The sequence below is a fragment of the Nannocystis pusilla genome, from assembly GCF_020073745.1.
Taxonomy (GTDB): Bacteria; Myxococcota_A; Polyangia; order Nannocystales; family Nannocystaceae; genus Nannocystis; species Nannocystis radixulma.
Genome location: NZ_JAIRAU010000003.1, coordinates 1 through 57,359 on the forward strand (window position 1 = coordinate 1; position 57,359 = coordinate 57,359).

Below are 57,359 nucleotides of genomic sequence, written 5' to 3' on the forward strand. Positions count from 1 at the left end.
GCGCAAGTCGTCCAACCGACTGTCCCGATCTTGCGAGAGATCAGCGTCGAGTCCTCGGCGGCGCCGCGCAGGGCGCAGTCGACGTTCTCGCCGACCAGATCGACGATGCGGTCGGTGACCCCGAGGTCGAGGTGCAGGTCCGGGTAGCGGGCGCGAAACTCCGGCAGCGCGGGCAGCAAGATCCCGCTGGCGATCGTGCCGCCCGTGTCGATCCGCAGCCGCCCGCGCGGGCTCGCCTGGGCCCCGCGCAGCGACGCGTCCAGCTCGGACAGCTCGGACATCAGCCGACTCGTGCGCTCGTAGTAGGCCGCGCCGTCCGGGGTCACCGTCACGCGCCGGGTCGTGCGCAGCAGCAGCTTGACCTGCAGGTGCGCCTCGAGGCCCTGGACCAGCTTCGTCACCGTCGCCTTCGGCATCTGCAACGAGTCCGCCGCCCGCGTGAAGGAGCCGGCCTCGACGACCCGCGCGAACACTTTGATGGCGAGAAGTTGGTCCACGGCCCGGCGCGCCTCCGCCCCGATTATTCCCCACGGTGAACAAAGAAGCCACAGGTCGCTCGCTTGTCCGCAGACGTGCACGCCGTAGGTTTGCGTCCATGTCGACCCGCAACATTCACACCACCAAACACGCCGGCAAGGTCGCCCTGATCACCGGCGGCAGCACCGGCATCGGCCTCGCCACGGCCCAGCGCTTCGTCGACGAGGGCGCCGAGCACGTCTACATCACCGGCCGCCGCCAGCCGGAGCTCGACGCCGCCGTCGGCCAGATCGGCCGCAAGGTCACCGCGATCCGCTGCGACATCAGCGTGCTCGCCGACCTCGATCGCGTGTTCGCCGAGATCGGGCGCGCGCACGGCCGCCTCGACATCCTGTTCGCCAACGCCGGCGGCGGGGCCTTCGAGCCGCTCGGCGCGGTCACCGAGGCCGTGTTCGACAAGTACTTCGGCATCAACGTCAAGGGCAGCCTGTTCACCGTGCAGAAGGCCCTGCCGCTGATGTCCGCCGGGGCCGCGATCGTCGTCAACGGCTCGATGGTCTCACTGAAGGGCGTCGCCGCGTTCGGCGTGTATGCGGCGACCAAGGCGGCCCTGCGCTCGTTCGTCCGCACCTGGGCGGTCGACCTCAAGGGTCGCGGGATCCGCGTCAACGTCGTCGCCCCCGGCACCGTGGTCACGCCGGCGTACCGCTCCGAGCTCGGTATGAACGACGCGCAGATCGAGCAGTTCGCGGCGCAGGCCGCCAGCGTCACCCCGCTCGGCCGCGTCGGCACTCCCGACGAGATCGCCAGGGCCGTGTCGTTCCTCGCGTCCGACGACGCCAGCTACATCACCGGCATCGAGCTGTTCGTCGACGGCGGCCAGGCCCAGGTGTGAGCCGCACGAGCTGTAGCGAGTCATCCCGCGAGGTCGTCGGCTGTCACCGCGAGGCCGGCGACCAGTGCGGCTCGACGAGGGTCGGCACCTTCATGCCGATCGAGCCCCGCGAGGGCCGGCGTCGTGGGCCTCGACAGGGGACGGCCCGCGTCAGCCGCGGCGGACGGCGCGCTTGACCGCGTGCAGGACGGCGGAGGCGCGGCGCAGCGGGGCGCGGCCGAGCAGGCGCACGCGGTCGCCGAGGCGGAGGGTGCCGCCGCGCACGACGGTGGCGTAGGCGCCGACGACGGGCATGCTGCGGGCGAGCAGGGCGAACCACTGGGTGTTGTGACGGGCGGCCGTGCGCAGGACGTCGGGGTCGGCGGGCAGGTCGTCCTGCGCGAGCGTGGTCATGACGCAGCGCGGGCAGGGGAAGGTGACGCACAGCTGGACCTCGTCGCCGATGGCGAGGGTCCGCCCGACCCAGTCGTTGTCGACGAAGCCGCGGGCGTCGCCGGTGTCGATGACGAGGTTGGGGCGGAACCTGGCCGCGTCGAAGCGCGAGGCCGGCTGCAGCGCCCGCAGGTGCGCGAGGCTGGCGGTGGTGACGAGGTGGATCGGGGCGAAGTCGAAGAAGGTGCCCGGCGCGGCGCCGACGCCCATCGGCTTGTCGTCGCCGTCCTCGGACTCGGCGCGGTACTCGGCCTGCCCGGCGGGCGGCGCGGCGGTCAAGCGCACGGGCCGGCCGAACGCCTGCGAGAGCGAACGGTCGAGGTCGACGTCGTCGCTCGAGACGCTCGTGCCGTCGGGTAGCGCGATCGCCAGCGGGCCGTGATGCCGGCCGTCGGCGAGGCCGCCGGTGAATCGCGCGCGGAAGCCGAGCAGGGCGCTCCAGCGGCGCGCCTGCTTGGCGCTGGCGATCCGGCCGGTCTCGCGGTCGAGCACGCCGTAGGCGCGATCGCCCTGGAGGCCGTGCTCGGCGAGCACGGCGACGCTCGTGAGCGCCTCGCCGGCCATCGACTTGACGGGGTAGCGCAGGAGCGCGCGCAGCGAGCCGAGGGGCGGCGAGGGCATGCGAGGCGGAAAATAACCCGGGCGGGTCTGTGTCGTCGAGGGCTTGTGGTGAGCGTGCGTCGTGCTCGCGGAGGTCTGGACAGCTTGGCGAGGAGTATGAGCGTGCCTGGATTGGTCAAGCCATTCGGACCATGACGAGGGGTCGACGTTGAGAGGATGTCGATAACGAGCGATGCTCGCAAAGCCGAGTGTGCTCGCCATCCGCGCTCTCAAGAAACGGCCCTCTCCGCGCGGTCTGGGCCTGGGTTCACGGGACGTCTGTTCCTCGCGCGGCCCAGGCTTTGCGGAGCGGGGTCGTCAGGCCGCCGGGCGCATCTCGACCTCGTAGCCGAGGTCGCGGATGCGGCGAACGAGGCGGGACGCAGCGCGCTCGCGGTCGTGGCGGTTGAAATGTTCGGCGCCGAGGTCGCGGTAAGGTTCACCGTCACGGAGCATCCCGTGGACCGCAGTGAGGATCGCGGCGGCGACGGCGGCGATCGCCTTCTTTTTGCCCTGCCGCGCTCGGACGCGGTGAAAGAGCGCGCAGAGGTAACCTTCCTTGCGGATGCCGGACCATGCGCTCTGGATGAGCATCGTCTTGAGCCACGCGTTACCCTTGCGCATACGGTTGGAGCGGCGCTTGCCGGCGCTCTCGTCCATGCGGGGGCACAGGCCTGCCCACGAGCGCAGATGGCCTGCGGAGCGGAAGCGGCTCATATCGACGCCGACCTCGGCGATGATGGTCTGCGCGGCCGTCGGTCCGACTCCAGGGATCGTCTGGAGTAGCTCGACGGCCTTAGCAAAAGGGCGGAGCTCTTCCTCGATCCGCTTCTCGAGTTCGGCGATCGATGCCTGCAGCGAGTCGATGAGCCGGAGGTGCGTCGAGATCAGCATGCGGTGATGATCGCGCACACGACCCCGGAGCGCCTCCATGAGCTTGCCGCGCTTGCCCTTCAGCGTCCCGCGGGCGAGGCCGGCGAGCTTCACGGGATCGGACTCGCCCGCGACCATCGCCTCGAGCATCGCCCGCCCGCTCTTGCCCAGAATGTTGGAGGCGACCGAGGCAAGCTTGATGTTGCAGGTCTCCAACACCTTCTGGATCCGCTGTGTATGCTCGACGACCTCGCGCGAGAGCTGCTTGCGCGTCCGGGTCAGATCCCGCAGATCCGCGATCGGCTCGGGTGGCACGAAGCTCGCACGCACAAGCCCGTGCGCGATCAAGTCCGCGAGCCACATCGCGTCGTTCATGTCGGTCTTGCGACCAGGCACGTTGCGAACCTCGTGCGCGTTCGCCAGCACCAGTTCGACACGACCCGCGAGGAGTTGCCAGACAGGCTTCCAGTACACGCCGGTCGCTTCGATGACTGCGACCGTACAGCCGCTGTCCTCGAGCCAGTCCCCCAGCCGAATCAGCTCCGAGGTCATCGTGCCGAAGGTCCGGACCTCCCTGTCGACCTTGTTGCCCTTCATTCGTCGCACGCAGACAACGATGCTGTCCTTGTGGACATCCATGCCCGCACAAGTCCCGTACATCACTTCCATGGCGATCCTCCGTGAAGAACGCCGGCATGAGGGCCCCTAACTCGAAGTCTCTCAAACGCGCTCCAGGAGGTCCAAGGACCTCCTGCTCGCAACCAAGGGTGCTCACGGGCCCTCCGGTCCAACTCAGAAACGGGCTCACCCTGCACCAGTGCGTGAACGACCTCTGCGCCGGCATTCGCGGCGAAAATACTCCCTCGCGCGAAATCGCGCAACACCCGCCAAGACCTCCCCACGGGGGCCCAGGGCCGTTTCATCCCCGCGGGTCGGCGCCAGCCGGTGGGAAACTCAGAACAGGCAGAGCAGCAGCGGGGCGTCGTCGCACATCATCGTGATGGCGTCGCAGATCTCCTTGGGCGGGTTGCCGCACAGGAGCAGCGAGGTGAGCTCGAGGTCGTCGCACAGCTGGAGCATCAGCTCGCCGGCGCACAGGCCGAGGCCGGACAGGCATTCGGCCTTGTCGATGGCGGCCTTCTCGTAGCATTGCAGCTGGGCGGCGGTCTCGGGCGACTGGGCGAAGATCTCGCAGGTGCAGCTCGACGGGGGGACGGTCGCGGCCAGGCACTCGTCGACGGTGTCGTACATGCCGAGCGAGACCTGACATTCGCACTGGGGGACGTACGATGCGACGAAGGCGTCGTACCACTTGGCGCAGGCCATGCCGCTGCCCTCGCCGCCGCCGCCCGTCCCCCCGTCGGTGTCGCTGGTGCCGCTGGCGCCGTCGGTGGGGTCGGCGGTGGTGCCGAGGGTCGTGCCGCCGGCGCTGTCGGTGCCGCCCTCACTGCCCTCTGTCGGGAGGTCGGTGGTGGGGGCTGCGGTGGTGGTGCCGGTGGTCGTCCCGGTGGGGCCGTCGCCGCTGGTGCCGGTCCCGGTGGTGGAGCTGCCGCTGGTGCCCTCGGTGGTCGGCGCCCCGGCCTCGCTGCAGGCGATCACCGCTGCGAGTCCGAGCAGGTACAGGCGGGTTCGATGCATGACACCTCCGTTCGCCACGGTATCGCAGGTGGCGGCGCCGCGGGAGCGTCGTCCGCCGGCGGAGACGATGCTCCCGGCGCCCACGAGGTGGGTCGAGGTCGCCCGGTGCGGGCGGCTGCGCAGCGGGCGATCGGGCGCGTGTCAGCCGGAGGTGCTCTCCATGCACTCCTGCGCGACCCAGGTCGGCTCGCCGTCGACCAGTTCGCAGCGCTGGGCGCATTGCTCGGGCTCGGCGAGGCGGCAATCCAGCTCGGGGAGGCACGGGCCGAATTGCAGGGTGCCGGCGATCTGGTCGCAGAAGGCCTGACCGGGGGTGCCATCTTGCTCGCAGGCGAGGTACAAGCCAAGCAGCGGGCACGGGTCGCCGGGGGGGGCGGTGCCGCCGGTACCGGGCTCGACCGGGGCGGGCTCGTCGATCACGGCCGGCTTCAAGGTGGCGGAGAAGTGGTCGTTGCAGCAGCCGCTGAACACGTCGACGACCTCGCAGGCGAACGCCGCGAGGCCCATGCCGAGCTCACAGGTGCCGGCGTCGGCGCCGTCGATCCGGCAGGTGCAGGTCGACGGATCGGTGGTGGTGCACGCCATCTCGTAGGTGTGGCCGTCGAGGCAATCGCTGGCGTAGGTGCAGTCCTGCGGCGAGCCGCCGCCCGAGGGGATCCCGCCGAGGTGCGCGCAGAAGCCGTCGCAGACGTCCTTGGCGAGGTACACGGGGCCGCACTCGGGGGCCTCGCAGGCGAAGGTCGGGTGAAACGCGCCGGCGTCGGCCTCGCAGCGCCGGCTGGCGCGCATCTCGGCGCCGCAGCCTGCCGTGTCGGAGGATTGCAGTCCGACGAGGCACCAATCATAGCAGGAGGCGTCGGCGCGGCTGCACGCGGCGTCACGGGCGAGCAGGTTGAGGCAGAGATCGAGGCAGAGCTGCTCGTCGGGGCCGAGGTCGGCCGGCACCGGGGCTCCCGTGGTCGGCGCGGTGGGATCGGCGGTGGTGTCGGTCGCGCTGCCGGTGGTGGCGTCGGTGGGGCGGCCGACTCGGGGCCGCAGGCGACGAGGGCGAAGGTGGCGAGCAGGAGGCGGCGCAGGGGCGAGAGCATCGACGGAGGAGAGTACCACGGCCGGTCACGGCGATGTCGCGCGGCGACAGCGGGCTCGTCGGGTACGAGAACGTTGTGTTAGCGAGCCTTGCATTCACTGTGCTGTCCCACGGGACATGTATGAGCAATGGCCGGCGACCGCGGGCGCCCGCGCCGCGGCGGGGAACCGGCGATTCGCGCGGCTCGGCCTTGACGCGAAGGGGCCGCCGGGTGCATGGACATGGGTCGTGTCGTTGTTCGTCCCTGTCCCGCGGGTGGTGGTGTTGTCCTGGGTCGTCCTGCTGGCGGCGTGCGGCGCCGAGGAGGCCGAGCCGCTGCCGATCGGCCCCGTGCAGCAGGTGTCGTACGAGGTCATCCCGACGCCGCTGTACGAGCTGGGCGCGCTCGACCTGACGCTGGAGAACGCGAGCTACGAGCAGCGCGAGATGTTCACGGTCGAGGTCCGCGACGCGATGCTGCCCGACATCGTCACGGCGGTCGGGCTGGCGGACCAGATGCTGGACACCGAGCTGACGCCGGGCGGGTTCCAGCGGGTGACGAACCCGTCGCTGCAGACGCGGCTGATGGCGAGCGCCGCCGAGGTCGAGTCGCTGGCGGCCGCCCTCGGCTACGTGTTCAGTCAGTGGAGCGTGCTGGTCGCCGACTTCGCGGCGGAGGACGGCGGGACGGGCTACGCGGTGGTGTCGTTCGACGTGGCGCAGGTCGACCCGGAGCTCGGACAGGCGTTCTTCGACCACGCGGCCGACGTCGACGCGGGCCTCGGCGGCGGCTACTTCGCGTTCGACTCGGAGGTCATCTACCTCAACCTGCGCGGGCCCGACGGCGAGCCGTACAGCGGGCTCGACGACGACGCGTTCGTGGCGGCCCTCGAGGAGGCGGCGGACAGCTTCGCGCCGTACGGCGCTGCGCTGGCGCAGGCCGGCGAGGCGGCGGTGATCTTCGTCGAGAACGACTGGAAGACCGCGCCGGCCGGCGAGGACTACCTGGCGGTGCTCGACCCGCTCGGCGCGGACACGCTGGCCGAGCTGGCCGCGCTGCAGGACGAGCACGTCGATCGCTTCGCGGCGGCCGTCGAGCGCTACGGGTGGGAGTGACGCCGGAGGTGCGGCTCGGTCACCTCGCCGGGTAGGCCGGCGAGGTGGTGGGACATGTCGATGACGATATGTCTTGAAGGGCATGCCTTTTCGCGCATGTGCGATTGTCGCCGCCGCGTCGGCGCTCACGGGAACAGGGCGACGCAGCGCTGGTCCTCGCAGGCGAGGGTGGCGCCGCAGGGGTCGGCGCCCTCGCAGCAGCCCAGCGCCTGGAGGTCGCTGTGGGCGCCGTTCCACGTGTCCACGTTGTCCTTGTGCACGCCGACGCTGCCGCAGGTGTTTTCGCTGAAGCAGACGGCGTCGGCCAGCACGCAGTCGCTCACGTCGTCGCACGGCAGGTCGTTCTCGAGGACCTCGGCGACGAAGCCCTGCTGCTGCGAGCAGAAGCCGACGCACTTGCACGCGGGCGGGGCGTCGGCGTCGCCGCAGTCGCCCCAGCCGTGCGGCGGCACGAACCAGTCGGTGCCGAACATGGTGGCCAGGCCGGTGGCCTTCTCGTAGAACGAGCCCGGCGTGGCGGTGCCGCCCCAGGCGTCGCCCGGGAACCAGAGGCAGCGCGGCGCGGCTTCGTCCTGCACGCACTCGTCGTTCTCGTCGACGCGCCAGAAACCGATGCCCGGGTACCATTCGCTGCACTCGGCCTTGCACTCGGCTTCGTCGGTGATCAGCGGGCACTCGACGGGCGGGCCCTCGTCGGCGGGGATGCAATGACCGGTGGAGCAATTGCTGGCGAGCTCGCACGTGCAGGTGGCGGTCTGCGGATCCTCGGTGCAACCTTCCGGGCCGATCGGGCAATCATTGGTGTTGCCCACGCCGTAGCAGATCTCGTCGGCGGCGCAGGGCGTATCCTCGCAGTTCTGCCGCAGGCAGCCGTCGGCGTCGAACGGGCTGCCGAGCGCGCCGCACTTCCAATACTCGCAGTCGGGCGGCTGGGAGCAGGCGTAGGCGGGGTTGTCGCAGACGCGCGGCGGCTCGTCGCCGGTGGTCGGCATGGTGCCGCTGGAGGTGTCGGTGTCGGTGTCGGCGGCGGCGGGGCCGTCGCCGAGGACCTTGGGGAAGGGGCACGCCGACAGGGCGAGCGCGGCGGGGACGAACAGGAGGCGAAGAGAGGAATAGGTGAAGCGAGGAAGCGACATGACGATGACCTCTGATCCCTGTCGTCTCCGCCCCCTCGGGTTCCTATCACCCGGGGCACGAAAAATCGCGAAAGCGCTGGGCGACGGCCGAGCGCGGGTGCGCGGCGACGAGAGCGACCGCCCGCGCGACGGCGGCGGCGCGGTCGCCCTCGCGGCACAGCAGCTCGACCTCGGTGGCGCCGCGCAGGTCGGCGAAGTGACCGGCGGGGAATCGCTGCACGTGCTCGGCGAGCCGCGCCCGGGCGGCGGCGACGGCCCCGCGCGCGAGCTCGGCGCGGGCGCGATCGAGGAGCGCGACCTCGGCGGCGAGCTCGTCGGCGTCGACGGGCGGGTCGCCGGCAGGGGCGATGGCCGGACGGAGGCGGCCTGGCGGTCGGGTGGGCGCGGGCGGATCGACGGGGGGCGGATCGGACGGCGGGGCGACGATCGCAGGCGCGGGCTCGCGGCTCGCGGCCGCGGCGGCGAGGTCGGTCGGCGAGGCGACGGCGCTCGGAGGGTCGGTGCGAGGCTGTCCCCGGGGCCAGGCGACGGCGACGACGCCGGCGGCGAGCACGAGGGTGGTCATGACGGCGGTGCGGGCCGTGACGAACGCGGCGAGGCCGAGGCTCGTGCGCGTCGACATCAGGCCGGGCAACATCGCGGCCCAGGAGCGCTGGGCGACGGCCGGCGGCGGAGCCTCGCGCGCGCGCACGGCCGCGAGCTCGCGCTCGAGGCCGGGGCCGCCGAGCTCGCGCTGGAGCTGCTCGCGCGCCATGCGGACGCGCGAGTAGACGGTGGCGACGGGGATCCCGAGCTCGCCGGCGATCTCGGGGCCGGTCATGCCGAACAGCTCGGACATCTCGAAGGCGGCGCGGGTGGACCCGCCGAGGCGCGCGAGCAGGCGCTCGAGCTGCTCGGCGGCGGCGAGGCGGTCCTGCGGCGGATCGGCGGGGTCGTTCGGGAGGGCCGCGACGGCGGCGAGGCGCCGGCTCAGGCGCGCGGCGGTGCGGCGGTAGCGGGCTGCGATCCGGCGGGTGACGCCGTGCAGCCAGGCGCGCGCGGAGACCTCGAAGCGGACCTGATCGAGGCGCCGATAGGCGGTCATGAACACGTCCTGGACGGCGTCCTCGACCAGAGTCGGCGGGACGCCGTAGCGCCGCGCGGTCGCCCACACGAAGGCGAACTCGGCGAGGTAGAGCGCGCGGAAGGTGCGGATACGCGGGTCGTCGGGCTGCTCGGAGCGCATGGGAGGCTCTGAAGAGAGGTGGTCTCCGCCGGCTCGCCGATCTATCACCGGGACCGCCGACGCAAAGGCGCGGGGGCACGGCTGGAACCAAGTTGGGGGGCGCGGGCGTCACCGGGGGTCGCCGAAGCGGACCTCCACGCCGAGGGCGAGGCGGCCGGAGCCGATGCCGGGGTCGTGCAGCGGGAAGTCCTGGTCGCCGGTGCGCAGGACGAAGGTGCCGTACTGGATGGCCGCGAGGCCGTGCAGGAAGGCCCACACGGCCACGCGCGGGTGCACGCGCACGGCCGCGCCGGCGCCTCCGGTGGCCGCCAGCCAGCGCCCGACGGCCGCGATGCGCCCGCCGGGGCCGTCGGCGGCGCCCGGGAGCCCGCCAGCTTCGAGGCCCAGGCAGATCGGGAGCTCGAGCGCGCGCCGACCGAGGCGGACGCAGCCGAGCGCGCCGGCGGTGACGAGGGAGACGCGGATGTCGGTGTCGAAGGCCCGGCGGGCGCTCGGCGCGAGGTAGCCGGCGTGCAGCTCGAGCCGGAACCAGCGCCACAGCAGGCCGCCGGCCAGGCCGACGCCGCCGGTGGGGCCGGGCAGGGCGCCGAGCTCGCCGAGGCCGTGCAGGCGCAGGAAGCCGCCCGGGCGGCGACGCGGAGGCGGGGGCGGAGGCGTGAGGGGCTCGGCGGTGGCCGGAGGCCCGGGGACGGCGTCGAGTGCAGGCTCGGGTCGGACGACGGGCGGGACGACGGACTCGGTCTCGAGCGCGGGCTCCGGCGGCGGCTCGTCGAGCGGCTCCGGCGGCGGCACGGGGGAGGCCTCGCCGGAGCTGCCGTCGACGGCGAGGGTGACGACGAGGGCCGCCGCGTCGACGAGGGCGGCGCAGCTGCGGGCGACGAGGACGCGGGCGTCGTGGCGGCCGACGACGTCGAACTCGAGCTCGAGGCGATGGCGGCCCGGTCCGCTGCTGGTGGCGCGGGCGACGAGGCGCGCCTGGCCAGGTTCGAGCGGCCGCCCGCGCCGCTCGGCGATGCGGGCGAGCAGGGCGTCGCGGCCCCCGCACCCGGCCGGGGCGATCCACTGGATGTCGTCCGCCGGCGGCGGCTCGGGCACCTGCACCCACGCGAGCCAGCCGGACAACAGCAGGGTGAACGCGTCGGTCAATCCGGGAAGGGTGTGCGCCAACGGCGGGCGAGCGTCAAGAGCGCGAGACCGGCGTGGCGCGAGCGGTGGAGGCGGGGGGTATGGGTCGCCTGTCTGAAGAGACAGACTGGCGGCAGAGGACGGGCGCGGGGCCGAGCGGCTGCGCGAGGGGACGGGGCGGGTCTGTCTCGAGGGGCAGATCGGTCGCGGACGACGGGCGCGGGGCCGAGCGGCTGCGCGCGGGGACGGGGCGGGTCTGTCTCGAGAGGCAGGTCGGTCGCGGACGAGGGGCGCGGGCCGAGCTGCGTCTTGCGGGAGACGGGGCGGGTCTGTCTCGAGAGACAGATCGTGGCTCGGGGCGCCGCCGCGAACGGAGGTGCGAGCCCTGTCGCGTTTTTACAAGCGCGTCCGCGCGGCCGGTGCTGAAGTCGCGGCATGGCGGCCGCACCGACGTTGCCCATCATCCTGTTCGCCGACGCGGAGGCGTTCTCGCGCTGGCTGGCGCAGCACCACCACAGCGCGCCAGGCGCGTGGCTGCAGCTGGCGAAGAAGGGCAAGGTGCTGCGCTCGCTGAGCTACTCGGAGGCGGTCGACGTGGCGCTGGCGTGGGGCTGGATCGACAGCCAGAAGAAGGCCCACGACGCCGACAGCTGGCTGCAGCGCTTCACGCCGCGCGGGCCGCGGAGTCTGTGGTCGGTGATCAACCGCGAGCGCGTGGAGGCGCTGATCGAGCGCGGGTCGATGCAGCCGTCGGGGCTGGCGGAGGTCGAGCGGGCGCGCGCCGACGGGCGCTGGGACGCGGCGTACACGCCCGCGAGCCGCTCGGAGCTGCCGGAGGCGTTCGCGGCGGCGCTGGCGGAGCGGCCGGCCGCGAGGGCGGCCTTCGAGCGGCTCGACGGCGCCAACCGCTACGCGATGCTGTGGCGGCTGCAGACGGCGAAGAAGCCGGAGACGCGGGCGAAGCACATCGCGCGCTTCGTCGAGATGCTCGAGAAGGGCGAGAAGATCCACGGGTGACGGCGAGCGCGAGGGGTGCACCGGGCGCAGGTCGCGGCGAGTGCTGCGGGTTCAGCCGAAGCACGGACGCGGGTCGTGGCGGTTCAGCCCAAGACGAGGCCGAAGCACAGGCGCAGATCGCGGCGAGTGCTGCGGGTCTAGCCGAAGACGAGGCCGAACATGAGGCCGAAGCACCAGCGCACGTGGCCGCGGCGCACGTCGTCGCGGGTGCCGTGGACCAGGGCCGAGGGGAGGGTGAGATCGACGCCGGTGCGCAGGCCGAGGAACAGCCGGCGGCCGCGGTACTGCAGCAGGCCGCCGACCTCGGTCGAGGACAGCCAGGTGCTGTCGGTGCTGGCCTCGGCGGCGTGCAGGTACATCGCGTGCCCGAGGACATGTCCTCCGAGCCAGATCCGCCGGCGCGCGCCGAGCGGGGCGCCGAACGCCGCGCCGGCGCCGAAGCGGGCGTGGAGCACGGAGATCCCGCTGCGCGCGCCGCCGCTGAAGCCGACGCTGAAGAGCGGCTGGACCCGCTCGCGGGCGAGCCACAGGCCGCCGAGGAGGTCGAGGCCGGCCTCGTAAGGCAGGCTGGTGCCGACCTCGACGCGCGGGCCGAGGCCGAGCCAGCCGCGCAGCGCCGGCCGCGGCGGTGGCGGCGGAGTCTCGGGCTGTTCGGGCGGGAGCTCGGGCTCAGGCTCCAGCTGCTGGTCCGCGGGCGGCTCGGGCTGCGACGGCCGCGGATCGGGGGGCTGGTCCATGAGCAGGGCCACGCTGGCGGCCAGCTCGCGGCTGCGATCCTCGATGGTCTGGCCCTGGAGGGCGATCGTGCGGCCGCGCGAGAGACCGTCGGGGCCGGTGACGGCGACCTGCACGGTGCCGGGGGTGGCAGTCGGCGCGACGACGACGCGCCAGGCGTCCAGAGTCTCGCCGGTGCGCGCCCGCAGGCCCGCCTCGAGCCGGACGGCGTCGACGGCGTCGGTGCCGACTTCGACCGGCGCGGCCACCAGCGCGGCCAGGATCGCGAGCACGAGGGGCACCGGGTGGAGGAGTGCCAAAAATTGCGGCCGCTGACCAGTGGCGCGCGAGCCGGCGACGCGGGCCCGGCCGCGTCCCGCGCTCGCGCCGACAATTGCCGGCCCTGAACGCTGCACCGCGAGATCGCAAGCGCCGGGCTCGCGCCCGCACATGACCGATCGGCCAGCCGATCGCGGCGCCCTGCGCCGCCGCGCAGGCAGAGGCGCCGCCGCGCAGGAGCGCCGTCACGGGCGAGAACCCACACGGCGCACGTCGGTCGAGACCCGACCCGGACGTGGGTGGACCGACATGGGCCGGACGGGACGGGCATGACATGTCTGAAAGGCCATGTTTTCTGCGGCGCGGGGCGGATGTGGCCGATCATGGTGCGGCGCGGCGGGGTGAATATGTCCGAAGGGTCATGTCCGCGGCGCGGGCAGGGCGGTCCGAGGTGAACATGTCCGGAAGGTCATGTCAGCGGCGCGGGCACGGCGGTTCGGAGAGTGAATATGTCCAAAGGGTCATGTACGCCGCGGAGGAAGCGGCGCGGCCGGGCGGTGAGGCTCGCCGCAGGACATGTCCGGGAGGTCATGTCCGCAACGCAGAAAGTTGCGCGGCCCGGGCGGTGGGGCGCGCCGCGGGACATGTCCGGGAGGTCATGTCCGCGACGCAGAAAGCGGCGCGGCCCGGGCGGTGGGGCGCGCCGCGGGACATGTTTGAAGAGACATGCCTGGCGACGGGGCCGCCGCGTGGGGCGGGTCGATGCGGACATGGCCGAGAGGTCATGTCCGCGAGCGCGTCACTCGCACACGTCGGCCGCGTCGGGCGTGCAGACACCCTCGGGGTTGCAGACCTTGTAGATCGCGTCCTCGACGCAGTCGGGGTCGTCGGGGTCGCAGATCGTGCACGGATCGCCGCAGGCCTTGCCCGCGCAGCCGTTGTACGGCTCCAGGCAGATGCCGGGGGTCTGGTAGACGCAGTTGAGCGACTCGTCGCAGACCTTGACGGCGGCGTCCTCGATGCAGTCGGGGTCGTTCGGGTCGCAGAAGCTGCAGAAGTCGCAGGCGGCCTTGCCCTCGCACGGGTCGTAGCCCTCGCACAGGTCGTCGCTGACGGGCAGGCACTGGCCCTTGCCGTCGCAGGCCTTGAGGACGGCGTCCTCGGCGCAATTGGGGTCGTTCGGGGCGCACTGGGTGCATTCCTCGCCGCAGGGCTTGCCGTCGCACGGGGCCCACGCCGGCGGCACGCACAGGTCGGGGACCTCGGGCACGCACTGGCCCTCGGCGTTGCAGGCCTTGAGGATCAGGGTCTCGTTGCAGTCGAGGTCGTCGGGGGCGCACTCGGTGCACACGTCGCCGCAGGTCTTGCCCGCGCACGGGTCGTACGTCGCCGGCTCGCACAGGTCGGGCGTCTCGGGCACGCACAGGCCCTTGCCGTCGCACGCCTTGACGACGGCCGTCTCGACGCACTCCTCGTCGTCGGGCGGGCACACGCTGCAGCTGTCGCCGCACGACTTGTCGGCGCAGGGGTCGTAGATCGGCTCCTCGCAGGTGCCGGGCTCGCCGACCACGCAGGCGCCCCCGGCGTCGCAGGCCTTGATCGCGGCCGTCTCGACGCAGTCCGGATCGTCGGGGGGGCACTCGCTGCAGGCGTCGCCGCACTTCTTGCCCTCGCAGGGCTCGTAGGGGGCGAGCTCGCCGATCGGCTTGTCGATGTCGCAGGCGCCGATCAACGCGCCGGTGGTGAGGGAGAGAGCGAGCAGGCGAGCGTGATTCACGATAAGTCGCATGGGGGTAATCCTGTCGTCGGGGGTCGCCCCGTACATGTCCGCAAAGCGGGCGAGTGGGACAGAGTCGGTCGCGATTCTTCGATCGGCGTCACGGCACGAGGTCGCAGCTCTCGCGGACGCGCCGCGCGAGCGGGCTCCGCGGATGGTCGGCGAGGAAGGCGCGAGCGAGCTCGACGCCGCGATCGGGATCGCCGGCGCAGGCCGCTGCGGCTGCGAGGGCGCGCTGCTCCGGCACGAGCACGCCGGCGGGGAAGCGCCGCGCGTGCTCGCCGGCGTCGCGCGCCGCAGCGTCGGCGTCGCCGGCCGCGAGCGACCGCCAGCCGCGCGCGAGCAGCTCCTGCTCGCCGCGCAGGTCGCCGAGCGCTGTCGGCTCGTCGCGGGTGGTGGTGGTCGCGGTCGGTTCGTCGCGGGTCGGCTTGGGGCGCGGGCGGGCCTCGACGGCGCGCGGGGCTGCAGGTTGGGGCGCGGCGACGACGACGGGCGCGGGCGGCTCGACGGGCTCGGCCGCGGGCGCGGGCGGCTCGACGGGCTCGCCGGGCTGCGCCGCGCCGACGCTGACGCCGCTGGCCGCGGGGGCGGCGGCGCCGTGGGCCGGGCTCATGGTCGCGGATGCACCTGTTTGTTCGGCCAGGTCGGGGCCGCGGCGGGCGAGCCACAGCACGACCGCGGCGGCGATGGCGAGCGCGACGGCCCACACGCGGGTGTCGCGGTGCGGCCGCCTGAGTGGAAGGACATGTCCTTGCGAGCATGTCCCGACGAGCTGGTCGTGGACGCGCGCGCGAGCGGCCGGCGGCATGGCGCGGCCGCGGCGGTAGGCGGCCAGGAGGGCGGCGGCGCGGGGATCGAGGGCCGGGAGGTCGTCGCGTGGTTCGGTCACGGGGTCCTCGTTGCGCCGCGTTCGGCGACGAAGGCGTTGAAGCGGCGGCGCGCGGTCTTGAGGCGCGCGAGCACGCGGTTGAGGTCGAGGTCGAGGGCGCGCGCGACCTCGGGGCAGGTCATGCCCTCGATGTCGGCGAGCTCGAAGATCTCGCGGGTCTCGCGGTCGAGCTGGGCGAGGAAGGACTCGATGAGGCCCTGGGCCTCGCGCTGGGCGGCGTCCTCTTCGGGCGAGCGCGGCGGCGCGGGCGGGTCGACGTGATCGATCCGGCGGGCCGCGCGGGCGTGGCCGCGGCGGTAGTTGGCCGCGACGCCGCGGCCGATCGCGTACAGCCAGCTGGTGATCGCGCCGCGGCCGTCGAACTCGGGCAGGCGGCGCTGGACGACCATGAAGACCTCGTGGACGACGTCCTCGGCCTCGGCCGCGGGGACGCCGAGGCGCTGGACCACGCGCCAGACGAAGTCCGCGTGGGTGCGGTAGACGTCGGCGACGGTGGGCGGCTCGGCCGGGGACCGGAGCGCGCCGAGGAGGACCCCGCTGGCGGGCATGGCACCCCTGGATGTCCACCACCGGGCCGATCCGGACATGTCAGCGCAGCCGGATCGTGAGCGCGAGGAACGCGGAGAAGCCGAACCGCCCGGGGCGGAACACCACGTCGGGGCGCGGATCGAGGAGGAAGCCCGGGCGGCGCAGGCTGAGCACCGCCTCGGCGCGCGCGAGCAGGCCGACGCGCGGGTGCAGGGCGACCCGCAGGCCGACGCCGGCGAGCAGGCCGAGCCACAGCGAGCGGGCGACCTGCGGCGTGAGCGCGCCGGTGCCCTCGCCGGTGATGCCGCCCGCGGCAAGGCCCCCGCACAGCGGCAGGCGCACGCGGCCGCGCTCCCACGCGCCGCAGCCGCGGGCGGCGACGTGGCCGTGGACGAACTTGCCGCCGTGGCCGCCGCTGAACTGGTCGCGCTGGAGGGCCCAGTAGTGGCCGCTGAGCTCGGCTTGCCAGCGCGGGCCGGCGAGGGTGAGGCCGAGCGCGGCGGTCGGGGTGAGGCGCGGGAGGAGGCCGAGGCCGAGGCCGCCGCCGGCCCAGAGATCGAGGTGGAGCCTGTCCGACGGCGGGGGGCGGTCGCGCGCGGGCGGATCGGCGCGAGGGGCAGGAGCGGGCGGCGAGGCGGACTCGGGCGGCGACGGGCGCGGCGGCGAGGTGGGGTCAGGGCTTGGGGACTGGCGCGGCGGCGGGACGGGATCGGCCGCGGGCGGCGCGGGCACGGTCGGCTCGCTCTCGTCGCCGGCCAGCGGGGCCTCGGGGGGCAGCGCGGCCGGGTCGACGGCGCGGACGTCGATGGCGATGGCGATCAGCCACGCGGCGGTGTCGATCGCGGCGGCGCAGCTGTCGGTGGTGAGCACGCGTTCGGCCGGGCCGTCGCCGGCGTCGAGGCGGAGCTCGAGCCGGAACCGCTGCGCGGCCTCGCGGACGACCAGCACGCCGACCCGCACCGGCTCACGCCGCTCGACCGCGAGGCCCCCGAGCGAGCGCCGAATCCCCGCGTGCAGGACCTCGACGTCGGGACAGCCCTGCGGCACCCGCCAGGTGACGACCACCGTGTCGGCGGGATCGGCCGCGCGCGCGAGCGCGGCGAACAGGGCGGCGGCGGCGACCGGCATCGAACGGGGGCGGAGTGTACGCGTCGCCGCCCGCGCGGGCCAGTGGCGGGCAGGGCCGCGCGGGCGGCTCGACGTGACGGCTGGTCGCCGGCGCGCGCCTGGCTGAAGAGACAGGTGTTGCGAGGCCGGCGATCCGAGGACATGACGGAAGAGACAGGTGTGCGGGCGCGGAGGACGGGGCCGGGAGGCCGGGGGCCCGAAGGGTAGCGAGACATGGTCGAAGGGACATGTTTTACGGCAACCCGCTCGGCTCGTTCAAGATGGCTGAGCGCCCTTCGGACGCCGGCTTGCGCGGCGGGCGGCCTCGTTGCGTGATCCGCGACAGAGTAGGCGCCGGTGTTACGGTGCGAGCGACGACGGAGCGGCGCTCGCCGAGCCGCGAGCCGTTGCGACGCCCCGGCGCGCCGACCTGCGGTACGGCGAATCGCGGCAGGCGAGCGCCGGAGCGCGCGAGCAGGAGGGATCGATGCGAGGGATCGTGAGCGAAGGGAATCGTGGTGGTCGGTGGCTGGTCGCCGGGATGGCCTGGTGCCTGTGGGCGTCCGCTTGCGCCGAGCCCGAGGACTGGGAATTGACGGAGATCGGGGCGGACGAGCAGGCCGAGCTGCGCGTGGACGAAGAGGACGAGGGCGAGGACCTGGCGCTCGCGGTCGGTGCGGGGGAATGGAAGGACACGGTCGAGTCGAGGATCGCGGCCCACGCGGACGCCGACGGCTCGCTCGACGGCTGCACCGACGACACGCTGGCGAGCGCCGAGCCGCCCGGCCACCGTCCGGCGAGCTGCACGGACCATCGGGACATGATGAAGTGAGCATGTCCCGGGGGGAATGTGCCAATGGGCATGTCGGTCAGGGCATGTCCCGCAGGACATCCCGGCCGTGGAGCGCGGCGACCTCGCGGATGGCGGCGAGCTTGGCCGCGAGCGGGGCCCAGTCGTCGCGCTCGGCGATCGGGGCCCACAGCGCCTCGACCTCGTCGATGAGCAGCGAGCAGGGGGCGTCGCCGGCGTAGTACCGGTGGGCCAGGCGGGCCGGCGCGGCGGGGGCGTGCTCGGCCCAGGCGCGGCGCACGGGCAGGAACTCGGGGGCCTCGTAGCGGGCCGCGGCAGGTCCGGCGAGGGCCCGCGCGGCGCTGGCCTCGCCGCCGTACCAGTCGAAGTAGAAGCGGTCGAGGTCGAGCCGGCTGTCGGCGAGGAAGGCGTAGCAGGCGTCCATGACGGCGTCGTCGGCGGCGTCGCCGCGGCTCTCGAGGCCGAGGCGGTCGAGGAAGGCGCGCCGGACCGCGGCCAGGAACGCCGGCTCGAAGGCGGCGAGGCTGTCCTCGAGGACATCTCGTCCGGCGAGCGGCAGGAGGGCCTCGGCGAGGCGCCCGAGGTCCCACAGGACGGCGTTGGGCTGGCGACCGAAGGCGTAGAAGCCGGTCTCGTCGAAGTAGGCGGCGGTGAAGCCGAGGTCGTAGACGGGCAGGAAGCGCCAGGGGCCGTAGTCGAAGCTCTCGCCGGTGATGTTGATGTTGTCGGTGTTGAGCACGCCGTGGACGAAGCCGGCGACGGTCCAGGCGGCCGCGGTGGCGGCGACGCGCTCGACGACGGCGCGCACGAGCGCGGCGGTGGTGGCCGCGAGGTCGAAGCGGCGCGCGGCGGGGAAGTGGTGCTGCACGGCGTAGTCGACCAGGGCGCCGAGGCGGGCGAGGTCGCGGTGGTAGGCGTGCCGCTGGAAGGTGCCGATCCGCAGGTTGGAGTGGCTGAGGCGCACGAGCACGCACGAGCGCGTCGGCGACGGCTCGTCGCCGCGCCACAGCCGCTCGCCGGTCTCGAACACGCTGACGATCTTGCAGGTGTCGACGCCGCGGGCGGCGAGCAGCTCGGCGGCCAGGATCTCGCGCACGCCGCCCTTGAGGGTGAGGCGGCCGTCGCCGCCGCGCGCGTACGGGGTGGCGCCGCTGCCCTTGGTGCCGAGGTCGAGCAGGCGATCGTCGCCGGCGTCGCGTAGCTGGGCGAACAGGAACCCGCGGCCGTCGCCGAGGGCGGGGTTGTAACTGCCGAACTGATGCCCGTGGTAGCGCAGCGCCAGCGGCTCGGGCAGGTTGCCCGGCAGCGGCTCGAAGCGGGCGAAGTGCGCCTCCCACTCGCTCGCGGTCAGGGTGTCGAGGCCGATCCGCGCGGCCCAGCGATCGTCGCGGTGACGCAGGAGGTGCACCGGAAATCGCGCCGGGGCGACGACGTCGGCGAAGCCGTCGCCGAGGGCGAGGTGGCGGGGATCGGGCCGATAGCGGGCAGACGGCGGCACGGCGAGAGCTTGGCACGCGCGCCGCGGATGGGGCCGCACGCGGCGCGTGAGGCGACGACGGCGCGCGATCCGTGGTAGGTGTGGACGATGGGCTTCGACCTGCACATGGTGCGCACCCCCGCCGCGGCCGACGAGGCCGAGCTGCCGAACTCGAGCGGGATCGCGGGCTACTACCGCTTCAACGTGTGGGGCATGAACATGACGGTCGGAGCGCTCGAGTGGGCCGACGCGATCCACCATGGGCCGTCGCCGCCGATCCCCGAGCCCGAGCTGAAGGGGATCGACGAGGAGCGCCTGTTCGATGTCATCGAGGCGATCCGCGGCGAGGCTCCCGCGTCGGCGGCGCCGCCGACCGAAGCCGAGCTGAGCGCCGCGCGGGCGTACGTGCAGGCGCACGAGGATTCGGTGTCGGGGTCGTCGCTGGTCGACGGCCGCGTGGGCGCGTACAAGTTCCAGACGAACGACGGCTGGCTGGTGACGCCGGAGGAGTGCACGGTGCTGGCTCGCAAGCTGCGCCAGCACGCGGAGCTGATCGCCCGCGATTACTTCCCCGACGCGGGCGTGAAGCAGGACGACGGCCGGCGCTGGATCCTCGGGTTCGCTCGCTACAACGAGATCGCGGCCGAGCACGGCGGCTATCGCGTGCGCTGATCGCCGCGCACGCCGGTGTGGGACATGTTCTTGGAGACATGTCTTTTAAAAAATGTCGTTATGGACATGTTGTCAGAGACATGGTCGGTGCGGCCCCCTCAAGGGTTCGGGCCGGTTGCGACCGGGCGCGCCGGATCGGCGCTCCATTCGCTCCACGAGCCGGGATAGAGCGATGCGCCGTGCAGGCCCGCGATCTCCAGCGCGAGCGCGTTGTGGCAGGCGGTGACACCGGAGCCGCACTGGAGAATGACGCGATTCGGCTCGGCGCCGGCCAGCAGCTCGGCAAACTGCTCGCGCAGCTCGCGGCCGGTCTTGAAGCGACCGTCGGCGGTCAGGTTGTCCTTGAAGAAGCGGTTGAGCGCGCCGGGGATGTGGCCGCCGACGGGATCGATCGTCTCGTTCTCGCCGCGATAGCGGTCGGGCGCGCGCGCGTCGATGACGGTCCGCGTGCGCGAGGTCAGGTTCGCGAGCACAGCGTCCGCGTCGACCGTCGATTCGAGCGGCGCGGATGCACGGAAATCGCCGCGCGCCGGCTGCGGCATCTCCCTCGTCAGCGGCTGGCCGGCGGCTTGCCAGGCCTGCAGCCCGCCGTCGAGCACGGCGACCGCATCGTGCCCGAGCCAGCGCAGCAGCCACCACAGTCGGGCAGCGTACGCGCCGCCCTGCGCGTCGTAGGCGACGACCTGCTGACCCTGCCTGAGCCCGCGATCGGCGAGCGTGGCGACGAGCGCGTCGCGCGACGGGAGCGGATGGCGACCGTTGGCGCCGGTCTTGCGGCCCGACAGGTCGCGGTCGAGATGGAGATACTGCGCGCCCGGGATGTGTCCGGCCGCATACGCGGCTTCACCCGCGCCGGTATCGGCGAGATCGAAGCGGCAGTCGAACCGCGCGACGCCGGCGGGCGCGGCGGCCAGGAGTTCGGCGAGCTCGTCCGCGGAGATGAGCGTGGTGTGATGCGTGTGCGGCATGGCGAGCATGTGATTGTCGCAGACGCGAGGACCTCGAGCTACCCGCTGCCGCGACCTGGCGGTCCATGGTCGTGTCCGCAGTCGTGAGCCCGGTGCCGTCGGTCGCCGGGGGGTCGTCGCTGCAGCCGTGAGGGTCAGGGCGGAGAGGAGCGTCGTGGCGAGCGAGACCTTGGACATGGCGCTGTGGGATCGGTACTACTCGAAGATCGACAGGGGCACGGCGTCGGCCATCGCCTGGTAGCCGGCGTCGTTGGGATGCAGGTGATCGCCGCTGTCGAACGCGGCGAGGATCCTCGTGGGGTGCTCCGGGTCGCGCACGGCGGCCTCGAAATCGATCACCCCGTCGTAGGCGTCGTTGTCGCGGATCCAGGCGTTGACGGCCTGGCGAATCTCTTCCCCTTCGATCGTGTAGTAAGGCGGAAACGCGGCCTCGAACGGCATGATCGTGCCGACGAAGGTCTTGACCCCTTGTTCCCTCGCCTCGCCGGCGAGCGACTCGAGCCCGTTGATGAGCTCGTCCGCGGTCACTTGCTCGGAAGGGCCGACGAATCCCGGCATGCCGATGTCGTTGATGCCGATCAGGACAATGGCGTGGGTCACTCCCGGGGTACCGAGGACGTCGCGCTCGAAGCGCGACAGGCCGCTCGGACCGAGAGAGTCCCGCAGCAGGCGGTTGCCGCCGAGGCCGTGGTTGACGAGCGCGACCGAGCGAAGCTCCGGGTCCTCCTGCAAGCGCGCGAACAGCCGATCGGGGTAGCTCTTGCGCGCGTCGACGGTGGAGCCGGACCCGTCCGTGATCGAGTCGCCGAAGGTGACGACGACCCTGTCGGTCACCGTCGATTCGACGTCGACGCCGGCGAGCCAGAAGGCGGACGCGAGCGAGCTCGACCCGGTCAGGCTCTCGCGCGCCGCCTGGTCGCCCTGGGCGACGGCGTGCGTCGTGAGCGAAAACGGGTGCCAGGTCGCGAGCTCCGACGGCTCGGCGGCGTAGATGCTGACGATCAGGCGGTCGCCCGGGCGCACCTCGAGGTCCACGCCGTCGCTCAGCGCATCGGTGCTCGCCGCGATCGTCGCGCCGGTCTTGCCGGCGAACCGGACCTGGCGCTCGCTGTCCGGCGCCGTGACGTGAGGCTCGAGCTCCTTCGCCACCCGGACCTCCGCGAGCTCGAGCGGCCGGCTGCCGAAGATGTTCGAGATCCGGAGCCGGACCCGATCGCCGGAGGCGGTGACCGTGACCGTCTGGCGCAGCGTCTCGTCGCTGAAGCTGCGCGACTTCAGCTCGCCGATCTCCTCCGCGGGATCCATCATGCTCGTCGCCCAGGCGGCGACCCAGCGCGCGTCCGGCCCCTCGCCCTCGTCAGCACCGTCGCAGCCGGCAGCGGCGAGCGTCAGAGCGAGCGCCCCGATCGTCGCGAACTTGGGTCCCATGGTTCCATGCGTCGTGAATTTCGCCATTGTCTGTGCTCCTCGTCGGGGACGTGCCCTGGTTTCACCTCCTCGTCGAACGACGGTGGGCCGGATCGACACGGCGAGCCGCGGGTGCGGTGTTTTTTTTCAAAAGAGGAGCGAGCGCAGCGGAGGAGGGGCGATCCGGGCGGGCAGGCTCATCGGTCGGGCGAACGAGTTCGCGCCCACCGCCGCGCGTCACGTCGGCGGCAGCTCGCCGGCGGCGAGGGACATCGCGCCGACGACGACGGCCCGGTCCTCGCGCTCCTCGAGGATCGATTCGACGCGCTCGAAGCGGACCTCCCAGGCGACGGGGCGGGTGGTGTCGGCGGGATCGAGGCGGAATCGCAGCACGCGCGGCGGCTCGCCGGGGTGCGGGCGATCGTCGGAGCGCTCGACGCGGAGCGGGCCGCCGTGATCGGGAGCGCGCTCGAGGGCGTAGTGGCGCGCGAGGTACTGCGTGGTCCACGGGCGCGCGGGGCCGCGTCCGAGCGGGCGCACGGCGACGGCGAGGCGGCGGAACAGGTCGCCGGTGGGGACGGCGTGGCCGACGACGTCGGGCCGGGCCGCGACCTCGATCTCGACGGTGTCGGGGGCCACCCGCGCGGCCGAGATGGTGAGCGCGTCGCGGAAGTAGTCGTCGTCGCGCGAGCCGACGAAGGCGTGACTGCGGGCGCCGTGGCGGTCGCGCATGTGACAGTCGCCGCATCCGGTGGCGGCCAGCGGCGAGGCGGCGTGCTCGGCGATCGTGCGCTGCATCGCCTCGGGGCGGGCGCGTCGGCGGCTGTCGGGGAAGGCGAATTGGTGGCAGTTGGCGCAGGCGGCAGCGGTGGCGAAGCGCGGGTCGCGGCGCAGCGGATGGGGGGCGGCGACTTCGGGCCCGTCGGCGGCCAGCACGGCGTCGCCGACGACGTGGCAGCTGACGCACCCGACCCCGATGTCCGCGGCCCAGCCGGTCGCGGGCCGCCTCGGGTCGGCCTCGGGCGCGTGGCAGCCGCGGCAGAACGGGACCGGTTCGTGGGCCAGGGCGCGCTGGAATTCGCGGTCGGTGTAGGCGGTCTGGTGCTGCGAGCCGCGCCACTGGGTCGCCTGGAGCTCGTGGCAGGCCTCGCAGGCGTCGTTGTCGAGCTGCAGCCGACCCTCGGCGGCCTGCGGGGCGGGACCCGGCATGGTGGGGTCATGTGGCGCAAGGACCATGTGCATTCGGACATGGTCGCCGGCGCTGCCCGGGACGACCACCGGCGCGCCGTCCGGGCCGATCGGGGCGGCGCGGGTCCGCCGATACGCGGCCGCGCCCGCGAGCACGAGCAGCGAGACGGCGAGGAAGGCGAGCGAGCGCCGCGGGGTCATGGAGCGCCCTGCGAGCATGACATCTCGAGCCAGCGGGCGGCGAGCATGCGCGCGTGGACGTAGGGGTTGAGGCCGTAGCAGCCGAACGAGAAGCCGTCGTTGACCTCGACCAGGGCGGTGCTGCCGTCGGCGAGCACGCCGAAGTCGAGGGTGTAGGCGACGGGGGCGGCGGTCCAGGCGGCCGCGGCGGCGCGGACGACGGTGGGGTCGGGGGTCCGCAGCGGATCGCCGTGGTAGTGGCCGACGCCGACGACCTCGCGCGCGTGCACGAAGTAGCGCCACTCGGCGACGAACTCGACGACCTCGGACAGCCACACCGCCGTGTCGGGCTCCTCGTGGGCCCAGCCGGCCGTGCGCAGCAGGTCGCGGTAGACGGCGAGGACGTGGCCCGTGAACTCCTTGTGCCCGGTGACGGGTTTGATGAAGACGGGCGGGTCGAAGCGGTCGTCGCGGCACAGGGCGTGGGCCTCGCGGATGGTGGACCTGCACACGCGACGGCGCAGAAACGGCGCCAGCGGCTCGGGGTAGTCGATGTTGGCGGGCTCCGGCGCGCCGAGCTGCGCGAGCGCGGCGCGGACGGTGCCGATCCCGCCGATGACCGCGGCGTCGCGCTCGAGCGCGAGCTTGCCCTCGGCGAGGTCGGACCACACGAACGACTCGGCCCACACGCCCAACCTCGTGAAGCCGTACCAGGCGTTGTAGACGTTCTTGTTGATGAACTCGCCGGTGGCGGGGTCGCGCTGGACGAAGACCTTGGCGAGCATGGCGGCGCCGACAGTGCCACAAGTCCCGCGGGCGGGCAGCGGGCGCGCGGGCGCTGCCGGGCGCGCGGGCGCGCGGTGTCCGAGAGAGCATGTTCGCGAGGACAGGTTCCGATGGTCCGGGGGGTAGGCCCGCCCGGGCCTGCGCTGTCGTCTCGCCGGACTCTCGGGTACGCTGGCGGGGTGCGTCATCGCTACTACGGCAAGATCGCCGGGCCCGGCGAGCCGCTCGGGGTCGTGCCCGGCGGACCCTGGGTCGCGCTCGAGAAGATCCACGGGGCGCAGATGCTGATCGCCGTGGCCGGCGAGCAGGTCCGCTTCGGCAAGCGCAAGGCGTGGCTGGCCGACGACGAGCCGTTCTTCGGCTGGCAGCTGGTGCGGGCGGGGCTCGCCGAGGTCGCGCGCGCGGCCGCGAGGCGGCTGGGGGCGGCGGTGGTGGTGTTCTACGGCGAGCTGTTCGGCGGCGGCTATCCGCACCCCGAGGTGGCCCCGGTGCCGGGGCTGCAGCCGGTGCAGACGGGCATCTGGTACGCGCCGGACCTGCGCTGGGCGGCCTTCGACGCGGTGGTGGCGGGCGACGACGCCGACGACGGCGAGCTGCTGGCGTTCCGCGAGCTCGCCGAGCTGGCCCGAGAGACAGGGATGCTGGTGCCGCCGGTGGTGCGCACGGGGCCGCGCCCGCACGTCGAGGCGGCGCCGACGCGGGCGGTGACGCGGGTGCCGGCGCAGCTCGGGCTGCCTGCGCTGGCCGACAACTTCGCCGAGGGCCTGGTGGTGCGGCCGGACGCGCGGGCGCGACCGGGGGCGCGGCCGACGTACAAGCGCAAGATCGCCGAGTTCGACGAGCAGCGGTTCCAGGACAGCGAGGCGTGGGACCGGCACCAGCGGCCCGATCGCGCGGCCCTGGTCGCGTGGGCCGAGCGGCTGACGAACCCGGCGCGGATCGCCAGCGCGGTGTCGAAGTGGGGCCGGCACGACCGCGAGGTCGTGCTCGACGAGGTCGAGCTCGACGTGCTCATCGACCTCGCCGCCGCGTTCCCCGCGGCCCTGCAGGCGGCAAGCGAGGCGGACGAGGCTGCCGTGCGCGCGGCGGTGCGCGCGGCCGCGGCGGCGCTGCTGTGAGGGCGCTGCAGGAGCCGGCGGCGCCGGGGCGCGCGGTCCGACGGGACGCCTGCGAGCGCGCCGCGCTCGGGTCTGTCGATCGTGCGCACGCGCGGGGCGCGAAACTAGGGCTCACCTCAAGGACATGTTTGATAGAACATGTCGCAAAGAAAATGTTTTATTGAACATGTCCGTGAGGGCATGAACCGGGGGTCAGCGAGCGGGGCGGCGGGGGGCGTCGACGTGCACGTGGGCGCCGTCGCCGTCGCCGCGCAGCTCGATGATCTGGTCGGCGCGGTGCTGGGTGAGCAGGGCGGTCAGGTCGACGCCGAGCTGGTGCAGGGCGGCGAGGTGGCGGCTCTCCTCGTCGTGGCGGGCGCGCTCGTCGGCGAGGGCGCGCTCCTGGTCGAGGCGCCGCTGGGTGCGCTGGAACTCGCCGCGGGCGCTGTCGGCCTCGAGCTCGGCGGCGCTGCGGGCCTTCTGCAGGGCCAGCGCGTGGGCCTGCTCGGACGCGCCGTCGGCCCGCTGGCGCTCGCCGCGGGCCAGCTGGCGCTCGAGCTTGAAGTCCTCGAGCTCCTGCGCCTGCTGCTGGGTGGCGCGCTCGAGCTGCAGGCGCGTGCGCGATTCGATGGCCTGGTCGAGCATCTGCTGCAGCGACGGCGGGGCGTCGAAGCCGCGGTAGACGACCTTGCCGATCCGGTAGCCGCACTGCTCGGCGCGGCTGGTCAGCTGGCGGTAGGTGGCGAGGTCGCCGAGCTGGTCGGTGTGGAGCTTGAACGAGGCGAGGTCGTGGCGGCCGAGGAAGTCGACGACGTCGCTGGTGGCGGCGTTGACGAAGTCGCCGATCGGGTCGTGCGTGGTCGCCAGCATGAGCTCGATGTCGACGAGCTCGAAGAAGATCATGAGGCGCACGGTGATGACGGCGTCGTCGGCGGTCCGGACGTCCTCGACGTCGTGGTACATCTGGTCCGGCATCAGCCACAGTTTCTGGAACACGAGGGCGTTCGGGACCTTGCGGTAGCCGGCGCCGGTCGAGCCGTGCCACGAGAAGGTGTGCAGCCACTCGCCCGGCTGGGCCACGAACACCGCCGGACCCTGCAGCACGCGCCGGGTGACCTCGCCGCTGGCGGCCCGCTCGTAGATGACGACGGCCTCCTTGGCGGCGAGCTGCAGGCCTTCCTCGCGGGTGGCCGAGAGGTGCTTGCGCGGGTCGAGCCACAGGTGCGCGGGGCCGACGAGGTGCTCCTGGCGGCCGTCGCGGTAGCGCACGACCAAGAACTCGCCGGGGTGGGCGACGTAGTGCTCCATGCGCCGGAAGGTGCGCCCGAACGTGGAGACCCGCTTCGGCCCCACGAGCTCCTCCATGGTGCCGTCCTTGTGGATCATCAGGACGTGCTCGCCGTCCTCGATCGTGTATGAGAACATGCCGGGTCTCCTGGTCGAGCGAGTGGGGTCTCGGCCGTCGTCGCCGGGCCGCGGGGCGCGGATCAGCCGGACGTCGTCGGCGCGCTGCTCCTGCGGCGCGACGTGGTCGTCCGCGTCGGCCGTCTGCGCCGGCGCGATCGACTGCGCGGCGCTGCTCATGCGCATCGGCATGACCCGCGTCCGCGTGTTCGCCGGCGGCGCCGCGACCTCCTGCAGCGCCCCTGCCTGCTTGTTGTACACGTAGCGCTTGTCCACGTCGGACGGACGATACCATCGAACGGCGGCGAGCTGACGCGGGCGATTCGCGGCCGTGAAGGGTCGATTCCGCGCGCAGTCGCGCGAGGCGGCGAATGTGCACAGGGCAATCGCTGGCCGGTGTCCGCCGGGCGGCGATCAATTGCGGCGACGGGCGGGCGTCACCGCACCCGCGGTCGCGTCGGGGCGCGGCCGCGGCGGCGCAATTGTTCGCGGCCCGGCGGTCACCACTCCTGCGAACGCATGTTGCCGAGAAAGCAGGAACGAACCGTGAACTACAGCAAGCACGTCCTATTCATCGCCCTCTGTACGACCCTCGGGGCCTGCGACGAGGGGCCGGGTCCGGACGGGGAAGCGGCGCCGGGGGCGTCGCCGGCGATCACGGAGGTGGCGGAGTTCGACCGGATCGTCGGCGCCGAGGCCGACGGCGCGTTCGCGGGCTTCGCCGGCGCCGAGGACGCGCCTGACGTCCGGGTGTTCGCGCCGGGCGAGATGTCGCGGCACCTGTCCCCGGAGACAGCCGATCTGACGATCCGCCCGACGCCGGTCCTGGCGGCCGGCGAGATCGCGGAGCCGGCCGGGTACGGCCATTACTGCAGCATGACGTGGAGCGGCGGCGGCTGGGCGTACGCGTGGGACACGAACGGCGGCGACCCGTGCGCGTATCTGATCGGCGAGTTCGGCCCGGGCACGATCCGCAAGGCGGGCCTGTTCTCCGCCGCGGGCGGCAACCAGGCGGTGGTGTGGTGCGACGGCCAGACGTGGGGCCCCGCGGTCTATCGCGGGTCCGGCGGCGGGCCGCTGACGGCGGCGTTCAACGCGTCGGTGGCGGCGCAGGAGCCCAATTGCGTGATGACGGTGTCGTCGCTGGAGCTGCCGATCTTCGAGCGCGCGCCGGCGTCGTTCTCGTCGATCGGCACCGGCGTCGACTTCGCCCGCGAGGGGGCGCCGACGCTCAACACCGGGTGGTTCGGGGCGGTCGCGCCGTACCTGAACGCGATGGCGACGCAGGTCAACTTCAAGGGGCACGCGAGGACCGACTTCCTGGCGGACCACGACGGCTGGGACTGGGGCGCGGCCGAGAACACCGACCTCTACGCGCTCACCGACGGCAAGGTGATCGTCAGCCGCGATTACCACACGTCGGCGGTGGCCTGCGCGACGGCGGAGGCGGCGAAGGTGAAGAACTCCGGCTGCATCAACCGCGACTTCCCGGCGGGCTGGCCGGCGGCGTGCTCGAGCTGGAGCGACCTGTCGCCGTCGTGCCAGGCGGCGATCGCGAACGGCGACTACATCTCGTACCGCAACGCGGGCTGGGACGGGTTCCTGCAGGGCGAGGTGTACGTGCGCCACAAGGTGGTGGCCGCGCCCGCGACCTACAACGAGAGCTTCGTGGCCGGCTACTTCCACGTCAAGCGCACGGTCACGCCGGCGGTCGGCACCAACGTCACGAAGAACACGATCGTCGGCGACGTGGGCAACGGCGGCTGGACCACCGGACCGCACCTGCACCTGACGGTGATCCGCGAGACGAATGTGGGCACCCCGGCGCAGAAGGACCGGTGGTTCGCGGTCAACGGCGACACGTGCACCAATTGCACCGGCGGCTCGCACGACTTCCACCGCTACGCGGTCGACCCGTTCGGCTGGCAGGCGCCCGCCCACGCCGACCCGCGCGGCTGGGCGACCCGGGACGGGGCGATGAGCCCGAAGCTGTGGAAGGCGAACGCGAATCCGCCGAGCACGGGCGACTGGGGCCTCTGAGCGCAGGCGGCGACGCGCGGGCGCTGCCGCCTGCGCGTCGTCATTGCGCGGGCACGCCCGAGGCCCAGCAGTCGCAGGGGCAGCCCTGGGCGCGCGCGCGGTCCTCGTCGCACAGCGGTCCGGGCTTCATGAAATCGGTGGGGCAGCGATCGCGTCGTCGGGGACGCCGTCCTGATCGAGGTCGGCGGTCGACTTGTCGGCGCCGGCCGGCTGCGCGCAATTCGGTGAATCATGGCGGTCGGTCGCGGGCGGCGGGCAGGGGCGTGAATCACCGCAGTCGCGCTTGGCGGATGAGTCGGGCTGCGGCGGGCAGGGGCGCGAATCATCGCAGTCGGAGGCGCGGGCGCCGGACGGGGCGGGCGCTCCGATCGGCGAACCCGGGCGACACGCGACCGCCAGCAGGGCGGCGACGCAGAGCGACCGCAGGCCGTGTGTACGATGCATGCGGGCAGGATACTGCTCGCGTCGCGGGCAGGTCCGGGCCTCGGCGATGCGCGAGGACGCGCCACGGGCGAGGAGAGCGTCCTGGGATGGCGGCGGTCGGCCTGTGGCCCTGGGCGCAGATCCGCGCGCGGTTGCGCTGGCGAAGCTGCCGTCGCTCGGCGGCCGGCTGATCCACGGGCCGTTCGAGACGCCGATGGGGCCGAGCGCGATGGTCGTGGAGCCGCAGGGCGCCGTGTTCGCGCAGACGCAGGTGACCGGCTCGTACGCGTAACGGCGGCGAGGCCGGGCGGGGGCGTGAGCGAGTGGCCGGCGCCGCGTGAATGGGGAGACTGGTTTTCGTCGGCGTGAGCCGATATCGGTGGATCGGGCCAATAAGACATGTCCTGAACGCCATGCATGGACATGCTCGTGCGCCGCGCCGGCGAGGGGACGCGAGTGACGGCGGACTGGGGCCAGGAGACCCGATGTCAGGTGTCCGTGCCGCGGCAGGCCCTGCGGCGACGCCTGCGAGGCGATCTCGCGGTGAGGCGTGCAGGCCGCGAAGGGGCCGATGCGGCGGCGCGGCGCGGGCTCGCAAGCGTCGTTCCATGGGTCGCACGGCCCGCGACGTTCGCGGCGAACGTCGTTACGCGGCGAGACGGCCGGATCGGGCGCTTGAACTTTCACCGATCGATTCTATAGACCGAGGAGCGCCGGCGCGCACTCGCCGGACGGAGGACCCGGCGGATGCAATTCGCGAACAGCAGCGAGCTCGATCGATTCCGCGAGGCGGTGGCGACGATCGACGCCGGCGCGATCGAGCGCCTCACGGCGCTGCTCGACGCCGATCCGGGCCTGGTTGCGGTGCGCTGCCGCGTCGGGCAATGGTACGAGAGCGGCTATTTCGCGGGGGCGACGCTGCTCCACCACGTGGCCGGCAACCCCGATCGCGGGCCGCTGCCGGACGAGATCGTCGACGTCGCGCGGCTGCTGATCGACCGCGGGAGCGCGGCCTGGGCGGCCCAGGCGACCCTCGATCTGGTGCTCACGAGCCGTCGGGCGTCGGAGTCGGGCGCGGCGCCGGGGCTCATCGATCGCCTGATCGCCGGCGGGGCCCGGCTCGACCTCGCCGACCCCGACCTGCTGTCGCGACCGCTCCTGAACCTGGCGCCGGCGACCGCGGAGGAGCTGGTGCTGCGCGGGGCGAAGATCGACGTCCGCCACGCGGCGGCGCTCGGACGCATCGATACGCTCACGCACCTGCTCAGCCCCGAGCTCGACCGCGAGGTGCTGGCAGAGGCGCTGGCGTACGCGTGCATCCGCGAGCAGCACGCCGCGGTGGCGCTGCTCCTGGGCTGCGGGGCAGAGGGCGACCGGCCGGTGCGCCCGGGCGGACAGAGCGCGCGCACGCCGTTGCACGAGGCGGCCTGGCGCGGCCACGTCGGGATCGTCGAGCGGCTGCTGGCCCACGGCGCCGATCCGCAGGTGCGAGACGCCCGCTGGCGCGGCACGGCGGCCGACTGGGCCGAACACGGCGGACACCCGGCGCTGGCGCGGCGGCTGCAGCGGCTGGCGTCGTGATGGCTTTTTGAGCATGTCTTCGAGGGCATGTGATAAAGGACATGGTGTTGATGATATGTCGTCGAGGGCATGGTCTTTCAGACATGCTTCGGCGGCGGGTCGCGGCGGCCCGGGGCGGCGGCGCGGCGGTCGGGGGCGGCAAGTCGGCGGAGCGGGGGCGAGGTCGCGTTGCATGCGCCGGTGCCGAAGGGAGCGGCCGCGGGGAGGACGAAGCCGGTGTCCGGCTCAGGTCGGGCCGGGGTGTCCCGAGGTCCGGCGGGACGGGGGCGGCGCGATGGCCCGCGGTGGCGGGCGGGACACGTGACAGGGCCGTCTGCCACGAGTCGGTCGGGCGCAAGCGCGCGGGTGCGCGCCGGCCGGGGGGAGTGGTAGGCTCGTGCTCGCCATGGCTCGCACCGCCGGTCTCGTGTCGTTCGCCCTGCTCCTCGGATGCGCAAACTCGGCGCCGCCGCAGCCCACGCAGGTGCCGCTGAACGCGACCAGCGGGCCGGTGGTGCGCCCCAATCCGATCACGACGCCGACCGACCGCGACGGCGATCGCGTGCCGGACGCCGCCGATGCGTGCCCGGATCAGGCCGGGGGGCCGCGCGACGGCTGCCCGGTGGTCGACCGCGACGGCGACGGGATCTCCGACCGCTACGACAAGTGCCCCGACGTGCCCGAGCCGCGCGACGGTCGAGCCGACGGCGACGGCTGCCCGGTGACGGCCAACTGACCCGAGAGACAGGTCGTTCGAGGGCTGCGACGAGCGGCCCGAGCCGCGCGACGATCGAAGGCCGCGGTTTGCGGGTCGCTGTGGTCGTGCGCGGTCGTTCTCGAGGTTCTGCTGGCCGGCCTCGGGGTCGAAGATGTCGTGGTCGGTCTCGCCGATCAGGCCGCCCGGGTCGGCGCCAACGAGGTTCTCGGAGCGGCCGGCGCGATCACGGCTGCTGTCGCGCTTGCGGGAGGAGCCGGTCGCGGAGCTCGCGGGCCCAACTTTCGAGGTCGGTCTGCGTGCTGGTGAGCAGGGCGGGGCTGTCCGCGAGGGCGGCGAGCTGCTCCTCGAGCAATTGCCGGGCGCGGCGCAGGCGGGTCTTGGCGGTGCCGAGCGGGATCGCGAGCGCGAGCGCGGCCTCGGCGGCGGTCATCTGCTCCCAGTAGTGCAGCTCGATCAGGGCCTGGTACTCGATCGGGAGCCGGCGCAGGGCCGCGAGCACGAGGCGCTGCTCGCTGCGGGCGGCGAGCACCTCGCTCGGGGTGCTCCGCAGGTCGTGGATCGAGGTCGTCATGAGGTCGATCCGGCTGCGCCGCTGGGCCTCGAAGTGCTTGCACAGCAGGTTGTAGGCGATCGAGAACAGATAGGTGCGGAAGCTGGCCTCGCCGCGGTAGCGGGCGAAGCCCTCGAGGCAGGCGAGGAAGGTCCGCTGGATCAGGTCGTTGCCGGCCGGGGCGCCGACCTTGTTGTGGAAGAAGCGGGCGACGGCGTCGTAGTGGCGCTCGAACAGCTCGGCGCCGGCGTCCGAATCGCCGGCGCGCCAGGCATCGACGAGCTCGGCGTCGGACGGCATCGCGGCGCACCGTACCAGCTCGCCCGGGACCCGGCAATGCGCGCCGCGGTGGCGCAATCGGACCCGCCCGCGGGCTCGCGCGAGCCCGCGCGGACGGCCGCGAGCGCCGAGGACGGCGGCGATCGGGGCCGGCCCGGTTCACGATCGCGGCGGCGCGGTGGCGCGAATGGCATCAGGGGGTCCGGGCATTGGATTGATAGGAGTCGCCGCGCGGCGGCTCGTCGCCGGCGGGCTGGTGGCGGCGCAGGGCCGGCGGCGGGACGATGGGGGTGCGCGTCCGGGTGTCCCGCGGGGCGGCGCCGACGTGGCGGATGGCGGCGCGCGGGAGGTCGTGCGCGCGGGCGCCGTCGATCGCCGCGGCCTCGACGGCGTGGGCGAGGAAGTTGCCGCTCATGCACACGGCGAGGGCGATGCCGGCGTGCTCGGGGGCGATGCCGAGATCGAGCATGAGGGCGGCGAGGGTGATGCCGATGTTGGGCGGCAACGGGTGCAGGGCGGCGACCACCCGCAGGTGCAGCCGCCAGTACCGACCGCGCGAGAGCGGGCCGTCGCCGACGAGCCGCAGGACGCCGGCCCGCCGCTCGTCGACGGCGCGGAAGGGCACGCCGAAGCCGCCGATCCGGTTGTGGGCGCGCTCCCGCCAGAGCTGCACGGCCCGGGCGACTGCGGCGTCGTCGCCGTCGTCGCCGACCTCGCCGGCGATCCACGCGAGCGCCTCGGCGGCGCCGACGAGCGAGCCGGGGCCCATGATCTTGCCGGCGCTGACGAGCTGGGCGCCGAAGTAGCCGACGAGCGGGTCGCCGTGGCTGGCGAGCAGGCGGGTGAGCTTGAGCGGCCAGACGCGCGCGTCGGGCGAGATGCTGCCGAGCACGAGCAGGCGCAGGACGTCGCGGCCCTGGTCGGTGATCGCGGGCAGGCCGAGCGCGAGCAGCAGGGGGTCGCTGGCGGCCGTGACCTCGTGCGCCCAGTGGGCGAACACGCTGCGGCCGAAGAAGCGGTTGTCGCCGTCGACGATGGTGCCGACGCGGGTGTGGATCGGTACGGTCATGGGGATGGAAGGAGGTGCGTGGAACGGGAATGATGGGCGCGTTGCTCTCGGAGCGCGTGAGGAAGGTGGTCGTGTGAATATGAGCGGTCGCAGCGGACCTGGGCGAAGTGTTTATATTGTCGCAGTGTGATGATTTGCGCGGGGGGCGAGGATCGTCACTCGTCCTCGTCATAACGGTAGGCCGGGAGATCGAGGGGGTAGCCCAGGACGGCGCCAGGGGCGGCGCAGGCGGCCTCGGCGAGGGCGAGCGGGAGGCGGGCCCAGGTGGCGAAGGCGTGCAGGCGGGCGGGGTCGCCGACGCCGAGGCGCATGAGGATGGCGTAGGCGGCGGCGACCCGGGTCAGGGCCGGGGCCGCAGGGAAGGCGCGCTCGCGGCCGAACCACCGCGCGCTGTCGGCGACGAGTTCGGCCCAGGCGTCGCGCTCGGCGGGCGCGGCGTCGGGCCCGAGGACGGCGACGGCGGGCGGCTCGTCGACCTGTCCCGAGAGCCAGGCGAACATCGGGGCGAGCGCGCGCAGCTCGGCGGCGATGTGCTGCCCGAGCGCGACGGTGACGACGGCCGGGACGACCTCGTCGGGGGCGCCGGAGATCCGCGCGAGCACGCCGGCGTGCACGGGGGCCTCGCCGACGTGCAGCGGGGCGAGCCACCACAGGGCGCGGCCGAGAGCCTCGCGCTCGTGCTCGCCGGGCAGCTCGCCGGTGAGCGCGAGCCAGGCGAGGTCGGCGACGCCGACGTGGCGCGCGAGGTCGGCCTGGACGGCGTAGCCGTGGACGCGCGGGTCGGGGCCGGGATCGACGACGTGCGCGGTCAGGGTCGCGGGGGTCTCGACGCGATCGAGGATGCCGTCGACGATCGTCACGCGGCCCCCTTGCTGGTCTGGCTCTCGAGGCTGCGGGTCCGGGCGGCGAGGATCGGCGAGGGGACGGTGGGATCGATGCGGACGTCGAGCACGAAGGGGCCGTCGTGGGCGAGCGCGCGGTCGAGGGCGGCGTCGAGCTCGGGCTCGGCGAGGACGGCGAGGCCGTCGACGCCCTGGCTGCGGGCGAAGGCGACGAAGTCGGTGCGCGGCATCTGGGTCTCGAGCGGGCGCATGCCGAGCGCGAGCATGCCGTGGTGGTTGAGGCCGAGCTGGGCGTCGTTGAGGACGATCCACAGGACGCGGGCGCCGTACTGCGCGGCGGTGTTGATCTCGTTGTTCATGAGCATGGCGCCGTCGCCGACGACGGCGACGACGCGCCGGTCGCCGGCCAGAGCCGCGCCGACGCAGCCGGTGGTGAAGTGACCCATCGAACCCCAGGCGGCGCTGGTGCGGTAGCGGCCGGGCCGATCGAAGCGCAGGCGGGCGTTGCACCACGTGAAGGCGTTGCCGGCCTCGCTCATGACGAGGGCGTCGGTGGCGTCGACGATCCGGGCCTGGATCGCCTGCAACAAGTACGAGGGGCGCACGTCGCCGCGGGACCGGGGCGGCAAGGGGGGCTCGGCGTGGCGCTCGGGCAGGGCGATCGGCTCGCGCCGGGCGTACCAGCCGGTCTCGCCGGCGCGCGCGTGCAGGGCGGCGAAGAACTGCGCGGCGTCGGCGACGATGCCGCGACCGGGGACCTCGGGGTAGGCGGCGCCGAAGGCCGCAGGGTCGATGTCGACGTGGGTCCAGCGCTCGCTCGGCGCGAGGCCGGGGGCGAGGAAGGAGGTGACCTCGCCGAGCCGGGTGCCGACGACGAGGACGTGCCGCGGACGACGGGCGCGGAACCACTGCTGCACCTCGGCGCCGCCGCCGGCCCCGCTGACGCCGATGAACAGCGGGTGCGACTCGGGGAACAGCCCCTTGGCCCGCGGCGAGGTGATGACGGGCAGGTGCGCGGCCTCGGCGAAGCGCAGCAGATCGTCGCGGGCCGCGAGCGCGCCGTGGCCGACCCAGATCGCGGCGCCGGGATCGCGGAGGGCGTCGAGGCAGGCGTCGACGGCTCCGCGCGTGGGCGCGGGCGGGTCGAAGCGCCAGGCGGCGCCGAGCGGCCGCGGCGTGGGCAGCAGCTTGCCCTGCAGCGACAGCGGCAGGCCGAGGTGGGCGACGTAACCGCCGGGCGCCGTGAGGCCGCGGACGATCCGGCCGAGGGCGCCGGCGAGCTCGTCCTCGCTCTCGGGGACGAAGACGTCGTGGAAGATGCTGCCCGCGCGGGTGACGTCGGCGGGCATGCTGGCCGCGCTGGTCTCCTGCACGGCGCCGCGGCCCTGCTGCGACCGCGAGGTGAAGCCGGAGACGACGAGCAGCTTGGCCCCGTCGACGCGCGCGGCCATGGCGGCGTTGAGGACGTTGAACAGGCCGGGCCCGGTGGTGACGGCGACGACGGCAGGGCGACCGGTGGCGAACCAGCTCTCGATCGCGGAGAAGCCGGCGCCGGCCTCGTGGCGGAAGTGATAGAAGCGGATCGGGGTGTTGGCGAGGCCGGCCGCGAGCGGGGCGATGCCGCCGCCGATGACGCCGAATGCCTCGCGCACGCCGGCTGCGTGCAGCGCGAGGAAGATCGAGCGGGCGACGCTGGGCGCGTCCGCTGCCGCCCACGCGGCCCGTCGCTCGCCCCAGCCCACGACGTCCCCGTCCCCGTCTTCCACCTGTCTCACGACCCGTGTGTCCAATTCACAACTCCTCGTGCGTGACCGCGTCGCGGTGCAGGCCGGTAGTTCCCGCCGCGGCGCGAATGGATTGCGGGGCCGCGAAAAAATCGACCGATGGCGTCGCAGGGCGGTGTACGAGGGCGAGGGGGCTGGAATCGGCGAATGCACGAGAACGCGCGCCGGGCCGGCAGAGCGCGGGGTGGCAGGCGGCGCATCGCGCCGTCTCGGCGGGCTCGCTCACCGGCGTTGGCGACGAAGGGGACCGGGGCGCACGGCGGGCTGGCGCGGGCGTCGGGGTCGGACACGGGTGCCATGCCGCGTGCCGTGGAGATCGACGAGGTCGGCGGGAACGCAGGCGAACACTCGTTGGCACGGAACGTGAAAAAGAACTACGGCATGCCGAGAATTAATCGTCTTCTTCGTGTCCTCGAGGGCGCCGCGCTGGTGGGCACGTGCGCTCTGGTCGTCTCCGTCCCTCGCCTCGCGGACGCGTGTGGGGCTTCGGCGCCGGAGCTGATCCAGCAGCTGCCGATCGGCGGCGGGAGCTATCCGGGCAACGGGGCGCTGCTGTTCTGGGGCTTCGAGCTGTCGCTCGAGCAATTGACGGTGACGGTCGACGGCGAGCCGGCGACGCTGGTGGCGGCCGATTTCGCCGAGGGGTTGGCGGACCTGGCGGTCCGCGTCGAGCCGGCGCCGCAGGAGGGCCAGGCGGTCGCGATCAGCGGCAAGATCTGCGACTGGGAGGCCAACTGCGAGCTGTCGCTGACGTACACCGCGAGCGCGGACGATGTCGCCGCGCCGGTGCCGATCGCCGAGGCGTCGTTCTTCGCCGTCTACGACCACGCGGATCTCGACTTCTCGTCGGACTGTGGGGATTGGCAGGTACATCGCTCGATGTACGTGCATTTACAGCAGGCGGCGCCGGCCGACGGGGAGGCGGCGACGCTGTTCCTGGTGAACTGGGCGGAGAGCGAGGGCGCCGGCGCGATCCACCGCACGGAGCTGGCGTCGGGCGAGGCGACGACGATCACCGTGCAGCTCGGCGGGAACACGCTGGGCGGCGCGGACGTGATGAGCGAGGTGTGCCTCGAGGTGACGGCGATCGACACGGCCGGCAACAAGGCGGCGCCGTTCGAGCTGTGCCCGCCGTGCTTCTTCCGCGCGGACGAGGAGCCGCTCGAGACGCCGCCGCCCGAGCCGGTGTGGACCGAGGCCGACGCGGTCCCGGGCAGCGCCTGCGCGCCGGCGACCGAGGAGACGGCCGGCGACGAGAGCGGCGAGGCGCCGACGACGGGCGGCGAGCCGACGACGGGCGGCGAGCCGAACGACAGCGAGACCGGCGAGGACACCGACAGCGCCACCGGCGGCGAGGACGATCCGGGCAAGGGCTGCGCCTGCAGCAGCGACGGTGACGGCCGCGGCAGCGTGGGCCACCTGCTGCTGCTCGCGCTCGGGATCGGGACAGCGCGCCGGCGCAGGTGAGCGACGCGGAGCGCTCGGGTTCGGCCGAGCGCTCCGCGCCTCGATGCATGGATGGTGGAAAGGACATGCTTTTTAAAGCATGTCCTCATTAGCATGGATGAAAGGACATGGCCTTACGGACCTGTCGGGTGACCGGGTCGCCCGGGTCTGTGACGGTGACTGGTGCGCATCGACCGCGCCGGCGATCGGGGCTGCCGGTCCGGTCCAGTGCGGGCTTGGCGCAGGTGCTGGGGACGGCGCGTTCGCGGCGAAGGCGGGGGTCGAAATTTTTTTTCGGGTATCGTCGCGGGCGATGTCGAAGACCCCGGCTCGGCTCCGACTGGTCGGTGCATGCGCACCGATCTCCGGGGCGCACCAACCGAGAGGGAAGCACCCATGAAGTACATGATGATGATGAACACCCCGGGCGGCGGGCCGTTCCAGATCGGCCAGTGGGCGCCGAAGGACATCCACGCGCACATCGCGTTCATGAAGGGGTTCGCCGAGCGGCTGACCGCGTCGGGCGAGCTGGTGGCGGCGGAGGGGCTCGCCGGGCCCGATCAGGCCAGGCTCGTGCGCGCCGGCAAGAACGGCCAGCCGATCACCGACGGGGTGTTCCCGGAGTCGAAGGAGTTCCTCGCGGGCTACTGGATCGTCGACGTCTCCGGCCCCGAACGCGCCTACGAGCTCGCGGCCGAGGCCTCGGCGGCGCCCGGGCCCGGCGGCGAACCGCTCAACATGGCGATCGAGGTGCGCCAGGTGATGTGCGCGCCGCCCCCCGACCCGCTGTGACGACGCCGACGCCGGAGCACCGCCCCGAACGCCTGCTGCGCGACCTGGCGCCGCAGGTGCTCGGCGCGCTCATCCGGCGCTCCCGCGACTTCGCGACCTGCGAGGACGCGGTCCAGGAGGCGCTGCTCGCCGCGGCTCGCCAGTGGCCGCGCGAGGGCGTGCCCGCCAACCCGCGCGGCTGGCTGATCCACGTGGCGGCGCGGCGGATCACCGACCAATTGCGCAGCGAGGCGGCCCGCCGCCGGCGCGAGGCGATCGTCGTCAGCCTGGTGCCGCCCGAGGTGCAACTGGCGCTGGCCGAGGGCGACGAGGTCGGCCACGACGACACGCTGGTGCTGCTGTTCATGTGCTGCCACCCGGCGCTGTCGTCGGCGTCGGCGATCGCGTTGACGCTGCGCGCGGTGGGCGGGCTGACGACGGCGGAGATCGCCAGCGCGTTCATGGTCCCGGAGGCGACGATGGGCCAGCGGATCAGCCGCGCCAAGCAGAGCATCAAGACGTCCGGGGTGCCGTTCCGCATGCCGACGCCCGAAGAGCGGGCGCAGCGGCTGGCGGCGGTGTTGCACGTGCTGTACCTGATCTTCAACGAGGGCTACACGACGAGCTCGGGGCCGGCGCTGCAGCGCAGCGATCTGGCGAGCGAGGCGATCCGGCTGACGCGCGCGGTCCATTCGCTGTTGCCCGACGACGGCGAGGTGGCCGGCCTGCTGGCGCTGATGCTGCTGACGGACGCCCGTCGCGCGGCCCGCAGCGGGCCGGCGGGCGAGCTCGTCCCGCTCGACGAGCAGGATCGCGGGCTTTGGGATCGGGCGGCGATCGCCGAGGGGGTCGCGCTGATCTCGGCGACGCTGGCACGCGGGCAGGTCGGGCCGTACCAGGTGCAGGCGGCCATCTCGGCGGTGCACGACGAGGCGCCGCGGGCCGAAGACACCGACTGGCCGCAGATCCTGGCGCTCTACGAGGTGCTGCTGCGGATGGCCGACAACCCGATGGTGCGGCTCAATCACGCGGTCGCCGGCGCGATGGTGCACGGGCCGGCGGTCGGGCTGGCGCTGCTGCAGGCGCTCGACGGCGACCCGCGTCTGGCCGAAAACCACCGGCTCGAGGCCGTGCGCGCGCACCTGCTCGAGCGGGCCGGCGAGCGCGAGGCGGCGGTCGCCGGCTATCGCCGCGCAGCCGGCCGCACGGCGAGCGTGCCGGAGCGCGATTACCTGCTGATGCGCGCGGCTCGCCTCGACGCGCGCGAGTGAATCAGGGGAGGAAGTACTGGCACGAGTCGGGCTGGTCAGGCGGCTCGGCCGAGGGCAGCGTCACGGTCAGCTCGTGGTCGCCGCTGCGGACCTTGTAGGTCCCGGGGGCGAGGTCGGGGACCTCGCAGCGGGCCTCGAGCTGGGCGCACAGGGCGATGCAGGCGCCCGGGCCGGGCTCGCGGTAGGAGCCGCGGGCGTCGAGGAAGATGACGTCGCCCTCGACGCGGACATCACAGGCGGTCTCGACGCGGCGGGCGCAGGCGCTGATGCACTCCTCGAACACGACCTCGAAGGTGATGGCGTCGCCGGCCTCGAACATGGCGACGAGGCTCGGGTCGACGCAGACGTCGCCCTCCTCGAACTGGTTGGGCGAGCCGCAGGCGGGGATGAGGACGAGCAAGAGCGAGAGCAGGCGACGCATAAGGAGCATGGTCCCAACGTAGCACGGGATCGCCCGCGAAATCCGCGAATGTCCGTGCCGATCAATTGACGGGGGCCTGGTGGGCGCCGAAGTTGGCCGGACCGGCGAGCACGCGGCCGTCGATGTCGACGTAGTGACCGCCGGGCAGATCGGCGGCGGCGAGGCCGAGGTCGGCGAGCTCGGCGCCCCCGCCGGCGAGCGCCTCGGAGTCGACGCAAGTCGGCGCGAGTTCGTCGTCGAGGCACAGCTCGCCGGGGGCGCCGATGAAGGCGAGGTTGGGCTCGACGGTCCAGCTGGCGATGTCGGCGTCGCCGGCCGCGAACTCCCACGCCTCGGCGACGGCGCCGACGAGGAGGTTGCTGGCGTAGTGCATCTCGCTGAGCTTCGCCCCGGCGCCGCAGGTGCCGGGGTTCGAGTTCATGTTGATCCGCAGGCCGGCGGCGCTGGGCGTGCCGACGGTGTTGCCGAACAGCCAGTAGCGCGGGGCGTCGGCCTGGCCGGCGTGGAGGTAGAAGCCGCCCTCGCTGTGGACGAACACGTTGCTGAACATCAGCGTGTCGCCGCCGGTGCAGCCGACCTGCAGGTCGACGCCGACGCCGCCGATGAAGCGGTTATTGTACACGGCGCCGCTGTTGCCCGGGTTCCACTGCAGCGAGGAGCGCTGGTTGGGCTCGTTCGCCGTACCCGAGCCGGTGACGACGTTGTCGTGGACCTCGAGGCCGCCGCGGCACGAGCCGAATTGCATGCCGTCCCAGCCGGCGTTGTCGACGCGGTTGCGGTACACCTTGGCGTCGACCAGGGGGTAGGGCGGCGGCTGCTGGTCGGCGTTGTCGGTGTAATAACCGATGTAGAAGCCCTCGGTGAGGACGTCGTGGACGTAGTTGTGGTGGAGCCGCAGGTTGTGGAAGGTCCAGTTGTTGGCGTCGTAGTCGTCGCTGCCGCCGTTCCAGATCCGGAAGCCGCTGTCGGGGCCGTCGGCGATCTCGATGCCGAACATCTCGATGTCGGTCGAGCCGGTGTTGGTATTGCTGCCCTGCGTGTAATTGCGGACGAACACCGCCTGGCCGCCGGCGCCGGGGTTGGTGAGCGTGAAGCCGTACTCGACGTTGTCGCTGCCGCGGCCGTCGACGATGAGGTGCTGACAGTTGATGAGGTGGAGCAGCCAGCTGGCGTCCTGGTTGGTGACCGGGCCGTCGTTGATGATGTGGATCGGCGCCTCGGCGCTGCCCTGGAAGTTGAAGAAGGCGAAGTTGCCGGTGGTGCTGCCGGAGACCCGCACGAGGTCGCCCGGCATGACCTTGACGCCGTCGATCTCGCCGTTCTGGAAGTAAGACCCCGCGGCGAGGTCGACGAGGTGCACGGCGCGGCCGGCGTCGCTGCGCGGCGGGACGCAGGTGACGAGCCGGCGCTCGAACAGGGTGCTCTGGACCTGGCCGTCGGTGATGGTGGCGCGCACGTCGTAGTCGCGCCGGCCGTCGGGGCAGGTGAACAGGAACTCGAGCTCGCCCGAGCTGGCGACCTCGCTGCCGTCGTCGGCCGCGAACACGGTCCACGACACGCCGGTGAGCGCGACGGCGGTCTCGACCTTCAGCAGGGTCTCGCTGTCGCTCGCGGGGGCGTCGTCGGCGGGCACGCGCACGATCTCGTCGCTGGCCGACAGCGCGGCCGGCAGCGCGCCCTCGGGCAGCAGCTCGAAGGTGGCGGTGCAGCCGACGCCGCCGCCGATGTCGATCTCGGTCATCGGCTCGGCGCCGCTGCAATCGCCCGACCAGCCGGCGAACAGGCTGCCGGCCGCCGGGGTGGCCGTGAGCGCGACGAGGGTGCCGCCGGGGAGCATGTACGCGCAGGCCGGATCGCCGCAGGTCTCGCCGGGCGGATCGACGAGGACGGTGCCGTCGCCGGCGATGGTGATCGCGATCGTGGCGTCGCCGCCGTCGGTCGCGGGGCCGACGCTGGTGCCGTCGGTGGTGTCGGTCCCGGTGGTGGGCAGCGAGGTGACCTCGCTGCTGCCCTCGGTCGGCGGCGGCTCACCGCTGGTCTCGCTGGTCGTCTCGGTGGCGCTCGCGGTGCTCTCGCTGCCGTCGGTGCCGTCGCTGTCGGTGGTGGTGGCGCCCGGCGAGGGACACGCGACATTCAAGAGGAGCAGCGAGATCGAGGGACCGTAAGGACGACGCATGCGGCGATTGTACCCCCCGGACGCTGCCGCGAAAGCGGCGAGCCGAAGGCGAGGATTGGGGGCTGGCGCAGACATGGCCGCCTTCGCGGATTCGGGCCGCATTGGTCGGGGCCGGACCTGACGCGGTTGCAAAGGCATCCGACCGCTCGCGGGGCGCATCCGCGCGGGCGGAGTCCGGCGACGTTCGTGTCGTTTGCGTACGGCCCCGCTGTCGAAACGACGCCTTTACCGTTTGTAACTTTGGCTGCCAAGGATCATCTTTCAACGCATTCCTTCACGCTCCTCGCGAATGTCGCATGTCCTTTCGGACATGTTTAATGCGACATGTCCGACGACGCTAGCGCCAGGCGCGGCGATGCATGAACCTGTCCTTCAGGATAGGGCGGCCCGATGCGCGGTCGGGCCGAAGAATGCGCGGAGCCGCGGCGAGCGCGGCTTCAGAACGAGGCCGGCAGGTCCCACGATTGCAGCGGGATGTTGGGCGCGACCGACTTGACCGGCGTGTACCACAGCTTGCCGCTCGGGCCGACGGCGACGCGGCCCTTGCCGGGCATGGTCTGGAAGGTCTCGACGTCGCCGGTGAAGGGGGCGAGCCGGACGACCTCGAGGCTGGCGAGGCCGGCGTAGACGTGGCCGGTGAAGGCGTCGTGGGCGAGGCTGGTGACGTCGGACATGAGGTCGACGACGAACTCGGCCTGCTTGGTGAGGACGTTGAAGCGGTAGATGCTGCCGCCGTCGAGGGCGACGAGCATGTGGACGGGGCTCACCGGGGCGCTGGCGGTGACGCGGGCGTCGAAGGTGAAGACGACGCCCTGCATGGCGGTCTCGAGGTCGGCGTCGTTGTACTGGCCGTTCATGGTGCTGTTGCCGACGTAGAGCACGCGGTCCTCGCCCCACGCGAGGCCGTGCGGGCCGGCGTCGGCGGAGGTGCTTCCGAACGGACCGTCGCCCTGGGTGACCTGGGCGACGATGACAATCGGCAGCGGGTTGGCGATGTCGGCCTCGTCGAGGCGGGCGACGCCCTGCGGCGGGTCGGCCTGGCAGCCGCAGGCGGCGCAGCAGGTGTAGGTGATGGCGACCTCGCCGAGGCCCTCGACGGGCTTCGGCGGGCTCGGCTCGGCGCTCAGCGGCGGGACCTGCTTGAGCTGCGGGACGGTCAGCCGGCGCAAGACCTTGACCTCACCCATGTTGAGGTTGGCGACGCCTGTCCATTCGGTCAGCTCGCCGCCGGGCGTGAGCCGCCGCAGGTAGTCGGGGCCGCTGCGCAGGGTGACCATCCAGGCGTTGCAGTCGTCGGCGAAGTCGATGCCGCCGATCTCGGTCGAGAACGGGCCGTTGAGCAGCTCGGCGCTCGGCTCCTCGCACTCGACGACGCGCTCGCAGCTGCACAGGGTGCCCCAGCAGCGGCCGTCGTCGGTGCAGGCGACGTCGGCGCAGGGGGCGAGCGGGACGCAGGCGCCGACGCCGTCGCAGGTGCTACCTGGCCCGCAGGACAGGTCGGCGCAGGGGGCCTCGGCGCCGGCGAGGGTGCAGGGGTCGCCCTCGGCGTGGCACTCGCCGCTGATGACGTCGCACACCTGTCCCACGGGACAGGCCGCGTCCTGGCCCTGGCACGAGGTGACGCACACGTCGCCGACGCACTGCTGGTTGGGCTGATCGCAGACGCCGCAGCCGGGGCCGGTGGCGGTGCCGTCGGTCTGCGCGGGCTCGGTGGTGCCGACGGTCGGCTCGGCGGTGGTGCCGGTGGTGGTGCCGCTCGTGGTCGGGACCGCGGTGTCGCTGTCGCTGTCGCTGCCGAGAGTGGTGGGCTCGGCGGCGGTCGACGGCCCAGGATCGGTGAGCGTGGCCATGGTCGCGGTCGCGGCCGTGATGCCGCCGGTGCCGGTGGTGTCGCGGCCAGGGTCGCCGCACGCGACGAACACGAGGATTGCAGCCGCGACGCTCCGCGGCGATGTGCCAGATTCCATCTCTCGAACCTCCGAACCGGGCGATGGTAGCCGGCCCGCGGACGGCGGCGTACGAAGTCGCGGCGGTGTGCGACGATTGCCGGCGCGGGCCCGCGCGAGCGATCGAGCGACCGCGATGTCGGGCGATCGGTGACGGCGCGTCGGGGACACGCCGGCCCCTCACCCGCGGTTGTGGACCACGCGCGCGTCAGCCGGGCGATTCGACGAGGCGGAGGAAGGCGCGGTGATGGGTGAGCGGGAGCATGTGGCCGGCGCCAGGGACGGTGATCCGCTCGGCCTGCGGGAGCAGGGCACCGAGGCGTTCGGCGACGGCGCGCGGGGCCGCGGGGCCGTCGTCGCCGGTGACGAGGCGGATCGGACAGGTCACGCGGGCGAGGTCGATGCCGGCGAAGGTGGCGCCGAACACGGCCGGTCCGCCGATGAAGTGGCGCTCGCGGGCGCCGCCGACGATGGCCAGGCGGTCGGCCTCGGGCAGGAAGTCCCACAGCTCGGGGTCGCTCCAGAATTCGAGGAAGCGCCGCGTGGCGGCCTCGAATTCGCCGGCGAGCACGAGCTCGCGGCAGGCGGCCTCGACGGCCGCGACGGGCGCGAGGGCCGGATCCCGGGGGTCGAGCAGGCCGAAGGCGACCGGCTCGACGAGGACGAGGTCGCGCACCCGCTCCGGGGCGGCGGCGGCCAGGCAGAGCGCGAGCACGGCCCCGTACGAGTGGCCGACCACGCGGGCCGGGCCGTCGCCGAGGCGCTGGAGGAGGGCCAGCAGGACGGTGACCTGGCGCTCGAGCAAGGTCTCGGGGGACATGTCCGCGGGGCAAGGCGTGAGGCCGTGGCCGTAGAGGTCGGGGGCGGCGACCGACCAGCGGGGGGCCAGGGCCGCGAGGGCCCGCTCCCACTGGACGCCGCTGCTGGCGCCGGCGTGCAGCAGCAGCAGCGCGGGGCCGCTGCCGGCGTGGCGGTAGGAGGTGTCGGCGCGGTCGGCGTGGAGGATCGGCACGGGGATGTCGGGACAGGGTGAGAAGGACAAGTCGAAACGGACAGGTCTGCAGGGGCAGGTCGCAAAGGTCAGGCCGCGGCGGGGCGGCCGAGCTCGAGCACGCGGGCGCCGCCGAGCGCGGCGATGTCCTCGGGGTCGTGGGCGGACAGGACGATGGCGACGCCGCGGGCCCGGGCGGCGACGAGGGCGGCGACGAGGGCGGCCCGGGCCTCGCGGTCGAGGCCGGCGAACGGCTCGTCGAGGACGTAGAGCGCGCCGTCGCCGAGAGTGAGGGCGGCGGCGACCAGGCGCTTGCGCATGCCGAGGCTGTAGGTGGTGGCGAGGTGATCGATGGCGGGGCCGAGATCGGCGAGCGCGATGGCCCGCTCGCGGCCGAGCGGGTCGCGGAACACGGCGGCGTAGAACTCGACGAGCTCGCGGCCGGTGAGGCCCTGCGGGACCTCGACCTCCTGGGCCAGGTAGCGCAGGGCGGCGCGCGCGGCCAGCGGGGCGCTGCGCAGGTCGTGGCCGCCGAGGATGACGCGGCCGGCGTCGGGGATGACGCCGCCGGTGAGGCAACCGATCAGGGTCGACTTGCCGGCGCCGTTGGGGCCGACGAGCACGAGGGCCTCGCCCGCCGCGAGGTCGAGGTCGAGGTGTTCGAAGAGACAGGTCGTGCCGTAGCGCTTGGTCAGGCCGCGGGCGACGAGCGGGGCGTTCATGCGCGGCAGTGTAGCGCCGCGGGCGGTCGGATGGATCGCAGGCGGCGACGGCGAGCGCGCGCGGTCGCCGGGAGAGAACCCGGGCGCGGGGATCGACGGGCCGGCAAGCGAACGCACGGGGAGCCGTCGCCGTGTCACGAAGGGCGGCGGACCGCCGAACAGGCGCTGGCCGGCGTCCGGGGGGCAGGGCATGGTACCGCGGCGAGGGGCGCGGCGACGCGTCCGCGGGCTCCGGGGAGCCGGGCCGGTGACGACGATGACGGCAGCCGAGTCCCTACGAGCACTCTGCGCCGCAGAATTCGTCGGCCTGGCTGATGCACGCGGGGTCCCAGTCCCTTTCGCAGCAGTAGGTGTCGCGGCCGCACACGCACGCGACGATGTCCGGATCGTCGCACGCCGCGTCCGAGGACGGCTCACAGCACGGCTGGCCGCCCGCAGGCAAGTCGACCCCCGGTACGGGGTCGGATTCACAGCTGTCCACAAAAGGGATCCATAGCACCAGGCTCGCTGCGAGAATTCCGATCTGATTGCATAGCATCGCGTTCCTCTTTTCCGGCGGCCCAGCCCCCCTGGGCTGGGGGCACACCTCGCCGGAATTGTGGGCTCACGGAGGAGCGCGGCAATCGTGCGCCTTGCGATGCGCCACAGGGCACAGCTGTCCGCGACGCGACGGGAGCCGTGAGACAGCGCGCGAGGAGCCCCCGCTCGCGTGACCTGGGCCTCGGCGGCCGTGCACCGCGGCGGTCGACGGCGTGGCGCACACACGACATTCGTCATTTGCGTCACGGCACGACAAGCCGCGCGCGCACACGTCGATGCCGTCGCCGCGGGGTTCGTCGAGACTGTGTCGATTGCACGAGCAACCTGGATCACTTGGGGCAGCGGCGGCGCCGCTGGCGGCGGGGCGCGCGCTGGGCCTGCGGTGACGCGCTTCACGAGAAATCTCCAGAGAGTGCGCTGGCCCGCAGTTCGACCGCGTGTCCGCGGACCCGGCGCCGTCGCTGCCGGCAGAACGACGGTCGTGCGGGCATTCTCGGGATGCTCGATCCATGTGCCCTCGATGGCGGTGACGCCTGTCCGGCCAATGCCTGGCGCCGATGTCGGTGTCATTGTGGTGCGCCGCATCCGCTGTGATTGCGGTGGAGTCGGATATCTGCACACTTGGGCGACGGCGAGGGTCCGGGAGTCCCCGGTCCGATCGACCGTCTGAACGGAGGATAATCATGCGGGTCAAGCCATACACTCGTCGGATCGCCTGTCTGGCGCTAGGAGCCTGTCCAGGAAATCGCGTGGCCGAAGGCGCGGGGCCGTGGAGATCTGGGTGACGGCGGGCACGGAGCGGCGGAGCGGGTCCCTCGCGACGGCGGGGCCCTCCCAGGCAACGTGCTCGGCGCCCTTGGGCTTCGATGATGAGCTGTCGTTGAGGACAGGTTCGTTCGTGCTTCGCGGACGATGGCGCCTGCGCGCGGTTGCCTGCGGCCCCTCCCGCCTGCGTCCCACTCCGCCGCTCCGTGCCCGCCTGCGGAGAGCGTCGCCGGCCCCGCTTGTCGCCGTGCGGGTTCATTCGCCCAGGCCATGCGCCCGGATGTCTCGAAGGACATGAGAATCCTCGCGACGAATCAACGATGTTCACAGCTCGATTTCGCGCGAAGGTATTTCATGAAGGACGGCATGAGCAAGACATTCCGCCCGTGGGAGATCGACCAACTCCAGCTCCTGCCGCCGTCCGTGCACGAGCTCGTGCCGGAGGGCCACGTCGCCCACTTCGTGCGGGATCTGGTGCGGGAGTCGCTCGACCTGTCGGAGATCTTCGGCGCGTACACGGAGGAGCGCGGGCAGCCTCCGTTTCACCCTGCGATGATGACTGCGCTGCTCCTGTACGCCTATTCGCAGGGCGTGTTCTCGTCGCGGAAGATCGCGCAGGCGTGTGAGCAGCGAGTTGACTTCATGGCCGTAACTGCGTGTCAGCGGCCGGATCATCGCACGGTTAATGACTTCCGCCGGCGGCATCTCCCGGCGCTCGGCGGTCTCTTCGGCCAGGTTCTCCGGCTGTGCCAGAAAGCCGGACTGGTGAAGCTCGGACACGTCGCGCTCGACGGGACGAAGATCAAGGCGAACGCCTCGAAGCACAAGGCGATGAGCTACGCGCGGATGAAAGAGGTCGAGCCGCAGCTCGCGGCCGAGGTCGCGCGGTGGTTCGCTGAGGCCGACGACCTCGATCGTAGCGAGGACGATCGGCACGCGGATGGTCGCGGCGACGAGATGCCGGCATGGGTGCAGAGCAAGCAGGAGCGCCTGGCAAAGATCCGTGCGGCGATGGCGGCGCTCGAGACCGAGGCTGCCGCCGAGGCCGCTGCTCGTGACGGGGACCGACGCGCAGCCCAGGAGGCCAGGGCGCGCGACGAGGAACGGCCGGAACCGACTGTGCCGCGACCTCACCACATGGCTGATGGGACACCTTCGGACAAGGCCCAGCGCAATTTCACCGATCCCGAGAGCAAGTTGATGATGACCAAGGACGGCTTCGTGCAGGGCTACAACGCCCAGGCCGCCGTCGACAGTGCCTCCCAGGTGATCGTCGCCGAGATGGTGATCGCCGAGCAGAACGACGTCCGTGCGCTCGCACCGATGCTCGCACAGATCAAGGCGAACACGGGCAGGCAGGCGCGTGAACTGTCGGCCGACGCGGGCTATTGCTCGGAGGCGAATCTCCGCGAGCTCGGTCGCCGACACGTCCGTGGCTACATCGCCACCGGACGGATCAAGCACAGCGAGGGGAGCGCGAAGGGTCGCATCGGCCAGCTCCCCGGCACACGTGCCCATGACATGCGCATGCGACTCGCCCGCGCCGGATATCGGAGTCGCTATCACCTGCGCAAGCAGGTCGTCGAGCCCGTCTTCGGCCAAATCAAGGCCGCGCTCGGCTTCGGCCGCTTCCTCATGCGCGGTATGAAGAAGGTGCAGCTCGAATGGCGGCTCGTCTGCACCGCTCACAACTTGCGCAAACTGCTGACCGCAGTCGGTCGCGCCGCACTCGCCGCCGCTCGGTGAGCCTCCCGCACGACGACAAGCGGGGCCGGCGACGCTCTCCGCAGGCGGGCACGGAGCGGCGGAGTGGGACGCAGGCGGGAGGGGCCGCAGGCAACCGCGCGCAGGCGCCATCGTCCGCGAAGCACGAATGAACCTGTTCTCAACGACAGCTCACCATCGAAGCCCACGGGCGCCGAGCACGTTGCCTGGGAGGGCCCCGCCGTCGCGAGGGACCCGCTCCGCCGCTCCGTGCCCGCCGTCACCCAGATCTCCACGGCCCCGCGCCTTCTGGCGCGCGTTTTCTCAGGCAGGCTCCTAGCTGGTGCATTATCTCTGAATTGCGGGTTCGAGGATGACGCGAACCGTGCCGGCTTTGATTCCTTCATCGACCTGTCCGACGCGGTGGACGGGCAGGCGAACGACCACGGCGAGGACGAAGACGGAGACGGGAACGACCAGGGGGAGGACGAGGACGGGGACGGGGATGCGAACGACCAGGGGGAGGACGAAGACGGGGACGGGAACGAGCAGGGCGAGGATGAGGATGGGGACGAGGACGAGCAGGGGGAGGACGAAGACGAGGAGGCGAACGAGCAGGGGGAGGACGAAGACGAGGATGCGAACGACCAGGGGGAGGACGAGGACGGGGACGAGGACGGGAACGACCAGGGGGAGGACGAGGACGGGGACGAGGACGAGAACGACCAGGGCGAGGACGAAGACGGGGACGGGGACGAGAACGACCAGGGCGAGGACGAGGAAGGCGATCAGGACGTGCGCCCAGGCGGCGAGCGACCGGTGATCAGGGCGGCTGGTTGAGGAGACGATTTCATCCCTCGGAGGCTCGCGGCGAGCAGGACCTCGATGGGCATCGGCCCGCCGAGGAATGCTGCGACGTCGACGAATCGTGGGAACGGGCGGGGCGCGATCGAGGCCCCGCGGACCGGCGGCTCAGCCGCCCTGGACCCACTTGAGGACGGCGAACAGGTTGCTGTAATCGTCGGTCCACATGCGGAGGTCGGTCGAGACGCCGCTGGTGTCGCCCTGACGGGTCTTGACGAGGGGGTCGTCGAGGAAGGCGCGGTTGTTCGAGAGCAGGCCCCAGTCGGCGGCGTAGACGCCGCGCGGGTCGTCGCTGTGATTCTCGATCCACACGAACTCCCGCGCGAAGTGCTGCGCGAGCTGCTTGAGCACCGGGCGGATGTCGACGTGGCGGTTGCTCATGTTGGCGGCCAGGATCCCGTCGGGCTCGAGGTGGCGGAAGTAGGTCTCGAACGCCTCGCGGGTGAGCAGGTGCATCGGGATGGCGTCGCTGCTGAAGGCGTCGAGGATCAGGACGTCGTAGGCCTGATCGGGCTCGCGCTCGAGCGAGAGGCGGCCGTCGCCGAGCACGACCTCGGTGGCGGCCTCGGTGCGCTCGAAGTAGGTGAAGTACCGGCGGCTGAGCGGCTCGACCTCGGGGTCGATCTCGTAGATCCGGATGCTGTCGCCGGGGCGCCCATAGGTCAGCAAGGTGCCCGAGCCGAGGCCGAGCAGGCCGATCTTCAGCGGCTCGCCGGCGCGCCGCTTGGGGTGGCGCGTGAGCGCGGTGCCGATCCCGCTCTCCTCGGCGAAGTACGAGTTGTGCCACATCTGGCGCTCGCGGTCGAGGTACTGGAAGCCGTGGTTGATGGCGCCGTGGAACAGGATCCGCCGCGCCTGCAGCGGATCGTGGGTGTAGCGGTCGGCGACCCGCAGCACGCCGAAGAAGCCGCGCTCGATCGTCAGCGCCTCGCTGGTGCGGTAGCGGGCCTCGATCACCAGGTTGACCGCGAGCAGCACGATCGCGGCGATCGGCAGCAGCCAGGCCAGCCGGGCCCGGCCGTGGTTGATGCGCGCGCCGGCGTCGATCCACCGCGGGCCGGAGGGGCTGTCCATCGGGACAGGGTCGGAAGGACCTGTCGGAACGCGCAGGCTCCACAGGAACCCGAACAGCAGCATGCACAGCAGGGCGCCGGCGAGCGGGGCGATGTAGCGGAACGAGTCGGGGCTGTCGTGCTGGACGCGCCACAGGGTGTAGGCGACGGCGGCGGCGCCGGCGAGGACGACGGCCGCGACGCCGCGGCCGGGCAGCTCGAGCCGCTGGTCGCGGCGGAACGCGTGCAGGACCAGCAGCGAGGTGGCGACGAGGCCGATGTGCAGCTCGTAATAGGCGGAGAACACCAGCGGGGCGATCGCGCCGACGAACACGCCGCCGAGCGCGCCGCCGACCGAGAGCGCGAGGTAGAAGGCCGTGAGGTGGCGCGGGTGCGGGCGCAGGCGGTACAGCTCGCCGTGGCAGACCATGGCGTAGATGAAGATCGCGGCGCAGTAGACCAGGGCCTGCTGCTCGATGCCCGCGTCGGCGCCGGCCAGCATCAAACCGACGACGCCCGCGGTGGCGCCGACGAACAGCGGGTAGAACAGCCACCGCGGGTACCACCTCTCGCTCGAGAAGCAGAGGATGAAGCTCATCAGATAGAGCGCGAGCGGGATGACCCACAGGAACGGGACGCTGGCGACGTCGATCGCCATCTGATTGGTCATCGCCAGCAGCATGATCGAGGCGCAGGCGCCGAGGGCGACCCATACGGCCCGCAGGCCCCAGGTCGGCGCGAGGACCTCCGCGCCGGCGAGGTCGCCGGCGGGCTCGGCCGCGGCGCGGGCGGAGGCGCGCGTGGTCTGCACGGCGATCGTGCCGCACAGCAGGCAGAAGCCGGCGAAGCCGAGGAACCACAGCGAGGCCTGGGTGACCGAGCCGAGGCGCGGCTCGACGAGGAACGGGAAGGTCAGGAGGCCGAGCAGCGAGCCGATGTTCGACAGGGCGTACAGCGGATACGGCGAGCGCGACGGGTGCAGCCGCGAGAACCACGCCTGCACCAGCGAACCGGTGGTCGACAGGGCGAAGTACGGCAGGCCGACGCTGACCGTCAGCACGAGCAAGATCTGGAGCAGCGGAACGCCGTCCCCTTCGGGCTTGTAACCCTCGGGCGGGAAGATGGTCGGGGCGCCGGCGAGGAGCGCCGCGACCAGCACGGCGAGGTGCACGAGTCCCTGCCTGCGCGCCGGCAGGGCCATGACGGCGTGCGCGTACGCATAGCCGGCCAGCAGCAGGCACTGAAAGAACAGCATGCACGTGGTCCACACCGCAGGCGTGCCGCCGAACCACGGAAGGATGATCTTGCCGATCAGGGGCTGGACCTGAAACAGCAGGAACGCGCTGAGGAAGATGGTGAGGGCGAAGAGCAGCACGGGCGCGGCGAGGGTATCACCGGGGCCGCGGGATGCGTCATGCCGTTCGGGGGTCCAAAGGACGCCTGTCCGCCTCGCGGCGCGAGGTCCGTGCGCCAGCTAACGGCAGTGCGGCGGCGAAGGCGGCGTGGCGAGGGCTGGCCTCGGATATAAGGAGGATGCTGCCATGACCCGTTTTCGTTGTTCTTGCACCCTTCTCGCCTCGCTGTTGACCCTGCCCGCATGCGGCGACGATGTCGGATCGTCGGGCAGCGAGACGGTAGGCGTCACCGGCCAGCCCACCACCAACAATCCGACCTCGAATTCGACGATGACGAACCCGACGACCGGTTCGTCGATGTCGGGCTCCGAGGCGACGTCGAACCCGAGCGGGACCGACAGTGACAGCGACAGCGAGACGTCGACGCCCACGAGCACGGGGATGGTCGACCCGACCAACACCTCCGGGGGGCTGCCGAAGCTCGACGTCGGGGTCGAGGAGACCACCGACGGCGGGACCACCGGCGAGGAGGTGGGCTGTCGCAAGGTCGACTTCCTGTTCATCATCGACAATTCGGGGTCGATGGGCGACGAGCAACAATCGTTGATCGCCAGCTTCCCCGGCTTCATCTCGGCGATCCAGAGCCAGCTCGACGAGGCCCAGGACTATCACATCATGGTGATCGACACCGATCACTGGGTGTTCGCCGGCTGCGAGCTGATCTGCGGCCTGTTCGGCAACACCTGCCCGGTGGCCGGCCTCGATTACACGTGCGGGACGCCGCCGCTCGAATGCGAGGACGTGCTCGGCGCCGGCGTCACCCACCCGCGCGGGCTGCAGTCGAGCTCGAAGGATTGCAACTTCTCGACCGGCCTCCGCTACATGGACATCACCGAGCCCGACCTCACGTCGGCGTTCGCCTGCGCGGCCCAGGTCGGCACCGGATCGACGGACGACCCCGAGAAGCCGATGGAGGCGATGGTCCAGGCGGTCGCCCCCAACGGCCCGGCGTTCGAGTGCAACGCCGGCTTCCTGCGCAAGGACGCGATCCTGGTCGTCACCTTCGTCACCGACGAGGACGACAACTTCGGCGACGGCTCGGCCGGCAACCCCGCCGGCTGGAAGGCGTCGCTGGTGGCCGCCAAGAAGGGCGACGAGAAGGCGCTGGTGGTCCTCGGCCTGTACGGCGACAACGACCAACCCAACGCGATCTGCCCGCCGCTGGTCGACAGCTCCGGCGCCGAGCCGAGCCCGCGCCTGCGGGAATTCGTCGACTCGTTCGGCGACCAGGGCATCTCCGGCAGCATCTGCGCGCCCAGCTACGACTCGTTCTTCGCCGAGGCCGTCGGCCTCATCGAGTCGACCTGCGACGATTTCGTGCCCCCGCCGATGTGATGTGATTGGGCCCGAAGGACAGGTCTGAAAAGGCAGGTCCGACGGGGCAGGATCGAGACGAGGGCGCCCGCGCGGCGCGGCCGGCTCCGCGGCCAGCGCCGCCCGGGCGGTCGCGCCGGTTTCGCGCCCGGCGCCGCGCGCTGGGGTACCATCGCCGCCGCAGCGATGCATCGACCCGGCCACCTCGAACGCTCGACGCGCGCGCACCCGCGCGAGGTGTCGGGGCCGTGCCGGGCCGCGTGCGCGCCGGAGTGAGGGCCCACGTGGACTTCGTGTTGCCCGAGCGGCCGATCCGCATGCGCCTCGTCGCCGGGCGCGGCCACTACGAGGCGGTGATCCCGGCGCTCCGCTCGGCCCGCACGAGCGTGTGGATCGCTACGGCGAACCTGAAGGAGCTGCTGGTCGAGGACCCACGCGCGACGACCCGCTCGCGCAGCCGATTCCACTCGGTGCTCGAGGTGTTCAGCGCGCTGGCCCAGCAGAAGGTGGAGCTGCGGATCTTGCACGCAGCGCCGCCGTCGGGGCCGTTCCGCCGCAGCTTCGATCGCCGCGCCCGGCTCTACAAGGGCGGGCTGGAGCTGCGCCAGTGCCCGCGCGTGCACCTCAAGACGGTCATCGTCGACGGCCGCCTGTGCTACCTCGGCAGCGCCAACTGGACCGGCGCGGGCCTCGGAGCCAAGGGCGAGGGCCGGCGCAACTTCGAGATCGGGATGCTGACGGAGGACGAGGACGTGATCGACCAGGTGCAGGCGATGTACGAGGCGATCTGGAGCGGCCGCATGTGCAAGTCCTGCAAGCTGCGCAACTCGGGCTGCGAGGCGCCGCTCGACCTGGCGACCCGCCCGCTGAAGCGGCCCGGCGGCGCGACGTAGCGCCGCGACCGGCCACTTGGGGCGGCCGCGTCGCTCGTCGGTGGGGCGCACGGCCTGCACGAAGACATCGCGGCCGTCGAGGTTCGCCGTGCCGCGGGGTAGGCCTTCCGCCGGTGCTCGCACGGCCCGAGATTGCCCGCTCCTTCGGCCTGTCGCCGATGCGCTTCGAGACGTGGGCCCGCCGGCAGCGCGGGATGGCTTGACCGCCGTTCGCACGAGGTCGTGATGGGCCGAGATCCGGGGGAAGGCGAGGTGTCGCCCTACTGCGCGCCGTCCCGCGAGGCGGGCCCGTGCGGATGGCTCGTCGCTGGGCTGTCGGATCGGTTGCGACGGCACAGCGACCTGCCGCTGGTCCGCAGGAGCACTCGATGGCGGCGCTCGACCAGGAGGGCATCGAGGACGCAGATCGAGCCGCGCGACGCGGTGACGCAGCGAGCGGCGGCGGCGGGCCGAGGGGGCCGTGATACAGTCGCGCGTATGAGCGAGTCTCTGGGACTCAAGTGTCGCTGCGGCGCGGTGCGGGGGACGGCCAAGGAGCTGTCTCCGGGGACAGGGATCCACGTGGTCTGCTACTGCCGCGACTGCCAGGCGTTCGCGCGCTTCCTCGCGACGGAGGGGGTGCTCGACGCGGGGGGCGGCTCGGAGATCTTCCAGCTGACACCGTCGCAGCTGCGGATCGAGGCGGGCCAGGAGCATCTGCGGTGCATGCGACTGTCGGAGCGGGGGATGATCCGCTGGTACGCCGACTGCTGCCGCACGCCGATCGCCAACACGCTGGCCTCGGCCAGGATGCCGTTCGCCGGGCTGCTGGTGACGTTCTTCGACGCGCCGGTGGAGGTCCGCGAGCGCGTGCTCGGGCCGGTCGTGGCGCGGACGTTCGGCCGCGACGCGACGGGACCGACGCCGGCGGGCACGTACGAGAAGGTGACGTGGCGGGTGGTGCCGCGGATCCTCGGGCTGCTCGCGCGCGGCTTCGTCCGTCGCCGCGCCCTGCCGTCGCCGTTCTTCGCGCCGGGGGCCAAGCAGCCGCGGGTGGCCCCGACCGTGCTGACGGCGGCGGAGCGGGCGGCGCTCGGACCTGTCTGAACAGGAATGTCCGCCCGGGCATGTTCGAGAGGACAGGTGCGTCCGGACCTGCCCGATCGGGCAAGCTCCAGGCGGCGAGGGCGGCGTCATGGTGAGATCGGGGGGGGCCCGTCGAGCCGGTGGCGAGGGCGCGCTCGCAGCCCGGATCCAGGGGGCGTCGGGGGCCAGGGGCGAGCGCGGCGGACGCCTGGCTCCTGTGCGCCCGCGAGGCGCTCGAACGCTGGCCTGCGCGGTGCTCCGAGATCTTGGACATGTTCTATCGAGCATGCCTCTTCGGACATGCGCGATGCAACATGTCCCCGAGGGCATGCGCGAAAGGACCTACTCGCGCAGCTCCTCGAGCAGGCCGCGGACGCGCTCCTGGTCGCGCAGGCGGCCGGGGACGAGCTCGAGGTAGCGCTCGTAGTGGCGGCGGGCGGCGGCGAGGTCGCCGAGCTCGCGCTCGACGTCGCCGAGGAGGCGGTGGAGCTCGCCGACGTCGGGGGCGAGGGCGAGGGCGACGCTGGCGGAGGCGAGGGCCTGCTCGGGGAGGCCGCGGGCGAGCAGGCCGCGGGCGTGCCCGAGCGCCTCGAGGGCCTCCTTGTAGTCGGAGTACTCCTCGCCGTGGAGCAGGCGGTCGGCCGGGAAGTCGTCGAGCGGGGCGGGGCGGTCCTGGCGGCGGCCGAGGGCGTGGCGGAGGTCGATGGCGCGGAAGCGGCCGAGCGCCGAGGGGCCCTCGCCGACCCACATCACCATGGCGGTGGCGTCGACGACGACGGCGTGGGTGAGGTGGAGGTTGTCGAGCGCGTTGCGGTTGCCGAGGCCGAGCTCCTCGCCGCCGAGGCCCTTGCGGTCGCGCAGGATGGCGACGGCGCGCGCGGGGTCGACGGGCGCCTCGTTGAGCAGCTCGCCGAGGCGGTCGTAGCGGTAGCCGCTCGAGGTGAAGCGGCGGATCCGGTCGTTCTGGGCGTCGCGCTCGAACGACTCGCGCAACATGTGATTGGTGGCCCACACCAGCGCCTGGTCCTCGCCGCGCGGCTTGCGGTCGTCGCGGTCGCGCGCGAGCTCGACCACGGCGGCGCGGCGCTGGCGGCCGTCGCCGACCAGCACGGCGCCCGAGGTGCGCGTCGGCGCGGCCTGCAGGATCTCGAGCGCCTGCTCGAGGGTGTCGGCGTCCTCGAGGATCTGTCGCAGGATCAGCGGCAGGGGGACGCCCTCCTCGAGCGCGTCGTCGGTGCGCGTGGGGTCGAGGGCGACGAAGATCCCGCGGGCGTTGATGCCGGTGACGACGCCCATGAGGCCGGCCCAGCCGACCGAGGCGAACGGGTACTTGCCGTCGGGGTGGACGATGGCGACCAGGCGGTCGGGCTCGACGTCGAGGCCGAGGTCGGCGAAGAAGCTGCGGCCGATGACGAGGTTGCCGCGCTCTCCGCCGCCCTTGGGCCGCGCGGCGGCGGCGAACATGGTGCCCTCGAGCAGGACGTCGTCGAGGCGGCGGGTCAGCTCGACGAAGCTCTGGTCGAGGAACATGCGGTGGTAGCTCGAGAGGCGCTCGCCGCCGGCCTCGGGCATGGCGGCGGCCAGGGCCGCGAGCTCGCGGCGGACGCCGGGGGCGAGGCTCTGGTCGGACTCGCGGAAGTCCCAGCGCATGACCATGTCGGCGGTCCACCGCTCGAGGCCCTCGGGGTAGCGATGGCGCAACAGGCGCGCGACGTCGCGGTCGAGCTCTCCCCAAAGGCGGGCGGCGAGGCGGCCGTGGGCGTCGCCGATCTCCTCCGGCGGGCCCTCGAGGTGGAGGAACCACAGTCGGCTCTCGCGGGTGAGCGACGACCGGCCGTAGGCGACGCGACGGCC

50 protein-coding genes (1 of these 50 running past the window's edge) are annotated in these 57,359 nt (G+C 72.8%); 18 read left to right on the forward strand and 32 right to left on the reverse strand.

The features are described from left to right. A partial coding sequence (locus K7C98_RS07515; RefSeq protein WP_224190884.1) for a LysR family transcriptional regulator occupies positions 1-497 on the reverse strand: 497 nt, incomplete at its 3' end. Positions 498-595: 98 nt separating this feature from the next. On the opposite strand from K7C98_RS07515, the gene K7C98_RS07520 reads away from it, so the two are divergent. Further along, complete coding sequence (locus K7C98_RS07520) at positions 596-1,372, forward strand: SDR family oxidoreductase (RefSeq protein ID WP_224190885.1); 777 nt, start codon at positions 596-598, stop codon at positions 1,370-1,372. Between the two features lie 150 nt (positions 1,373-1,522). Here K7C98_RS07520 and K7C98_RS07525 read toward each other — a convergent pair whose 3' ends face one another. From K7C98_RS07525 to K7C98_RS07540, 4 genes are all read right to left on the reverse strand, one after another. Continuing rightward, the gene (locus K7C98_RS07525) at positions 1,523-2,425 is read right to left on the reverse strand and encodes an MOSC domain-containing protein (RefSeq protein ID WP_224190886.1); all 903 of its coding nucleotides are present in this window, start codon (positions 2,423-2,425) and stop codon (positions 1,523-1,525) included. A 297-nt stretch (positions 2,426-2,722) separates the two neighbouring features. After that, a complete protein-coding gene (locus tag K7C98_RS07530) occupies positions 2,723-3,946 on the reverse strand; it encodes an IS110 family transposase (protein WP_224190887.1) in 1,224 nt (407 codons plus the stop codon). A 285-nt stretch (positions 3,947-4,231) separates the two neighbouring features. Continuing rightward, on the reverse strand, positions 4,232-4,915 hold the full coding sequence (locus tag K7C98_RS07535) for a hypothetical protein (protein WP_224190888.1): 684 nt from the start codon (positions 4,913-4,915) through the stop codon (positions 4,232-4,234). 141 nt (positions 4,916-5,056) lie between these two features. Then, positions 5,057-6,022 (reverse strand): hypothetical protein, encoded by a 966-nt coding sequence (locus tag K7C98_RS07540; RefSeq protein WP_224190889.1) that lies wholly within the window; start codon positions 6,020-6,022, stop codon positions 5,057-5,059. Positions 6,023-6,230: 208 nt separating this feature from the next. On the opposite strand from K7C98_RS07540, the gene K7C98_RS07545 reads away from it, so the two are divergent. Next, on the forward strand, positions 6,231-7,097 hold the full coding sequence (locus K7C98_RS07545) for a hypothetical protein (RefSeq protein ID WP_224190890.1): 867 nt from the start codon (positions 6,231-6,233) through the stop codon (positions 7,095-7,097). Positions 7,098-7,222: 125 nt separating this feature from the next. Here K7C98_RS07545 and K7C98_RS07550 read toward each other — a convergent pair whose 3' ends face one another. From K7C98_RS07550 to K7C98_RS07560, 3 genes are all read right to left on the reverse strand, one after another. Then, positions 7,223-8,233 carry a hypothetical protein gene (locus K7C98_RS07550; RefSeq protein ID WP_224190891.1) on the reverse strand — a complete coding sequence of 337 codons (1,011 nt, stop codon included), beginning with the start codon at positions 8,231-8,233 and terminating at the stop codon, positions 7,223-7,225. A 46-nt stretch (positions 8,234-8,279) separates the two neighbouring features. Then, on the reverse strand, positions 8,280-9,458 hold the full coding sequence (locus K7C98_RS07555; RefSeq protein ID WP_224190892.1) for an RNA polymerase sigma factor: 1,179 nt from the start codon (positions 9,456-9,458) through the stop codon (positions 8,280-8,282). Positions 9,459-9,566: 108 nt separating this feature from the next. Next, on the reverse strand, positions 9,567-10,625 hold the full coding sequence (locus tag K7C98_RS07560) for a hypothetical protein (protein WP_224190893.1): 1,059 nt from the start codon (positions 10,623-10,625) through the stop codon (positions 9,567-9,569). Positions 10,626-11,018: 393 nt separating this feature from the next. Here K7C98_RS07560 and K7C98_RS07565 point away from each other — a divergent pair, with 393 nt between their 5' ends. Next, positions 11,019-11,600, forward strand: a complete 582-nt coding sequence (locus K7C98_RS07565; protein ID WP_224190894.1) for a YdeI/OmpD-associated family protein — start codon at positions 11,019-11,021, stop codon at positions 11,598-11,600. A gap of 137 nt (positions 11,601-11,737) precedes the next feature. On the opposite strand, the gene K7C98_RS07570 is transcribed toward K7C98_RS07565, so the two are convergent. The 5 genes from K7C98_RS07570 to K7C98_RS07590 form a co-directional block, all read right to left on the reverse strand. Then, positions 11,738-12,616: a hypothetical protein gene (locus K7C98_RS07570; protein WP_224190895.1), complete on the reverse strand. Its 879-nt coding sequence runs from the start codon at positions 12,614-12,616 to the stop codon at positions 11,738-11,740. A 776-nt stretch (positions 12,617-13,392) separates the two neighbouring features. Continuing rightward, a complete protein-coding gene (locus tag K7C98_RS07575; protein WP_224190896.1) occupies positions 13,393-14,382 on the reverse strand; it encodes a hypothetical protein in 990 nt (329 codons plus the stop codon). 88 nt (positions 14,383-14,470) lie between these two features. Next, positions 14,471-15,259, reverse strand: a complete 789-nt coding sequence (locus K7C98_RS07580) for a hypothetical protein (protein WP_224190897.1) — start codon at positions 15,257-15,259, stop codon at positions 14,471-14,473. Continuing rightward, the gene (locus K7C98_RS07585; RefSeq protein ID WP_224190898.1) at positions 15,256-15,807 is read right to left on the reverse strand and encodes an RNA polymerase sigma factor; all 552 of its coding nucleotides are present in this window, start codon (positions 15,805-15,807) and stop codon (positions 15,256-15,258) included. The genes K7C98_RS07580 and K7C98_RS07585 overlap by 4 nt, the downstream gene beginning before the upstream one ends. Before the next feature lie 40 nt (positions 15,808-15,847). Next, positions 15,848-16,915, reverse strand: a complete 1,068-nt coding sequence (locus tag K7C98_RS07590) for a hypothetical protein (RefSeq protein WP_224190899.1) — start codon at positions 16,913-16,915, stop codon at positions 15,848-15,850. Between the two features lie 478 nt (positions 16,916-17,393). Between K7C98_RS07590 and K7C98_RS07595 the strand changes: the two genes are divergently transcribed. Further along, a complete protein-coding gene (locus K7C98_RS07595; RefSeq protein ID WP_224190900.1) occupies positions 17,394-17,726 on the forward strand; it encodes a hypothetical protein in 333 nt (110 codons plus the stop codon). 37 nt (positions 17,727-17,763) lie between these two features. Here K7C98_RS07595 and K7C98_RS07600 read toward each other — a convergent pair whose 3' ends face one another. Then, positions 17,764-19,203, reverse strand: a complete 1,440-nt coding sequence (locus K7C98_RS07600) for a protein adenylyltransferase SelO family protein (protein ID WP_224190901.1) — start codon at positions 19,201-19,203, stop codon at positions 17,764-17,766. An 87-nt stretch (positions 19,204-19,290) separates the two neighbouring features. Here K7C98_RS07600 and K7C98_RS07605 point away from each other — a divergent pair, with 87 nt between their 5' ends. Next, entirely contained in the window at positions 19,291-19,854 is a 564-nt protein-coding gene (locus K7C98_RS07605; RefSeq protein WP_224190902.1) for a hypothetical protein, read from the forward strand. Positions 19,855-19,952: 98 nt separating this feature from the next. On the opposite strand, the gene K7C98_RS07610 is transcribed toward K7C98_RS07605, so the two are convergent. The 4 genes from K7C98_RS07610 to K7C98_RS07625 all read right to left on the reverse strand — a co-directional run bounded on the left by K7C98_RS07610 (position 19,953) and on the right by K7C98_RS07625 (position 24,382). Beyond that, entirely contained in the window at positions 19,953-20,822 is an 870-nt protein-coding gene (locus tag K7C98_RS07610; RefSeq protein WP_346660269.1) for a sulfurtransferase, read from the reverse strand. Between the two features lie 195 nt (positions 20,823-21,017). Continuing rightward, positions 21,018-22,250 (reverse strand): SGNH/GDSL hydrolase family protein, encoded by a 1,233-nt coding sequence (locus K7C98_RS07615; protein WP_224190904.1) that lies wholly within the window; start codon positions 22,248-22,250, stop codon positions 21,018-21,020. Positions 22,251-22,466: 216 nt separating this feature from the next. Continuing rightward, a complete protein-coding gene (locus K7C98_RS07620; RefSeq protein WP_224190905.1) occupies positions 22,467-23,618 on the reverse strand; it encodes a cytochrome c family protein in 1,152 nt (383 codons plus the stop codon). After that, positions 23,615-24,382: an ATP-grasp domain-containing protein gene (locus K7C98_RS07625; protein WP_224190906.1), complete on the reverse strand. Its 768-nt coding sequence runs from the start codon at positions 24,380-24,382 to the stop codon at positions 23,615-23,617. The genes K7C98_RS07620 and K7C98_RS07625 overlap by 4 nt, the downstream gene beginning before the upstream one ends. A 180-nt stretch (positions 24,383-24,562) precedes the next feature. On the opposite strand from K7C98_RS07625, the gene K7C98_RS07630 reads away from it, so the two are divergent. Beyond that, entirely contained in the window at positions 24,563-25,501 is a 939-nt protein-coding gene (locus K7C98_RS07630) for an RNA ligase family protein (RefSeq protein ID WP_224190907.1), read from the forward strand. 192 nt (positions 25,502-25,693) lie between these two features. Here K7C98_RS07630 and K7C98_RS07635 read toward each other — a convergent pair whose 3' ends face one another. Then, positions 25,694-27,160 (reverse strand): hypothetical protein, encoded by a 1,467-nt coding sequence (locus K7C98_RS07635; protein ID WP_224190908.1) that lies wholly within the window; start codon positions 27,158-27,160, stop codon positions 25,694-25,696. A 270-nt stretch (positions 27,161-27,430) separates the two neighbouring features. Between K7C98_RS07635 and K7C98_RS07640 the strand changes: the two genes are divergently transcribed. Then, positions 27,431-28,924, forward strand: a complete 1,494-nt coding sequence (locus K7C98_RS07640; protein ID WP_224190909.1) for a M23 family metallopeptidase — start codon at positions 27,431-27,433, stop codon at positions 28,922-28,924. 126 nt (positions 28,925-29,050) lie between these two features. Here the strand turns inward: K7C98_RS07640 and K7C98_RS07645 are convergent, their stop codons facing one another. Further along, the gene (locus K7C98_RS07645) at positions 29,051-29,368 is read right to left on the reverse strand and encodes a hypothetical protein (protein WP_224190910.1); all 318 of its coding nucleotides are present in this window, start codon (positions 29,366-29,368) and stop codon (positions 29,051-29,053) included. A gap of 103 nt (positions 29,369-29,471) precedes the next feature. Here K7C98_RS07645 and K7C98_RS07650 point away from each other — a divergent pair, with 103 nt between their 5' ends. The 3 genes from K7C98_RS07650 to K7C98_RS07660 all read left to right on the forward strand — a co-directional run bounded on the left by K7C98_RS07650 (position 29,472) and on the right by K7C98_RS07660 (position 31,643). Further along, positions 29,472-29,639, forward strand: coding sequence for a hypothetical protein (locus tag K7C98_RS07650; protein ID WP_224190911.1), 168 nt, complete (start codon positions 29,472-29,474; stop codon positions 29,637-29,639). A 455-nt stretch (positions 29,640-30,094) separates the two neighbouring features. Continuing rightward, positions 30,095-30,928, forward strand: coding sequence for an ankyrin repeat domain-containing protein (locus K7C98_RS07655; protein ID WP_224190912.1), 834 nt, complete (start codon positions 30,095-30,097; stop codon positions 30,926-30,928). A 385-nt stretch (positions 30,929-31,313) separates the two neighbouring features. After that, the gene (locus tag K7C98_RS07660) at positions 31,314-31,643 is read left to right on the forward strand and encodes a thrombospondin type 3 repeat-containing protein (protein ID WP_224190913.1); all 330 of its coding nucleotides are present in this window, start codon (positions 31,314-31,316) and stop codon (positions 31,641-31,643) included. Between the two features lie 205 nt (positions 31,644-31,848). On the opposite strand, the gene K7C98_RS07665 is transcribed toward K7C98_RS07660, so the two are convergent. From K7C98_RS07665 to K7C98_RS07680, 4 genes are all read right to left on the reverse strand, one after another. After that, positions 31,849-32,475: an RNA polymerase sigma factor gene (locus tag K7C98_RS07665; RefSeq protein ID WP_224190914.1), complete on the reverse strand. Its 627-nt coding sequence runs from the start codon at positions 32,473-32,475 to the stop codon at positions 31,849-31,851. A 172-nt stretch (positions 32,476-32,647) separates the two neighbouring features. Further along, on the reverse strand, positions 32,648-33,523 hold the full coding sequence (locus K7C98_RS07670) for a hypothetical protein (RefSeq protein ID WP_224190915.1): 876 nt from the start codon (positions 33,521-33,523) through the stop codon (positions 32,648-32,650). Between the two features lie 155 nt (positions 33,524-33,678). Further along, on the reverse strand, positions 33,679-34,383 hold the full coding sequence (locus tag K7C98_RS07675) for a hypothetical protein (protein WP_224190916.1): 705 nt from the start codon (positions 34,381-34,383) through the stop codon (positions 33,679-33,681). Then, the gene (locus K7C98_RS07680) at positions 34,380-36,131 is read right to left on the reverse strand and encodes a thiamine pyrophosphate-dependent enzyme (protein ID WP_224190917.1); all 1,752 of its coding nucleotides are present in this window, start codon (positions 36,129-36,131) and stop codon (positions 34,380-34,382) included. Before K7C98_RS07680 ends, K7C98_RS07675 begins: the two co-directional genes overlap by 4 nt. Before the next feature lie 327 nt (positions 36,132-36,458). Between K7C98_RS07680 and K7C98_RS44650 the strand changes: the two genes are divergently transcribed. From K7C98_RS44650 to K7C98_RS07695, 3 genes are all read left to right on the forward strand, one after another. Continuing rightward, positions 36,459-37,616, forward strand: coding sequence for an MYXO-CTERM sorting domain-containing protein (locus K7C98_RS44650; RefSeq protein ID WP_224190918.1), 1,158 nt, complete (start codon positions 36,459-36,461; stop codon positions 37,614-37,616). Positions 37,617-37,991: 375 nt separating this feature from the next. Further along, the gene (locus tag K7C98_RS07690; RefSeq protein ID WP_224190919.1) at positions 37,992-38,387 is read left to right on the forward strand and encodes a YciI family protein; all 396 of its coding nucleotides are present in this window, start codon (positions 37,992-37,994) and stop codon (positions 38,385-38,387) included. Further along, positions 38,384-39,637, forward strand: coding sequence for an RNA polymerase sigma factor (locus tag K7C98_RS07695; protein ID WP_224190920.1), 1,254 nt, complete (start codon positions 38,384-38,386; stop codon positions 39,635-39,637). The genes K7C98_RS07690 and K7C98_RS07695 overlap by 4 nt, the downstream gene beginning before the upstream one ends. A gap of 1 nt (position 39,638) precedes the next feature. Here the strand turns inward: K7C98_RS07695 and K7C98_RS07700 are convergent, their stop codons facing one another. From K7C98_RS07700 to K7C98_RS07725, 6 genes are all read right to left on the reverse strand, one after another. Continuing rightward, the gene (locus tag K7C98_RS07700; protein WP_224190921.1) at positions 39,639-40,067 is read right to left on the reverse strand and encodes a hypothetical protein; all 429 of its coding nucleotides are present in this window, start codon (positions 40,065-40,067) and stop codon (positions 39,639-39,641) included. A gap of 52 nt (positions 40,068-40,119) precedes the next feature. Then, positions 40,120-42,234: an InlB B-repeat-containing protein gene (locus K7C98_RS07705; RefSeq protein ID WP_224190922.1), complete on the reverse strand. Its 2,115-nt coding sequence runs from the start codon at positions 42,232-42,234 to the stop codon at positions 40,120-40,122. Positions 42,235-42,671: 437 nt separating this feature from the next. After that, positions 42,672-44,201 carry a hypothetical protein gene (locus K7C98_RS07710; RefSeq protein WP_224190923.1) on the reverse strand — a complete coding sequence of 510 codons (1,530 nt, stop codon included), beginning with the start codon at positions 44,199-44,201 and terminating at the stop codon, positions 42,672-42,674. Positions 44,202-44,388: 187 nt separating this feature from the next. Further along, a complete protein-coding gene (locus K7C98_RS07715) occupies positions 44,389-45,222 on the reverse strand; it encodes an alpha/beta fold hydrolase (RefSeq protein ID WP_224190924.1) in 834 nt (277 codons plus the stop codon). 38 nt (positions 45,223-45,260) lie between these two features. Continuing rightward, on the reverse strand, positions 45,261-45,893 hold the full coding sequence (locus K7C98_RS07720) for an ABC transporter ATP-binding protein (protein WP_224190925.1): 633 nt from the start codon (positions 45,891-45,893) through the stop codon (positions 45,261-45,263). A 274-nt stretch (positions 45,894-46,167) separates the two neighbouring features. Continuing rightward, entirely contained in the window at positions 46,168-46,374 is a 207-nt protein-coding gene (locus tag K7C98_RS07725; RefSeq protein ID WP_224190926.1) for a hypothetical protein, read from the reverse strand. 1,190 nt (positions 46,375-47,564) lie between these two features. Here K7C98_RS07725 and K7C98_RS07730 point away from each other — a divergent pair. Then, positions 47,565-48,944 carry an IS1182 family transposase gene (locus tag K7C98_RS07730; protein WP_224190927.1) on the forward strand — a complete coding sequence of 460 codons (1,380 nt, stop codon included), beginning with the start codon at positions 47,565-47,567 and terminating at the stop codon, positions 48,942-48,944. Between the two features lie 228 nt (positions 48,945-49,172). Beyond that, positions 49,173-49,742, forward strand: a complete 570-nt coding sequence (locus tag K7C98_RS07735; protein WP_224190928.1) for a DNA polymerase V family protein — start codon at positions 49,173-49,175, stop codon at positions 49,740-49,742. 132 nt (positions 49,743-49,874) lie between these two features. On the opposite strand, the gene K7C98_RS07740 is transcribed toward K7C98_RS07735, so the two are convergent. Continuing rightward, positions 49,875-52,193, reverse strand: a complete 2,319-nt coding sequence (locus K7C98_RS07740) for a spermidine synthase (protein ID WP_224190929.1) — start codon at positions 52,191-52,193, stop codon at positions 49,875-49,877. Positions 52,194-52,359: 166 nt separating this feature from the next. Between K7C98_RS07740 and K7C98_RS07745 the strand changes: the two genes are divergently transcribed. The 3 genes from K7C98_RS07745 to K7C98_RS07755 all read left to right on the forward strand — a co-directional run bounded on the left by K7C98_RS07745 (position 52,360) and on the right by K7C98_RS07755 (position 55,526). Next, the gene (locus tag K7C98_RS07745) at positions 52,360-53,568 is read left to right on the forward strand and encodes a hypothetical protein (protein ID WP_224190930.1); all 1,209 of its coding nucleotides are present in this window, start codon (positions 52,360-52,362) and stop codon (positions 53,566-53,568) included. Between the two features lie 263 nt (positions 53,569-53,831). After that, entirely contained in the window at positions 53,832-54,440 is a 609-nt protein-coding gene (locus K7C98_RS07750) for a phospholipase D-like domain-containing protein (RefSeq protein ID WP_224190931.1), read from the forward strand. Between the two features lie 477 nt (positions 54,441-54,917). Further along, complete coding sequence (locus K7C98_RS07755) at positions 54,918-55,526, forward strand: DUF6151 family protein (protein WP_224190932.1); 609 nt, start codon at positions 54,918-54,920, stop codon at positions 55,524-55,526. 321 nt (positions 55,527-55,847) lie between these two features. Here the strand turns inward: K7C98_RS07755 and K7C98_RS07760 are convergent. After that, the coding region annotated (locus tag K7C98_RS07760) for a C45 family autoproteolytic acyltransferase/hydolase (RefSeq protein ID WP_224190933.1) crosses the window boundary (this coding region is incomplete at its 5' end): on the reverse strand, positions 55,848-57,359 show 1,512 of its 1,687 nt. 175 nt of the annotated region lie beyond the right edge of the window.

Excerpts from the sequence above, each read along its gene's own strand:
- K7C98_RS07700 (WP_224190921.1), bottom strand. The coding sequence starts at position 40,067 with ATGCTCCTTATGCGTCGCCTGCTCTCGCTCTTGCTCGTCCTCATCCCC.
- K7C98_RS07665 (WP_224190914.1), bottom strand. The coding sequence starts at position 32,475 with ATGCCGTCCGACGCCGAGCTCGTCGATGCCTGGCGCGCCGGCGATTCG.
- K7C98_RS07605 (WP_224190902.1), top strand. The coding sequence starts at position 19,291 with ATGGGCTTCGACCTGCACATGGTGCGCACCCCCGCCGCGGCCGACGAG.
- K7C98_RS07575 (WP_224190896.1), bottom strand. The coding sequence starts at position 14,382 with ATGCGACTTATCGTGAATCACGCTCGCCTGCTCGCTCTCTCCCTCACC.
- K7C98_RS07610 (WP_346660269.1), bottom strand. The coding sequence starts at position 20,822 with ATGCCGCACACGCATCACACCACGCTCATCTCCGCGGACGAGCTCGCC.
- K7C98_RS07555 (WP_224190892.1), bottom strand. The coding sequence starts at position 9,458 with ATGCGCTCCGAGCAGCCCGACGACCCGCGTATCCGCACCTTCCGCGCG.
- K7C98_RS07550 (WP_224190891.1), bottom strand. The coding sequence starts at position 8,233 with ATGTCGCTTCCTCGCTTCACCTATTCCTCTCTTCGCCTCCTGTTCGTC.
- K7C98_RS07690 (WP_224190919.1), top strand. The coding sequence starts at position 37,992 with ATGAAGTACATGATGATGATGAACACCCCGGGCGGCGGGCCGTTCCAG.
- K7C98_RS07655 (WP_224190912.1), top strand. The coding sequence starts at position 30,095 with ATGCAATTCGCGAACAGCAGCGAGCTCGATCGATTCCGCGAGGCGGTG.
- K7C98_RS07525 (WP_224190886.1), bottom strand. The coding sequence starts at position 2,425 with ATGCCCTCGCCGCCCCTCGGCTCGCTGCGCGCGCTCCTGCGCTACCCC.
- K7C98_RS07535 (WP_224190888.1), bottom strand. The coding sequence starts at position 4,915 with ATGCATCGAACCCGCCTGTACCTGCTCGGACTCGCAGCGGTGATCGCC.
- K7C98_RS07520 (WP_224190885.1), top strand. The coding sequence starts at position 596 with ATGTCGACCCGCAACATTCACACCACCAAACACGCCGGCAAGGTCGCC.
- K7C98_RS07670 (WP_224190915.1), bottom strand. The coding sequence starts at position 33,523 with ATGACCGTACCGATCCACACCCGCGTCGGCACCATCGTCGACGGCGAC.
- K7C98_RS07710 (WP_224190923.1), bottom strand. The coding sequence starts at position 44,201 with ATGGAATCTGGCACATCGCCGCGGAGCGTCGCGGCTGCAATCCTCGTG.
- K7C98_RS07730 (WP_224190927.1), top strand. The coding sequence starts at position 47,565 with ATGAGCAAGACATTCCGCCCGTGGGAGATCGACCAACTCCAGCTCCTG.
- K7C98_RS07755 (WP_224190932.1), top strand. The coding sequence starts at position 54,918 with ATGAGCGAGTCTCTGGGACTCAAGTGTCGCTGCGGCGCGGTGCGGGGG.
- K7C98_RS07645 (WP_224190910.1), bottom strand. The coding sequence starts at position 29,368 with ATGCATCGTACACACGGCCTGCGGTCGCTCTGCGTCGCCGCCCTGCTG.
- K7C98_RS07590 (WP_224190899.1), bottom strand. The coding sequence starts at position 16,915 with ATGCCGGTCGCCGCCGCCGCCCTGTTCGCCGCGCTCGCGCGCGCGGCC.
- K7C98_RS07585 (WP_224190898.1), bottom strand. The coding sequence starts at position 15,807 with ATGCCCGCCAGCGGGGTCCTCCTCGGCGCGCTCCGGTCCCCGGCCGAG.
- K7C98_RS07745 (WP_224190930.1), top strand. The coding sequence starts at position 52,360 with ATGACCCGTTTTCGTTGTTCTTGCACCCTTCTCGCCTCGCTGTTGACC.
- K7C98_RS07705 (WP_224190922.1), bottom strand. The coding sequence starts at position 42,234 with ATGCGTCGTCCTTACGGTCCCTCGATCTCGCTGCTCCTCTTGAATGTC.
- K7C98_RS07565 (WP_224190894.1), top strand. The coding sequence starts at position 11,019 with ATGGCGGCCGCACCGACGTTGCCCATCATCCTGTTCGCCGACGCGGAG.
- K7C98_RS07615 (WP_224190904.1), bottom strand. The coding sequence starts at position 22,250 with ATGGGACCCAAGTTCGCGACGATCGGGGCGCTCGCTCTGACGCTCGCC.
- K7C98_RS07530 (WP_224190887.1), bottom strand. The coding sequence starts at position 3,946 with ATGGAAGTGATGTACGGGACTTGTGCGGGCATGGATGTCCACAAGGAC.
- K7C98_RS07625 (WP_224190906.1), bottom strand. The coding sequence starts at position 24,382 with ATGCTCGCCAAGGTCTTCGTCCAGCGCGACCCCGCCACCGGCGAGTTC.
- K7C98_RS07660 (WP_224190913.1), top strand. The coding sequence starts at position 31,314 with ATGGCTCGCACCGCCGGTCTCGTGTCGTTCGCCCTGCTCCTCGGATGC.
- K7C98_RS07620 (WP_224190905.1), bottom strand. The coding sequence starts at position 23,618 with ATGACCCCGCGGCGCTCGCTCGCCTTCCTCGCCGTCTCGCTGCTCGTG.
- K7C98_RS07720 (WP_224190925.1), bottom strand. The coding sequence starts at position 45,893 with ATGAACGCCCCGCTCGTCGCCCGCGGCCTGACCAAGCGCTACGGCACG.